Below are 57671 nucleotides of genomic sequence, written 5' to 3' on the forward strand. Positions count from 1 at the left end.
CCTGACAGGCCCGCCGGATCGAGACACCCCAGTCGACCAACATCCCGTCGACAAGCTTGCGCGTCCGGGCAGGCCTTAGAGCTTTCGGCGGATGACGTCCTGCAGCATCTCGCGGTCGAGCGTCAGGTCGGCCACGATCTTCTTCAACCGAGCATTTTCGTCCTCAAGCGCCTGCAACCGCCGCATCTCGTCGGGAAGCAATCCGCCATAGCGCTTTTTCCAGTTGAAGTATGTCGCCTGGCTAATCCCCGCCTTACGGCAGATCTCCGCAACCGGCGTGCCTTCTTCGCCCTGCTTCAGGATGAACGCCTTCTGCGCTTCCGTGAACCTCGATGCCGCTCCTATCCCAGCCAGGGAAAACTAGCCGAAAACTCCAGATTCAAACGATCCAGTTTCTAGGGGGCAGAGCACAGCCGCGAGGCACAGATCCTGAGCGAACAGTGGACGACGCATTACAACACGAAACGACCACACAGCGCATTGCGCTACAGACCACCGGCTCCGGAAGCCATCACCGCGATGGACCACAGGCTGGTCATCCACGAACTCTCAAAACGAACCACTCACGTGGGGCCGGTCAGTTACGAGCAGCAAATTCGCGTTAAGGCCAACCTACTTCTCACCCTTCGGCCGCCGGATGGGGAGACCAATAGCCGGTGTCATGGGGACGGGATCGCGCAAGGATCAGCCAGCAAACGCGGTGCTGCAAATATCCGTGCCATGGCCTGCAGAATTTTGCGCCACGCTACAATGGCGGAGCACACGCGGTCTCATCGAATCCCGGCCATAGCCTGAGGCGGGGCGCTCTTGCATCGGGGAACCGAGAGGTCGTGTCAGATTCCGCGTGGGCATATTCAAGCGCGAGTAAAGCTGGACTGCGGCGGCGCCCGAAAAAACACAATCCTCGGAGCTGTCGAAAATCACACGGCTTTATGCTGATGTGTGGTGCCGGCGAAGGGACTCGAACCCCCGACCCTCGACTTACAAGATCGCCGCTCTACCAACTGAGCTACGCCGGCACATGCCCCTCGATACAGGGCCGGGCGCGCCCGTGCAAGCACCCCGGCATCGGTTTGCCTCCGGTCCGGGCGGAGGGTAAGGTCCGCCCCGTCAAGCGGGGATGGAGCCATGCAGGTCGCCTATAATCTCGGGGCCTTTTCGACGGACGCGGACCGGCTCATCGGCATCTTGCGGCAGAACGGCGCGTTGCTCGCCCGCCGCGGTGTCTGCCTGCCCGAGCCCGCCGTCTTCCGCCAGCCGATGCGCGATACCCTCTCGGCGCTGCAGGGCAGGGCGGCCAGCGCCGCCACCGCCACTGCGCTGTGCGATGCAGTGGCCGGAGAGGCCGCGGATGGCCTGCAGCGGCTGATCTTCAGCCATGCGCATTTCCTCGCGCAGCCGGAGCGGATCCTGACGCCGCGCGGGCCCTATCCCTTCGCGGGCGACCGGCTCGGGCCGCTGGTGAACCTGTTCCCGCAGGCGCAGACGGAGTTCTATTTCGCGCTGATCAACCCGGCGCTGCTGATCGGGGCGCTGGTGGCGCAGCTGCGCGGGCGCAGCTATGCGGAGGTGATGGCGGGCCTGCGGCCCGAGGCGATCCGCTGGGCGCCGGTGGTGGAGGCCATGGTGCGCGGCGCGCGCGGGCGGCCGCTGACGGTCTGGTGCAACGAAGATCTGCCGCTCGTCCTGCCGGAGGTGCTGCGCGCCATTGCAGGCCTGTCTGAGGAGGATCCGCTCGCGGGGGAGGATGGCCTGCTCGCCGCGCTGCTCACCGATGACGGCCTCGCGCGGCTGCACGATTATATCGCGAGCCGCCCGCCACATTCGGTGGCGCAGCGGCGCAAGGTGGTCTCGGCCTTTCTGGAGCAGCATGCCCGGGCCGATGCGCTGGAGCAGGAGCTGCCGCTGCCCGGCTGGACCGAGGATCTGGTCGGCCGCATCACCGAATCCTATGCGGCCGATACCACCCGGGTTGCGGCGCTCCCGGGCGTGCGCTTCATCGCGCCCTGAGGCTCAGCTCATCCCGAGCGCGGCCTTGTAGATATCCAGGATCGCCTCTTCTTCGGCGACGTCGTTCTTGTCGCGCTTGCGGATGGCGATGATCTTCTTGAGCACCTTGGTATCATAGCCGCGGGCCTTGGCTTCGGACATGATGTCCTTCTGCTGCTCGGCGATGTCTTTCTTCTCGGCTTCCAGATGCTCGAACTGTTCGATGAACTGGCGCAGCTCGTCGGCGGCGACGTTATAGGCGGCGTCGTTGGGCATGGGTGGTCTCCCTCCGGAAATGGCCGGGCCTGAGTATCGCGCGCCGCGCCCGGCTTCAAGCCCGCCGCTTGCCATCGGCGGCCATGCGGGCTAGGCGGGGGCGTTCGGGCGCGGGAGGCGATGATGGAATACCTGATCTGGGCGGGCGCGGTGGTGTCCTTGCTGGGCGTCGCGGGCATTCTCGCGAGCGTGCTGACCATCTCGCGCGCCCGCCGCGCAGGGCTGGACGATGCCGGGCTGCGCGCGAAGCTGCGCCGCGCCGTCGCGCTCAACCTCGGTGCGCTTTTCGTGTCGGTGATCGGGCTGATGATGGTCGTGGTCGGGGTGACCCTGCGCTAGGCATCCAGCTCGGCGAAACGCCGGCCATTGCGGATCAGCACGTCGAGCAGCGACGCGGGGGCGGGCGCGCCTTCGGCCGCGAGCGCGCGCAGCCGGTTGCGCAGCGGCAGCAGGCCCATACGGTCGGCCTGGAACATCGGCCCGCCACGGTGCCGCGCCAGCCCCAGGGCCGCGATCGCCACCAGATCCACATCCCCCGCCCGATGCGCCCGCCCCGCCTGCAGCGCCAGCGCCCCGGCCTGCGCCAGCTCCGCCAGCACCCGGGCGGTGATTTCGGCCGCGGGCATCGGCCGCGCTGTGATGCCCGCCTCGGCGCGCAGCGCGGCCAGCTCCTCCGCCTCGCCGGGCCAGGGGGCGGCGTTCGGCCCGTACTGCCGCACGCCCGCGCCCACCTCGGCCCCGAGCCGCCCCTCCAGCAGCAGCAGGTTCAGATAGGCGCCCGCATGCCAGGGCGTGCCCGCGATGCGCGGCAAGATCGCCTCCAGCCCGCGCCGGTCCAGCCGGGCGAAGGGCCCCTCGGCGAAGCCCCAGGCGGTAAGCGCGGCATCCACGGCATCGGGCGTGGCCCCGGCCATCAGCGTGCGCTCCGCGGCCACGATATAGGCCACCTCCAGCCAGTGCCCGAGCCCCTGCGCATGGAGCACCAGATCGCGCCCCGCGCGCAGCGCCGGCGCAAGCAGCGCCAGCACGGCAGGCTCGCCCGAGACCTCCACCAACCCGGGCAGGCGGCTGAAGCGCGCTTCTCCGGGCCGGGCCGGCGCATCCTCCAGCGCCAGGGCGCCCGGATCCTGCTGCCGCAGGGCTTCCGCTTCCTCGGGCCGGGCGGCCACGATCCGCAGGCCGCTTCCGGCAATTTCCGCCAGCGAGAGCGCCGGGGTGAGCCCGGCCCAGTGCTGGGCCGCGGCCTCCGGCGTGATCCGGCCCGCGGCCACCGCCCGCTCCTGCGCCGCCGCCAGATCCCGCACCACGGTTTCCAGCCGCGCGGGATCGCTTTCGCCCAGTGTCACCCGCACGCCCCCGCGCAGAAGGGCGCGCGCGAGCTTTTCGGGCTGGTTCCAGAGCGCCACTTGCTCGGGCAGCTGCTCGGGCTCCGCGATGCCGGCGAGCCGCATTGCGCGCTCCCGCGCCCGCGCCACATGATGCAGCGCGCCCGCGAGCTCGGTCGCGTCCAGATCCTCGCGCGCGACCTCCGAATAGGTGATCGCCTCCTCCACCGGCAGCAGCAGCGCCGCCTCCAGCACATCGGCCAGCCGCTCCCGCACAGCGGCCATCGGCCCCGAGGGGATCTGCCCGCGCAGGGCGGAAATCTCGGCCAGGTAGCGCGCGGCATCCTGCGCCGCCGCAGGCGCGAGCGATTGCGGCAGATCGGGGATCGCGGCCGCCGAAACCAGCTCGCACAGGCCCAGCTGCACCGCGGCCTGCGCCGTCAGCGGCCCGCCGCCCGAGAGGATTTCGGCGGTGACGATCGGGCCCAGCCGGCGCGCCATCCGCACCGCGAGCCCCGCGGGCGGCAGCGTACCGAGACCAAGCTCCGGCAGCACGATCCGCAGCCCGGGCCGCGCCACGCGCATATCGGCGGCCAGCGCGGGGGCCAGCACCGATGCCCCGGCAGGCCCATCCAGCAGCGCGATCACCGGCACGGCCGCCTCGGCGATCTGCGCCGCAAACTGGCGCAGCCGCGCGGGCGCCGTAGCCTCCTCCGGCCAGGCCTCGATCAGGATCGCCTTCAGCCCGGGCTGCCCTGCGGCATCGCTCAGCGCCGCGCAAAGCGCTTCGGCATCGGCCCTGCCAGTGGGCGCGCGGATACGCGCAAAATCGCCCAGACGCTCCAGTTGCGCTCCTTGCCCCATATCCTGCCTCTCGTCTGCCCGACCGTCTTGTGCCGACGGTTCGGGTGCAAGTTTACGGAACCTTTGCCCTATCGCAATGATTTCCAGCCGTTTTCGCGGGCTTGTGCGGCATTGTTGACGCGCTTTTCCGCATGGCGCGCGGGCAGGGGCGGCATTGCCCTCCGTCCGCGATGTGATACATCCTTGCGCTGGCCGCCGCGCAAGTGCTGCGGCCGCAGGCCCGCCAGCGCGCCTCCGGAGCCTTCCGGCAGGGCAGCCAGCCTCCCGAAGACATCAGGGGCCCGACCGCCCCGGCCAGACAGGAGCCCCAGATGACGCAGCCCGCCCCCCTCTCAGACACGGGCCTCGCCGATGCGCTGCGCAGGGCGACCCATGCCGCGCATCAGCGGCTGGATCAGGCGATCATGGCGGCCGATCCGTTCTCCGGCCCTGCGGGCTATGCGCGGCTGCTGGAAATGCAGCATGCGCTCCATGCCGAAGTGGCGCCATTGTACCAGCGGGCCGATCTGGCAGCGCTGGTGCCCGGGCTTGCGGCGCGCTGCCGGCTGGCGGCGGTGCAGCACGATGGCGCGGATCTCGGGCTGAGGCTCACCGCGCCGCCCCCCGCGGCGGAGCTGCCCCGGGCGGAGGCGCTCGGCTGGCTCTATGTCGTCGAGGGCTCCAATCTGGGCGCGGCCTTCCTGCTGAAGGCCGCGCAGAAGATGGGGATGAGCGAGACCCATGGCGCGCGCCACCTCGCGGAGGCGCCGGAGGGGCGCGCGGCGCAGTGGCGCGGCTTTCGCGCAGCACTCGATGCCGCGCCCGCGCAGGGCATCGCGCCCGACGCCGTGATCGCGGGGGCCGAGGCCGCCTTCGCCCGCGCTTACGTCCTCGCGCAGCGCTACATGGGCTGAGCCGATGCCAGAGAACCAGAACGCCATCGCAGCCCTCCTGCCGGAGCTGATCGCAATCCGGCGCGACATTCACCGCCATCCCGAAACCGGCTTCGAGGAGCACCGCACCGCGGCACTCGTGGCCGAGCGGCTGGAGAGCTGGGGCATCGAGGTCACCCGCGGCCTCGCCGGGACCGGGGTCGTGGGCACGATCCGCGGCGCGCGCCCGGGCAACCGCGCGATCGGCCTGCGCGCCGATATGGACGCGCTGCCCATCTCGGAGGCGACGGGCCTGCCCTGGGCCTCCGAAGTGCCGGGCAAGATGCATGCCTGCGGCCATGACGGGCATACGGCGATGCTCCTTGGCGCGGCGCGGATCCTGGCGGCGCGGCGCGATTTCGCGGGTACGGTGCAGGTCATTTTCCAGCCCGCGGAGGAGATCCTGGGCGGCGGGCGGCGGATGGTGGAGGAGGGTCTGTTCGAGCGTTTCCACGTCGATGCCGTCTATGGGATGCACAACGAGCCCGGGCTGCCGCTCGGGCAGTTCGCGCTCCGGCCGGGGCCGATGCTGGCCATCGCCGATGGCTGGCAGGTGGTGCTGCGCGGCAGCGGCGGCCATGGCGCGGTGCCGCACCGGGCCACGGATCCGACGGTGGCGCTCGGGCATCTGATCCTCGGACTGCAGACGATCATCGGGCGCAATGTGCCGGTCACCGAGGCGGGCGTGATCAGCATCGGCCATATCGCGGCAGGCGATCCGCGCGCGGACGCGGTGATCCCGGCGGAAGTCACGCTGCGGGGCACGGCGCGCTGCTATACCCCCGAGGTGCGCGCGGTGCTCGAGGCGCGGCTGCGCGCGCTGGCCGAGAGCTTCGCCGCGGCGCAGGGCTGCCAGGCGGAAGTGGCCTGGATGGCGGGCTATCCGGCCGTGGTCAACGCCCCCGCGCAGACCGAAATCGCCATCGCTGCCGCCGGGCGGGTGGGTGCCGTGGATCCGGCCTTCCCGCCGCTGATGGCGGCCGAGGATTTCGCCTATATGCTGCAGGCGCGGCCCGGCGCGTTCATCCTCTTGGGCAATGGCCGGGCGGAGGATGGCAGCTTTCACCATGTGCATACGCCGATGTTCGATTTCAACGATGCGGCGATCCCCTATGGGGTCGGGTACTGGCTGAGCCTGGTGGCGCAGGAACTGGGCGGCTGACAGCCGCCTGCGCGGGGGGCGCAGGTAACCCGAAGAGATACTCTGGCGCGGCCTCGAATGCCCGCACTGCGCATGAAAAAATCGCGCCGGAAACCGGCGCGATCCAGGTCTTGGGGAGGGGCTTATTCTGCCGGTGCGGCCGGCGCTGCCTTGTCCTTGTGGTGCGGCAGGTGCAGCTCGTGCCCGCCCAGCACCTTGTGCAGCCGCTCGGTATCGAGCTTGCCTTCCCAGCGGCTGACCACCACCGTCGCGACCGCATTGCCGATGAAATTCGTCAGCGAGCGGCATTCCGACATGAACCGGTCCACCCCGAGGATCAGCGCCATGCCCGCGACCGGCACCGAGGGCACCACCGAGAGCGTCGCCGCCAGCGTGATGAAGCCCGCCCCGGTCACGCCGGCCGCGCCCTTGGAGGACAGCATCGCCACCAGCAGGAGCAGGATCTGGTCGCCGAGGCTGAGGTCGGTATTGGTGGCCTGGGCGATGAACAGCGCGGCCAGCGTCATGTAGATGTTGGTGCCGTCGAGGTTGAACGAATAGCCGGTCGGCACGACCAGGCCCACCACCGGACGGGCGCAGCCGGCGTGCTCCATCTTCTCCATCAGCGCGGGCAGCGCCGATTCCGACGAGGACGTGCCCAGCACCAGCAGCAGTTCCGCCTTCAGATAAGCGATCAGCTTGAAGATCGAGAAGCCGTTCAGCGCGCAGACGGCGCCCAGGATCACCACCACGAAGATCGCCGCGGTGAGGTAGAACGTGCCCACCAGCATCGCCAGATTGATGATCGAGCCGATGCCGTATTTGCCGATGGTGAAGGCGAAGGCCCCGAAGGCGCCGATGGGCGCGGCCTTCATCAGGATCGCCACGAACTTGAACAGGATGTTGCTCGCGGATTCGCACAGATCGACGACGGGCTTCGCGCGCTCGCCCACGAGGATCACCGAAATCCCGAACAGGATCGCCACGAACAGCACCTGCAGGATGTTGCCCTGGTTGAAGGCCGAGGTGAGCGTGGTGGGGATGATGTCCATCAGGAAGCCGGTGAGCGTGCTCTCATGCGCCTTTTCGGCATAGGTCGCGACCGCCTTGGCATCGAGCGTGGCCGGGTCGATGTTCATCCCTGCGCCCGGCTGCACCACACTCGCCACGATCAGCCCGACGATGAGCGCGAGCGTGGAGAAGAACAGGAAATAGCCGAAGGCCTTGGTGACGACCGAGCCCACGCCGCGCAGCGTGCCCATGCCCGAAAGCCCGGTGACGATGGTCAGGAAGATCACCGGCGCGATGATCATCTTCACCAGCTTGATGAAGGCATCGCCCAAGGGCTTCATCTGCTCGCCGAGACCGGGGTTGAAATGCCCCAGCAGCGCGCCGATGATGATCGCCACGAGCACCTGAAAATAGAGATGGCGGTAGAACGGGTGCCGGGTATGCGCCTCCTGCGTCACCCGAAGATCGTGCATCTGCATGGCTCTCCTCCTGTCCACGAATGCTATGGCGGCGTAGGATAGGCATCGCGGCAGGCGTGTCGAAAGATTGTTACGCAAAGCATAAGCTGTTGTTTTGCAGTGTTTCGCGGCAAAATCGGCGCTTGAATGTGTTTCGTTTTTCACACATTTTTTAGGTGCAAGTGCGGAATGGCGCACAAATGGGTGAGCGGATGCCTGGTCGGAGGATCTTTGCCGCGCCGCGGCTGCGGGCTGTGGTGGGCGTGGTGGCGGCGCTGCTGCTCGCCGGGGCGGTGGTGGCGGAGACCTGGCACCTTGCCCTTGCGCGCGGCACGGCGCAGCTGGCCGAAGAGGTGGGCGCGACGGCCGAGGCCCGCGCGCTCACACTCGCCTCCGAGCTTGCAAAGCAGCGCGCCGTCGCCGTGATCCTCGCAGAGGACCGCGACGTGATCGAGGGGCTTCTGGCCCCGGATGCCGCCCATACCACGCGGATCTCGCGCAAGTTCGAGACCCTGCGCGGCGAGACCGGCGGCTCCGTCATCTATGCGCTCGATGCCGAGGGCACCGCGCTCGCCGCCTCGAACTGGCAGCTGCCCGACAGTTTCGTGGGCGTGAATTACCGCTTCCGGCGCTATTTCACCGAAGCCGCGCAGAATGGCCGCGGCTCTGAATATGCGCTTGGCAGCGTGAGCCACCGGCCGGGGCTCTATCTCTCCGAGCAGGTCGTGCAGGGCGGGCAGATGCGCGGCGTGATCGTGGTGAAGGTCGAATTCGACGCGATCGAGGCGAGCTGGCGCGGCGCGGGCACCGAGACGGTCGCGGTCGATCCGGCGGGCATGGTCACGCTGACCTCGGCCCCGGCGGGCCGGTTCGGCGCCGCACCCGATTTCGGCCCGGACCGGCTGGTGGTGGAGCGCCCGGTGGCCGCGCTGGACTGGCGGCTGCGGGTGGCGGCACCGCTCGCGCCCGTGCGCAGCGCCGCGGCCGGGCAGGCGCTGATTGCGGCGCTGCTGATGCTGCCGCTCGGGATCGTGGCGCTGGTACTGCGCGCGCGGCGGCGGCGGCAGATCGCGCGTGCGGCGGCGGAGGCGCGCTATCGCAGCGACCTGGAGCATGAGGTCGAGACCCGCACGCGGGCGCTGTCGGACGAGATCCGCGAACGCAAGGAGGCCGAGCGCACGCTGGCCGCGATGCAGGCGCGCCTCGTGCAGGCCAACAAGCTTGCCGCGATGGGGCAGATCACCGCGGGCGTGGCCCATGAGGTGAACCAGCCGCTGGCGACGATCCGGCTTCTGGCGGAGAACGGCCAGGCGATGCTGCGCGCGCAGCCCGAGGTGGGCGGCAATCTCGCGCTCATCGTGCAGATGACGGACCGCATCGCGCGGATCACATCGGAGCTGCGCGGCTTTGCCCGCAAGGCGCGTGGCGCGCGCGAGCCGGTCTCGCTGGCGGAGGCCTGGGAGGCCTCGCTGCTGCTCTCGGCCAGCCGAAGGGAGATCGACCGCGCGCCGGTGATCGCGCCGCCTATCGACCCGGGGCTCAGGGTGATCGGCGAGAAGGTGCGGCTGGAGCAGGTGATGGTGAACCTGATCCAGAATGCGCATGAGGCGCTGATCGGTACCGAGCAGCCGGAAATCCGTGCGGCCCACAGCCAGGGCCTGCGCGCGGACGGCGCCCGCATCGTCACCCTCACCATCGCCGACAACGGGCCCGGCCTCTCCGAAGAGGTGGCGCGCAACCTGTTCACGCCGTTCCTGACCACCAAGACCGAGGGCACCGGCCTCGGGCTGGTGATCTCGCAAGGGATCATGCGCGATTTCGGCGGCCGCCTCTGGGCCGATCCGCCGGTACCGGGGCAGGGCGCGCGCTTTCATCTGGAGCTGTTGGTGGCATGAGCGAAGAGGCGGGGCTGGTTCGGCTGGTGGAGGACGATGCGGCGCTGATGGCGGCGCAGGTACAGGGGCTGCGCCTGCGCGGCTTTGCGGTGGAGCCCTTTGCCGCAGCCGAGCCCGCGCTGGCGGGGCTCGGGCCGGACTGGCCGGGGGTGATCCTCTCCGATGTGCGGATGCCGGGGATGGACGGGCTGGATTTCGCCCGGGCGGTGCGAGCGCTGGATCCGGAGCTGCCGGTGATCCTGCTGACCGGGCATGGCGATGTGGAGATGGCGGTGCAGGCGCTGAAGGGCGGCGCCTATGATTTCCTGACGAAGCCCGTGGGTGGCGATCTGCTGGAGGCCACGCTGCGGCGCGCGCTCGCCACCCGGCGGCTGGTGCTGGAGAACCGCGCCCTGCGCGAGGCGGCACCTTCGGCGGAGCAGGATCTGCCGGGGCACAGCGCGGCGATCCTGCGCCTGCGCGAGGCGGCCGAGCGGGTGGCCGAAGCCAGTCTCGATACGCTGATCACCGGCGGATCGGGAGCAGGCAAGGAGCGGCTCGCGCGCTATCTGCACCGGCTCGGCCCCCGCCGGGCGCGGCCCTTCGTGCATGTGAACTGCGCCGCGATCGCGCCCGAACGCTTCGATGCAGAGCTTCTGGGCGTGGCCGGGGGGCGCGGGCCGCGCAGCATCGGCCGGATCGAGCGCGCGCACCGCGGGCTGCTGTTTCTCGACGAGATCGACGCGCTGCCGCTCGATCTGCAGGCGCGGCTGCTGAACGTGATCGAGACGCGCGAGCTCTGGCCGGTGGGGGCCGAGGCCGCGCGGCCGGTGGATCTGTGGGTGGTGGCCTCCACCCGGGCCGATTTGCCTGCGCTGGTGGCCCAGGGCCGCTTTCGCGCCGATCTGCGCTACCGGCTCGGGGGCGTGGTGCTGCATGTGCCGCCGCTGGCGGAACGGCGCGAGGATGTGGGGCCACTGTTTCGGCATTTCGCGCAGGGGGCGGCCGCGCGGATCGGCCGGCCGGTGCCGCCGCTCACCCCCGCGCTGAAGGCGCATCTGGAGAGTCACGACTGGCCCGGGAACCTGCGCGAGCTGGCGCAGTTCGCCGAGCGCCATGTGATGGAGATCGCGCTGGAGGGCGCGGCGCCCGATGACCTGCGGCCGCTGTCGGAGCTGGTGGCGGATTACGAGGCCGCGCTGATCCGCGATGCGCTGCGCCAGGCCCAGGGCAATGCCACGCTCGCGATGGAGCGGCTGAAGCTGCCGCGCAAGACCTTCTACGACAAGCTTTCCCGCCACGGGATCGTGCCGCGGGACTTCCGCGCGGGCTGAGCCATGCCTTGCCGATGCCCGTGCCGCTGCGGCATCAACGCGCTTTGCCTGTGCGGGTTTCGTCGCTATAGTCCGCCGCGAACGAAGGGTGGCCCGAATGAAGGGTGGAAGGGACAGATGCGGAGATACACCGGGGCGATAACCCTGGGGCTGGCGCTTGCGCTGGCACCCGCCTGGAGCGATGTGTCGAAGGCCGAAGGGCTGTCGCTGTCCGGGGGATCAACGAAATCGCGGGCAAGCCTGTTCCGCAATCAGACACGGTTGATGGATACGCGGCTCGCGACGCAATACAGCGCCTCGGACCGGCTCAAGCCCAAGACCGAGCTGGCCGTGGCTTCGGCCGCGTTGCCGCGCTACAGCGGCAGCTACAAGGGCAAATATCTCGGCTCGGCCCGCGCGGCCGCGACGAAGCATGGCGTGCCGGAGGATCTGTTCCTGCGCCTCGTGCAGCAGGAAAGCGGCTGGAACCCCGGTGCGGTCTCGCCGAAGGGCGCGCTTGGCCTCGCGCAGCTGATGCCGGAGACGGCGGCGCTGCTGGGCGTGGATCCGGGCGACCCGCTGCAGAACCTCGAAGGCGGCGCGCGCTATCTGCGGATGATGTACGAGCGCTATGGCAACTGGCGCCTCGCGCTGGCGGCCTATAACGCCGGGCCGGGCGCGGTGGATCAGCACAATGGCGTTCCGCCCTATGCCGAGACGATGAACTACGTTCAGGTCGTATTCGGCGGCTGAGGCCTTTGCGGGCATTCAAATGAAAACCCCGGGTTGCGGCCCGGGGTTTATGTTTTTCATGAATTTCCGCGCCTAGCGCATTGATTTCACGGGATGATACGCGTGTATTTCGTGCCCGCGAGCGAGGCGCCCGCAATCAGCCCGGCCTGCCCGAACACCAGCGCGATGACCGGGGCGAGCGAGGTGGTGGTATCGGTGCCAAGCGCGCCGCCCCGGTCCGGAAGCGCATAGCGCGCATCCGCGCCGAGCTCCCAGCCATCCGAACGGCGGAATTCCGACAGCGCATCCGGGGTCATGAAGAACAGCGCATGGGCATATTGCTGGGCGCCGATCTGGAAGCCGATCGAGGCGGAGGCGGCCGAATAGAAATCCACGGTGACGCCATTGATCCGCAGCGCGCCGCGCCCGTAGGAGCCGCCCACGCCGAAGCTCGCCTCGGTCATCAGCGGCATATAGAGCACGCCCGAGGACTTGTTGATCAGGTCCTGCGTGCCGGGATATTTGCTGACCAGATAGTCGCGCGTGGCATCCACGCGCGCGTCGATCCGGGCGCCTTCTTCGGATCCGATGCCATTGCCGCAGGCGGCAAGACCCAGGCCCGCGGCGCCAAAGGCGAGAAGGTTGCGTCGGGAAAACTCTGTCATCTGCTCGCTCCGTTCTGTTCGGGGCCACTCTTTTCGGGGCTTCTCGGCGCCCATTTGGGCCATCTGTATAGGATAGATCGGCGGATATGTCACTTTTTCAAGCGCCGCCGGCGGCTTGCCGCCGATCAAGCTTCCGCCAGCAGGCGCGCGGCCTCGGGCGCGAAATAGGTCAGCACGCCATCGCAGCCCGCCCGGCGGAAGGCCAGCAGGCTCTCGAGAATCGTGCCTTCGCGCTTCAGCCAGCCGTTGCCGATGGCGCCCGCCAGCATCGCATATTCGCCCGAGACCTGATAGGCATAGGTCGGCACGCCAAAGGCCTCCTTCACCCGGCGGCAGACATCGAGATAGGGCATCCCCGGCTTCACCATCACCATGTCCGCGCCCTCCGAGAGGTCGCGCGCCACCAGCCGCAGCGCCTCGTCGCTGTTGCCGGGGTTCATCTGATAGGTCTTCTTGTCGCCCTTCAGCGCCCCCGACGCGCCGACCGCATCGCGGAACGGGCCATAGAACACGGAGGCATATTTCGCCGCATAGGACAGGATCGTGACATTCCTGTGCTCGTTCGCCTCCAGTACGCTGCGCAGCGCGCCGATGCGGCCATCCATCATGTCGGAGGGGCCGAGAATATCGGCGCCCGCCTCGGCCTGCGCGAGGCCCATCTTCACCAGCGCCTCCACCGTCTCGTCATTGACAATCTCGCCGTTCACCACCAGCCCGTCATGGCCGTTGATGTTGTAGGGGTCGAGCGCGATATCGGTCATGATCGCGATCTCGGGCACCGCGGCCTTGATCGCGCGGATCACCCGGTTGGTGATGTTGTCGGGGCTCCAGGCGATCTCGCAGCTCTCGGTCTTCACCGCCGGATCGGTATAGGGGAAAAGGCAGATCGCCGGGATGCCGAGGCCTGCGGCCATTTCGGCGGCCCGCACCGCGCCCTCCAGCGTCACCCGGCTCACGCCCGGCATGGAGGGCACCTCCACATCCGCGCCCGGCACATCGGTGATGAAAATCGGCCAGATCAGGTCCTTGACGCTCAGCCGGTGCTCCTGCGCCAGGTCGCGCAGCGCGCCCGAGCTGCGCATCCGGCGCAGGCGCGTGACGGGGAACGGCGGGATGATCGGCTGCATGGGAACCTCCTGTGGCTGTCTTTCGGTGCCACGGATCGGCGCGCTTCTCAACCCTCCGCGGCCGACTTTCGCGCATGTCCGCGATGCGCTACTGTGCCGGCCAAACGGACGGACGGGCATGTTCACGACGATCTTCGCGCTTATCGACACGCGGTCTTTCAGCAATATCTGGTACTGGATCGCGGTGGCGGGGATCTGGAGCCTGGTTTCGCGCCGGGTGCTGGGCGTGCCGCTGGAGCTGGTGGTGCGGGCCCGCCACGAGGCGCTTGCGGCGCAGCAGATGCGGGTGCTGCTGGAGGAGGTGGCGGTGCGGCTGCGGCCGGGGCTCGGGCAGGTGCTGCTGGCCTCTTGCGGGCTCACCGTGCTGGTGGTGCTGGGCTTCGGCCATGGGCTTCAGCTCGCGCAAGCGATCGCGCTCCTGCTGGTGCCGCTGGCGGCGGTGCGGCTGATGAACCTGCGCGCCGCGCGCCGGGTGGCGGCGATATTGCCGGGCGAGACCGAGCCGGTGGTGCGGATGCTGCTGGCCCATCACACGCTGGTGCAGTTCTTCGGCTTTGCGATGATCGGGGCCACGGCGCTCTATGGAATGCTGCGGGTGCTGCGCGCGCATTACCTCGGCTCTTGACAGCGGCGGCGGGGCGGATACCTCGGGCGGATGGACCATTTTCTTCTCTCCGGCGCCCCCGAGGGCTATGACGCGAAACTTCTGGCGAAGGAGCTGGCCCGCGGTCAGCCGGTGATCCATATCGCCCGCGACGACCGGCGGCTGGAGGCGATGCGCGCGGCGCTCGGCTTCTTCGCGCCCGAGGCCGTTGTGCTCAGCTTTCCGGCCTGGGATTGCCTGCCCTATGACCGGGTCTCGCCCAATCCCGAAATCTCCGCCGCGCGGATGGCGACGCTGGCGGCGCTCGCGGCGGGCGTGCCCGGCCCGTTCGTGCTGCTCACCACGCTGAACGCGGCGATGCAGCGGGTGCCGGTGCGCGATCTGGTGGCGGCCTCAAGCTTCACCGCGCGCGTGGGCGGCCAGATCAACGAGAAGAAGCTGCGCGAATTCCTTGTAAGGATGGGGTTTTCGCCCGTGTCCACCGTGGCGGAGCCGGGCGATTATGCGGTCCGCGGCGGCATCATAGACATTTATCCGCCGGGCGAATCCGGGCCGGTGCGGCTCGATCTGTTCGGCGATGTGCTGGACGGGGCGCGCCGGTTCGATCCGGTGAGCCAGCGCACTACTGAAAAGCTGACGGCGGTGGAATTCGCCCCGGTGAGCGAGGTGATCCTCGACGAGGCGGCGATCAGCCGGTTCCGGCAGAATTACCGGGTGGAATTCGGTGCGGGCGGCGCCGAGGACCCGCTGTATGAGGCGGTCTCGGCCGGGCGCAAACACGCGGGGATGGAGCACTGGATGGGCTTCTTCCACGAACGGCTGGAGACGATTTTCGACTATCTGCCGCAAGCCAGCGTGATGATCGACGATCAGATCGAGCCGCAGCGGATCTCCCGCTGGGAGGGGATCGTCGATCAATATGACACCCGGCGCGAGGCCCTGACCCGCAAGGACCGGGTGGATACGGTCTACAAGCCCGCCGCGCCGGACCTGCTCTATCTCGATGAGGCGGGCTGGAAGGCGGCGCTCATGGCGCATCGGGTGCTGCGGCTGCAGGTGCTGCCCGCGCCGCCGGGGCCGGGGATCCTGAATGCCGAAGCCCGGATCGGGCGCAATTTCGCGCCCGAAAGGCAGCTGGAAAATGTAAGCCTTTTCGGCGCCTTGAAGGATCATATTCAGGCAAGACTGAAGCTTGGCCCGGTGGTGGTCGCGAGCTGGTCCGAGGGCGCGCGCGAGCGGCTGAAGGGGCTTTTGGAGGATGAGGGCCTGACCGGGGCGCAGCCCATCCGCGACGCGCGCGAGATCGGCGGGCTCGGCCTCGCGATCTGGGCGCTGGATCATGGCTTCGAGGCCGATGGCCTGACGGTGATATCGGAGCAGGACGTGCTGGGCGACCGGCTCGTCACCCGGCCGAAGAAGAAGCGCAAGGCCGAGAATTTCCTGACCGAGGCGCAGAGCCTGACCCCGGGCGACCTGATCGTGCACGTCGATCATGGCGTTGGCCGCTACAAGGGGCTGGAGACGGTCAATGCGCTTGGCGCGCCGCTCGATTGCGTGCTGCTGGAATATCAGGGCGGCGACCGGCTCTATCTGCCGGTGACGAATATCGAGCTTCTGAGCCGCTACGGCCATGAGGAGGGCATCCTCGACAAGCTCGGCGGCGGCGCCTGGCAGGCGAAGAAGGCGCGGCTGAAGGAGCGCATCCGCCAGATCGCCGACAAGCTGATGCGGATCGCGGCCGAGCGGCACCTGCGCGCGGCCCCGATCCTGGAGGCGCCGCATCACGAATGGGAGGCCTTCGCCGCCCGTTTCCCCTATACCGAGACCGAGGACCAGATGTCTGCGATCGAGGATGTGGTGAACGACCTCGCCTCCGGCACGCCGATGGACCGGCTGGTGGTGGGCGATGTGGGCTTCGGCAAGACCGAGGTCGCGATGCGCGCGGCCTTCGTGGCGGCCGTTTCGGGGATGCAGGTGGCGGTAATCGCGCCGACGACGCTGCTCGCGCGCCAGCATTACAAGACTTTCGCCGAACGCTTCCGCGGCACGGCGCTGACTGTGAAGCCGCTGAGCCGGTTCGTGTCGGCGAAGGATGCGGCCACCACGCGGGCAGGGCTGGCCGATGGCACCGTGGATATCGTGATCGGCACCCATGCGGTGCTGGCCAAGGGCGTGAAATTTCGCAACCTCGGCCTGCTTGTCATTGATGAAGAACAACATTTCGGCGTGAACCACAAGGAGCGCCTGAAGGAGCTGCGCTCCGAGATCCACGTCCTGACCCTCACCGCGACGCCGATCCCGCGGACGCTGCAGCTGAGCCTCACCGGGGTGCGCGACCTTTCGATCATCGGCACGCCGCCGGTGGACCGGCTCGCGATCCGCACCTATGTGAGCGAATTTGACGGCGTGACCCTGCGCGAGGCGCTGCTGCGCGAACGCTACCGCGGCGGGCAGAGCTTCTATGTGGTGCCGCGGATCACCGATCTGGCCGGGATCGAAGACTTCCTGAAGACCGAGGTGCCGGAGGTGAGCTATATCGTCGCCCATGGCCAGATGGCGGCGGGCGAGCTCGACGAGCGGATGAACGCTTTCTATGACGGCAAATATGACGTGCTGCTGGCGACGACCATCGTCGAGAGCGGGCTCGATATTCCCACGGCCAATACCATGATCGTGCACCGCGCCGACATGTTCGGGCTGAGCCAGCTCTATCAGATCCGCGGCCGGGTCGGGCGCTCCAAGGCGCGGGCCTATTGCTACCTGACGACGAAGCCGCGGATGCCGCTGACGCCGCAGGCGGTGAAGCGGCTCCGGCTGCTCGGCAGCCTCGACAACCTCGGGGCGGGCTTCAGCCTGGCCTCGCAGGACCTCGATCTGCGCGGCGCGGGCAACCTGCTCGGCGAGGAGCAATCGGGCCATATCAAGGAAGTGGGCTACGAGCTCTATCAGGCGATGCTGGAGGAGACGATCGCGAAGCTGAAATCCGGCGCGCTGACGGATCTCGAGGAGGATGGCGAATGGTCGCCGCAGATCAACCTCGGCGTGCCGGTGATGATCCCGGAAAGCTACATCCCCGATCTCGATGTGCGGCTGGGCCTCTATCGGCGGCTCTCGGGGCTGACGACGAAGGTGGAGCTGGAGGGCTTCGCGGCGGAGCTGATCGACCGCTTCGGCACGCTGCCGCGCGAGGTGAACACGCTCTTGCTGGTGGTGCGGATCAAGGCGATGTGCAAGCGCGCCCATATCGCGAAGCTGGATGCCGGGCCGAAGGGTGCCAATATCCAGTTCCATCAGGACAAATTCCCGAACCCGGGCGGGCTGGTGGAATTCATCCAGGGCAACCGCGGCACCGCGAAGATCACCGGCAACAAGGTCTTCGTCGCGCGCGACTGGGGCTCGGACGGCGAGCGGATCAAGGGTTCGTTCGAGATCGCCAAGGACCTGGCCGCGAAGGTGATCGCGGCCAAGGCCTGATCAGCTGGCGGGCCGGACCCGGCCCAGCAGCAGCCAGGCGAGGCCCGAGCAGACCAGCGTGGTGAGCACGAGGGGCAGCGGCGAGCCCGAGAACATCTGCCCCACCGGCGCCGCGATCAGCACGGCGCCAATGGTGGAAAACGCGCTCAGCACCGAGGCGGTCATCCCCGCCAGATGGCCCATCTTCTGCATCGCCAGCGCATTGATATTGCCGAAGGTGATCCCCGCGATGAAGAACACTGACACCACCCAGATGAACAGCACCGGCATCGCCTGCGGCCCGAGCGCAAGGCCGCTGAGCACCAGCGCCAGCATCACCGCCGAGGCCCCGATCTGCATCAGGTAGCCGCCCCGGGCGAGCCGCAGCATCCCCAGCCGGATCACGAAGCGGGCATTGAAGAACGAGGCGGTCGCGGCCAGAACCGCGCCCGCGCCGAACCAGTAGGGGAAGGTGTCGGTCACGCCATAGGCCGCGTAAAGCTGCTGCGCCGAGGACAGGATTGCGAACATCTGCCCGAAGCCCAGCGTTATCACCAGCGTATAGATCCGCACCTCGCGGTTACCCATGACCTCGACCGCGCCCGAGATCAGCTCGGCCGGGCGCAAGGCGCGGCGGCGCTCGCGCGGGAGCGTTTCGGGCTGGCGGATCATCATCCAGGCGAAGGCCACGAGGCCAAAGAGGATGAACACGGCAAACACCCCGCGCCAGCCGAATTGCAGCGCGATCAGCCCGCCGACCGTCGGCGCGATCGCGGGGATCAGCATGAAGAACATCATGATGATCGAGGTGATCCGCGCCATCTGCGGGCCGGAATGCAGATCGCGGATCAGCGCCATAGGCACGATCCGGCCGCAGGATGCACCGAGCCCCTGCACGAAGCGGGCAAGGAGCAGGACCTCCAGGCTGTTTGCCCAGAGCGCCGCCGCGGCTCCCAGGATATAGACCGCGAGCCCGCCTGCGAGCGTCGCCTTGCGCCCGGCCGCATCGGAAATCGGCCCGACGAAGAACGTCCCGAGCCCCATGCCCATCATGAAGGCGGTCAGGACCAGCTGCGCGCGGTTCACATTCCCGGGCGAGAGCGCCTGCGCGATATCGGGCAGGGAGGGCAGCATCGCGTCGATCGAGAAGGCGACAAGCGCCATCAGCATCGCCAGCAGGGCCACGAATTCGGGCAGCGGCAGGCTCTTGGCCGCCGGTTGCGGAGCAGGGGTCACGGGATCAGCCTTCAGAGGGAATCGCGCGCGACCTTAGCCCCGTTCGCTCCGCCCTGAAAAGCCCGCCGATCTGTGCGCTGGCGCTCAGCTGGCCAGATCGTCGATCACTTTGAGCCAGAATTCCGTGGTTTGGGCGCCCTCCACCACATATTGGTTCGCGATGATGAAGGTGGGCACCGCCTTGATCCCGCGCTCGCGGGCATGGGCCTCGGCAGCGGCAACGGTATCGCGATCGGCATCCGAGGCCAGCAGCCGCGCCACCAGCGCCCGGTCCATCCCGGCTTCGGCGGCGATGTCGGCGAGCGTCGCCGCATCGCCGACATCGCGCCCCTCGCGCCAATAGGCGCGCATCAGCGCCGACATCACCCGGCTTTGCCGCTCCTCAAGCCCGGCCCAGAACAGCAGCCGCTGCGCATTAAAGGTATTGGGCATGCGCCCGATCGCGGCGAGGTCCAGCGTCACCCCGGCATCGCGCGCGGCCTCCAGAACCGGCACATGCACCCGGTCGGCCTCGGTGCCGAAGCGCGCGCGCAGGAAGGCCTGCCGGTCCATCCCCTCGGGCGGCAGGGTCGGGTTCAGCTGGAACGGCCGCCAGGCGATCACGAAGGCATGGCCGGGCCGGGCCTCCAGCGCGCGGTCGAGCCGGGCCTTGCCGATCAGGCACCAGGGGCAGACGGGGTCGGCGAATATGTCGAGCGGGATCATTTTGTCTCCTGCGGCCAGTCCTGACGCAGGCTGCGCCGGTCGATCTTGCCATTGCGGTTGCGGGGCAGCGCGCTCACCTGGCGGTAGATCCGCGGCTGCTTGTAGCGCGCGAGCGCGGTGGCGGCATGGGCGGCCAGCGCCTCCGCCGTGGCCGGGCCGGTATGGGCAAGCGCAATCACCGTGGCTTCGGCCGAAACCCGGATCTCCACCGCGGCCACTTCGCCCGCCTCCGGGCAGGTGGCCATCGCGGTCTCCACCTCCTGCGGCGCGACGCGGAAGCCGCCGGCGTTCATCATGTCGTCGTCGCGGCCGAGGTAGCGGATCGCGCCCGCCTCCGTCATCTCCACCATGTCGCCGGTGAGGAACCAGGGGCCGGCGAAGCGCGCGGCGGTTTCCTCGGGCTGGCCGCGATAGCCGAGGAACAGGCCCGGATCGCTGCGATGCACGGCCAGAACGCCCGCTTCGCCGCGCGGCACCGGTGCGCCGTCGCGCAGCACGGCCACATGGCGGCCCTCTTGTGGCCAGCCCGCGGTTCCGGGCGGCGCCGGATGGCCCGGCGCGGAGGAGATGAAGGTCGAGCATTCCGACATGCCGAGCGCTTCGTGGATGGGCGTGCCGGTTGCCGCGTGCCAATGCGCGCGGGTCAGCTCCGGCAGCGCCTCTCCGGCGCTCAGGCCATGGCGCAGCTTCGGCAGGCTCAGCTTCGGGTGATGCCTGAGGATTTGCCGGTAAACGCCCGGAGCTGCTGCAAAAATCGTCGCGTCGAACCGGCGCAGGAGCAGTGCCAGCGCCGGTGCCTCCACGCCCGCCGCCGGGATCAGCGCCGTCGCGCCCACGGACCAGGGGTCCATCAGCCCGGTGCCGAGCGTATAGGTCCAGTTGAAGGCCCCCGCATGCAGGAGCCGGTCGGATTCACCGAGCCCATACCAGCCCTGATGCATCATCCGCCGCGCCCAGATCGCCCGGTGCGCATGCTCCACCGCGCGCGGCTTGCCCGAGGTGCCGGAGGTGAAGACGATATAGCCAAGCCGCTCCGGATCGCCCAAGTCATAGGCGCAGGGCGGCAGCGCCTCGAACCCGCGCAGGGTCTCTTCCGAAATGGCAGGAATGCCCTCGGGCAGCGCAATTCCATCGCCCGCAATCACCAGCGCCGGATCCACCTGCGCGGCCATCTTGCCGATCTCTGCCGCGGTCAGCTGCGACGAGGTGGGCACCGGCACCAGCCCCGCGGCAATGGCGCCAAGGTAAGCCACCGGGAATTCGGGCGTATTGCCAAGCCGCAGCAGCACCCGGTCTCCGGGCTGCAGGCCTGCGCGCAGAAGGCCGGTACCGGTGCCGCGCACGGCCGCCTCCAGCCGCGCATAGGACCAGCGCTCGGCCCCGGTGGGGCGCAGGATCTGCATCGCCGATTTGTCGGCGAGCCGGCCGGCATGGGCGAGCACATGGGCTGCCATGTTGAACGGCGCGGGGACGGGGTCTGCGGCGGTGGGGGCATGGACAGAGAGCATGGCTTTTTGCTACGCCGGGCGGGTCTTCGGTGCAAGACGGCGAATGGAGGGCGGGCGATGGCCGAGATCGAACAGGCGAAGATCATCCGGATCGCGCGCGAGGATGGCGCCGAGACGGTGCCTGAGCCGGTGGACCTGGCCGCGCGGGTGCGCGAGCTGCGCAAGGCGCGCGGCTGGACGCTGGAACAGGCCGCGGTGCAGGCGGGGCTCGCGCGCTCCACGCTGTCGAAGATCGAGAACGGGCAGATGTCTCCCACCTATGAGGCGCTGAAGAAGCTCGCCGACGGGCTGGAGATTTCGGTGCCGCAGCTGTTCACGCCGCCCTCCAAGGGGCAGGTGACGGGGCGGATGGCGGTGACGCGCCAGGGCGAGGGGGTGGCGCATCTGACCACAACCTACGAGCACGAGCTGCTCGCCAATCCGCTGCGCAAGAAGCAGATGCTGCCTTACCGGGCGCGGATCCGGGCGCGCAGCTTCGAGGAATTTCACGGCTGGGTGCGCCATGACGGCGAGGAGTTCCTCTATGTGCTGACAGGGATCGTGCGGCTTTATACCGAATTCTACGAGCCGCAGGACCTGCGCCGCGGCGACAGCGCCTATTACGATGCCAGCATGGGCCACAATCTGGTCTCGGTCAGCGAGGAGGATGCGACCGTGCTCTGGGTGACATCTCTGGTCTGAAGCGGCCGGTTCGGGCGGGGCCTCACTCGCCGTCGCCGAACCGGCGGTCGTCGTCATATTCGTCCTCGCCTTCGGCGACGTATTTCTCCGACAGCATGATCGAATGGTTGTCATGCTCCGGGTCCATCACCACGTCCGAGGGCAATTCGCCGGTGAGCCATTCGCGGATCTCGTCGCGGGCGTCGCCCGGCTCCTGATCGGTCAGCCCGGCGATATATTCGACGAAGGCGCGCTGGTCGCCGTCGATCGTGTCCAGTTCGTCCTCATCGGCCTCGGGCCATTTGTCGGTGATCGCGTCATAGAACGCGCTCCAGTTTTCCTGCACGTGTTGCCACTTCATCGCGATCTCCTTCCCGCGCCATAGCGGCGCCCGGCCTCAGTCTGCGCCTTGCGCACGCTCCTGAAAAGCCTTGAAATGGCCTGCGGTTCCACCACCGGCTCCGGTCAGAGCCAGCCCTGAACCGTGCGCGCCCCCCCGGAGATATCGTCGCCGACGCCGGCCACCGTGTTGCATCCGCTCAGTGCCGCCGCGAGGACGGCGAGAATGACAAGTTTCTTCATTGTGCTGCCTCATACCACCAGGTCTCGGGCTGAAAGCCCGGCCAATCTCCGTATAGCGGAAGTTTTTCGGGGAAGTGAAGCGCCCGGGCATGCGCGAGCCGCGACACCGGCGCATACCAGGTCGGGATCACATAGCGCCCGGTCGTGAGCACGCGGTCGAGCGCGCGCACCGCGGCGGTGAAATCGGCGGGGTCTTTCGCGGCCAGCATGGCGCGGATCATCGCCTCGGCGGCGGGCGAGTTCATCCCCATCAGGTTGCGCGAGCCCGGCTCGGTCACGCCGCGTGCGCCCCAGTACAGCATCTGTTCGTTGCCGGGGCTGAGCGAGAGCGCCAGCGTCATCCAGGTCATGCCGAAATCATAGCTGTTGCGGCGCATCTGATATTGCGCATCGTCGACCGAGGTCACCTGCGGGAAGATGCCGAGCCGGTGCAGCGCCTCGGTATAGATATCGACGATGGCGCGGGTTTCGGCGGCGCCCTGCGGCAGCAGGATCTCGAAGCTCAGCGCCGTGCCCTGCGCATCGCGCAGCACGCCCTTGTCATCGACGCGCCAGCCCGCCTCCTCCAGCAGCCGGATCGCCTTGCGGTTGTTTATACGGTTCAGCGCGGTGCCATCTGATACCGGCAGGGCATAGCCGTCCAGCGCGCCGGGCGGCAGCTCCGCCGCATAGGGCCCGAGCAGATCGGCCACCCGCCCCGTGGCCGGGCCCTGCTGCATGGCGAGACCCGAATTGGCGAAATAGGAGGTGATCCGCGGCTCCGCGCCGCCATTCAGCGTGGCATTGATGAATTCGAAGTTGAACGCGTCGATCATCGCCTCGCGCACGCGCCAGTCCTGGAAAACGGGCAGGCGGGTGTTCATCACCAGCCCGGTGATGCCCGAGGGCCGCTGATGCGGGATCTCGGATTTCACCACTCGGCCATCGCGCACCGCGGGGAAATCATAGTCGCGCGCCCATTTCGCGGCATTGGTCTCGCGGAAGGTATCGGTCTCGCCGCCCTTGAACGCCTCGAAGACCACGCCGCCATCGCCGAAATAATCCCACCGCATGCGCTCGAAATTGTAGCGCCCGATGTTGACGGGAAGGTCCTTGCCCCACCAGTCCGGGTTCCGGCGCAGGGTGATGGATTTGCCCATGTCCACCCGCTCCACCACATAGGGCCCGGAGCCCACCGGCACCTCCTGCGTGGCGCGCGCAAACTCCTTGCCCTGCCACTGCGCCTTCTCCAGCACCGGCCGCATGCCCATGATCAGCGCGAGTTCCCGGTCGGGCTCGGTGAAGGTCACCCGCAGGCTGCGCGGCCCGGTCTGCACGATCTTCGCCACCTTGCGCCAGGCGTTGGTATAGCGCGGATGGCCCTCGGTCCCGAGCGTCTCGAAGGACCAGATCACGTCTTCGACCGTCACCGGCGCGCCATCGGAAAAGCGCGCGCCGTCGCGCAGGGTGAATTCCACCCAGCTGCGCGCCGCATCCGTCTCCACGCTCTCGGCCAGCAGGCCATAAAGCGTGAACGGCTCGTCGATCGAGCGCATCATCAGCGGCTCGGCCACGAAGAGCGCGATTCCCTGCGCGGGCCTGCCGGTGAGGATCCAAGGGTTCAGCGAATCGAAGCTCCCCGATTCTCCGAACCGGATCTGCCCGCCCTTCGGCGCCTCAGGGTTCACATAGGGCAATTGCGTGAAGCCTTTCGGCAACGCCGGTTCCCCATACATGGCGATTCCCGGCGCCGGTTCCGCGTTCACGAAAACCGGCGCGAAAGCCAATGCCAGCACGCCGATTCCGTACCATTTGCCCTGCCGCATACGCACCATGTCCCTGGCTTTGTCTGTAATTTCAGGCGGCAAGCTAGTCTGCCGGAGGGGGTTGCGCAAACTTTTCCCTTGGAGGGCGGCAACAAGCGGCTTATAAAGACCTTACTGCTCGATAGGTTTCTTGCCTGTATGAAACCTGCCTCATGACTTGACGCCCGCCTTGTGCGGGCGTCTTTTTCTTTTGACAGGCGTTTTCCGTCACGTTCCCCCCGTCCAGTCGCGAAGATGTTCAGTGGACGCGCCCCGATGCGCGCGGCATGATCGCCCCCGGTTGAACCGTTGGAGGAATGAACCATGAGCTTCACGATCAGTCTGGCCGGCAAGACGGCGGTGGTGACGGGGTCGAACTCGGGCATCGGGCTCGGCGTCGCGCGCGAGCTTGCGAAGGCCGGGGCGGATATCGTGCTCAACTCCTTCACCGACCGCGACGAAGACCACAAGCTGGCCGCGGATCTGGGCGCGGAGTTCGGCGTCAAAGGGCGCTACATCAAGGCCGACATGTCCAAGGGCGCGGAGTGCCGCGCGCTGGTGGAGCAGGCGGGCCAGGTGGATATTCTGGTGAACAATGCCGGGATCCAGCACGTCGCGCCCATAGACCAGTTCCCGGTGGAGAAATGGGATGCGATCATCGCGATCAACCTGTCCTCCGCCTTCCACACCACCGCCGCCGCGCTGCCCCTGATGCGCAAGGCGGGCTGGGGCCGGATCATCAACATCGCCTCGGCGCATGGGCTCACGGCCTCGCCTTTCAAATCGGCCTATGTCGCGGCGAAGCACGGCATCGTCGGCTTCACCAAGGTCACCGCGCTCGAGACCGCCGAGGAGCCGATCACCTGCAATGCGATCTGCCCGGGCTATGTGCTCACGCCGCTGGTCGAGGCGCAGATCCCCGATCAGATGAAAACCCACAACATGTCGCGCGAAGAGGTGATCAAGAAGGTCATGCTGGACCGCCAGCCCTCGAAGGAATTCGCGACGGTGGAGGAGATGGGCGGCACGGCGGTGTTCCTGTGCTCGGCCGCGGCCGCGCAGATCACCGGCACGACGATCTCCGTCGATGGCGGCTGGACGGCGCTCTGACGCCCGATTGCTTTCCCGGCCGCGCCCAGTAGCATATGCGGACGGGCCGGGGGAGGATGCGGATGAAGACACGTCATATCAACCTCGCGTTGCAGGGCGGCGGCGCCCATGGCGCGTTCACCTGGGGCGTGCTGGACCGGCTGCTGGATGAAAGCTGGCTCGAAATCGCGGCGATTTCGGGCACTTCGGCCGGAGCGCTGAACGGCGCCGCGCTGAAGGCGGGGCTGGTACAGGGCGGGCGGGCGCGGGCGCGCGAGAACCTGGACTGGCTCTGGTCGCAGGTCTCCGAGGTCAACGACCTGCGGCTGGACCGCTGGCTCACGGCGCTGTTTCCCTATCCGGATGCGCTCAATCGCTGGATCGAGCTGTTCACGCCCGCGGCCTGGATGGACCAGATCGGGCGGCTGGTTTCGCCCTACGATTCCGGGCCGTTCTATGTGAACCCGCTGGAGCGTATCGTGAAGCGGTTCGATTTCGAGCATGTCTGCGCCCGGAGCGGGCCGGATCTTTTCGTCGCGGCCACCAATGTGCGCACCGGCAAGATCCGGGTCTTCGCCGATGGCGAGATCACGGCGGAGGCGGTGCTGGCCTCGGCCTGCCTGCCCAACGTGTTCCGCGCGGTGGAGATGTACGACCCGCAGACCGGCAAGATCGAGGCGTTCTGGGATGGCGGCTTCACCGGCAACCCGCCGCTGTTCCCGCTCTACGAGACGAAATACCCGCGCGACATCGTGGTGGTGAACATCAACCCCTTGCTGCGCGACAGCGTACCGCAGACCCCGACCGAGATCGAGGAGCGGATCAACGAGATCTCGTTCAACTCCTCGCTGCTGCGCGAATTGCGCGCGGTCAGCTTCGTGCGCCGGCTGATCTCCGAGGGGCGGATCCCGGAGGGCGCGATGAAGGATGTGCTGATCCATATGGTCGCCGATGACAAGACGATGAACGCGCTTTCGGCGGCGACGAAGCTGGTGCCTACGGTCGGTACGCTGGAGCGGCTGAAGACCGCCGGGCAGGCGGCGGCCGAGGCCTTCCTAAGCGCGCATGGCGATGCGATCGGGGTGCGGGCGTCCGTGGATCTGGCGGCGCTGTTCGGCTGAGGGCCGCCGGGCCATGCCCGCGTCTGGAAGAGGTTCTCCGCGCGGTCCATGCGCCATTCGCGGCACGGAAAAAGGCTGGGCGGCCTGGGCCGAGTGCTGAGGCACGAGGCGCGCCCCGGTCTGTTGCCTTGGCGCCGTCCGCTGTGCCCGTGACGCTACGGGCGTCCATCTGCTGCCGAGTGGTCTCCTGACCCTGGGGGGCGCTTCGGCTCGCCGCAGCAGTGCAGGCCCCGGGCTCTCCCGTCAGGTGCCTGAGGGGGCGCGCTCCGGTGGCTGCCCGCGCCGGAGCCCAGACGAAAAAGGCGCCCCGCAGGGCGCCTTGTCTCACTTATAGGTCCGCGCCAGCCACTTTTCCAGCCAGTGGATGGAATAGTCGCCGTTCTGTATGTCGGGCTCGGCCAGCAGCGCGTGGAACAGCGGTACGGTGGTATCCACCCCATCCACGATCAGCTCGCCCAGGGCCCGGCTCAGGCGCGCCAGCGCCTCCTCACGGTCGCGGCCATGCACGATCAGCTTGCCGATCAGGCTGTCGTAATAGGGCGGGATCCGGTAGCCGTCGTAGATCGCGCTGTCGATCCGCACGCCAAGGCCGCCCGGCGCATGGTATTGCGTGATCGTCCCGGGGCAGGGGCTGAAATTCGGCACCTTCTCCGCGTTGATCCGCACCTCGATCGCCGCGCCGCGGATCTTCAGGTCCTTCTGGTGGAATTCCATCGGCAGGCCCGCGGCAACGCGGATCTGCTCGCGCACCAGATCCACGCCATAGATCGCCTCGGTCACCGGATGCTCCACCTGCAGGCGGGTGTTCATCTCGATGAAGTAGAATTCGCCATCCTCGAACAGGAATTCGATCGTCCCGGCGCCGGCGTATTTCAGCTCGGCCATCGCCTTGGAGACGACGGAGCCGATGCGCTCGCGCTGCTCAGGGGTGATGCAGGGGCCGGGGGCCTCCTCGAACACCTTCTGGTGGCGGCGCTGCAGCGAACAGTCGCGCTCGCCCAGATAGACCGCGCGGCCCTTGCCGTCGCCGAACACCTGGATCTCGATATGGCGCGGCTTCTGGAGATATTTCTCCATATAGACTTCGTCGTTGCCGAAGGCGGCCTTGGCTTCGGAGCGGGCGGTGCGGAACGCAATCTCCAGCTCCTCTTCCGTGAGCGCCACCTTCATCCCGCGCCCGCCGCCGCCGGCGGTGGCCTTGATGATGACCGGATAGCCGATCTCGGCCGCCACGCGCCGTGCCTCGTCGAAATCATGCACCCCGCCTGCGGAGCCGGGCACCACCGGAATCCCCAGCGATTTCGCGGTGTCCTTGGCGGTGATCTTGTCGCCCATGATACGGATATGCTCCGCCCGCGGGCCGATGAAGGTGATGCCGTGGTCTTCCAGCGCCTGCACGAAATTCGCGTTCTCGGACAGGAAGCCATAGCCCGGGTGGATGGCCTGGGCGCCGGTGATCTCGCAGGCGGCGACGATCGCGGCCACGTTCAGATAGCTCTCCGACGACGGCGGCGGGCCGATGCACACGCTCTCGTCGGCCATGCGCACATGCATCGCGTCCGAGTCGGCCGTGGAATGCACCGCGACCGAGGCGATCCCCATCTCGCGGCAGGCCCGGACCACGCGCAGCGCGATCTCGCCGCGGTTGGCGATCAGGATCTTGTCGAACATCGTGCCGCCCTCACTCGACGATCATCAGCGGCGCGCCGTATTCCACGGGCGCGCCATCGTCGATCAGGATGCGCTTCACGGTGCCGGCATGCGGCGCGGGGATGTGGTTCATCGTCTTCATCGCCTCGACGATCATCAGCGTCTGGCCCTGCTTGACCACATCGCCGACCTTGACGAAGCTCGCCGCGCCCGGCTCGGGCGAGAGATAGGCGGTGCCGACCATCGGCGAGGTCACCGCGCCCGGCAGCTTCGCCGGATCGGCCTCGGCCGGGGCTGCGGCAGCAGCCGCCACCGGCGCCGCGATGGCCATGGGCGCGGGGGCTGCCACGGCCGCCGCGACCGGAGCGGCCACGACCGTCGCCTGCTTCACGACGCGCACTTCGAGGCTGTCGTCCTCGCCATACTCCCGAACCACCGAAATCTCGGTGAGCTCATTGCTGTTCAGGAGCTCGGCCAGTGCCTGGATGAAGGCCACGTCGTTTTCATGGGATTGTTTGGTCATGCCGTCCTCGAAAGGTGCTGCGGGTCTTGTCGGCCCGGTCGTTTCGCGCCGGGCTGCCGTATCGTCTGGGCCTTATACGCGCTCCAGCCGGGAGAGGAAAGTGCGGAAGGCCGCGCTGCGGACAGTGCCCGGTTTTGCGGCGCTTTTGGCGGCAAAGCCGCAAAGATCGGCAAATCCGCCGGGCTGCTGCGCCGCGGCGTATTTTACCACTTGATAAAAAATTCAGGCGTGGCAGCGTTGGGTCAACGATAAGCCAGGGAGGTCCAGGTGACCAACAGCCAATTCACGCCGGGGGTGGTTCCCGGGCGGCTGCCGCAGGGCAGCTATGGACAGAATTTCTCCGATGTCGCGCCTCCGCTGGATGCGCATGAGGCGCAGGTGGCGGCGGACCGTTGCTATTTCTGCCACGACGCGCCCTGCATGGAGGCCTGCCCGACCTCGATCGACATTCCGCTGTTCATCCGCCAGATCATGACCGGCACGCCGGAGGCGGCAGCGCGCACGATCCTTAGCCAGAATATCCTCGGCGGCATGTGCGCCCGGGTCTGCCCGACGGAGAACCTCTGCGAAGGATCCTGCGTGCGCGAGACGGCGGAGGGCAAGCCGGTGGAGATCGGCGCGCTGCAACGCTTCGCGACCGACACGATGATGGCGAAGCAGAGCCACCCCTTCAGCCGCGGCCCGGCCACGGGCAAATCGGTGGCGGTGGTGGGCGCGGGGCCTGCGGGGCTGTCCTGCGCGCACCGGCTGGCGATGAAGGGCCATGAGGTCACGGTCTATGAGGCGCGCGCGAAGGCGGGCGGGCTCAATGAATACGGCATCGCCTCCTACAAGGCGGTGGATCATTTCGCCTCGAAGGAAGTGGCCTGGCTGCTGCAGATCGGCGGGATCAAGGTGGTGGAGAACTGGCAGCTGGGCCGCGCGGGCGATGGCGGGCTGGAGGAGCTTCTGGCCGATCATGATGCGGTGTTCCTGGGCATGGGGCTTTCGGGCGTGAATGCGCTACGGCTGGCCGGAGAGGACAAGGCCGGCATCGCGCCCGCGACCGATTTCATTGCCGAGCTGCGCCAGGCGCAGGATCTGGCGGCGCTGCCCGTTGGGCGCGATGTGATCGTGATCGGCGGCGGCATGACGGCGGTGGATGCGGCGGTGCAGGCGAAGCTCCTGGGCGCGCTCAACGTGAGCATCGTCTACCGGCGCGCGCGCGCAGAGATGCCCGCGAGCACGCATGAGCAAGAGCATGCGCTGGCGAACGGGGTGCGGATCATCGAGAATGCGGCCCCGGTCGCGATCCATGGCAATGGCGCGGTGCGCGAGGTGGAATTCGCCTATACCCGCGCGGGGGAGAGCGGGCTGGAGCTGACCTCCGACACCTTCCGCCTGCCCGCCGATCAGGTGTTCAAGGCCATCGGCCAGACATTGGGCGCCACGCCAGAGGCGGTGAAGGTCGCGGGCGGCAAGATCTGGGTCGATGGCGCGGGGCGCACCTCTGCCCCCGGGGTCTGGGCGGGCGGCGATTGCGCCGTCGGCGGCGATGACCTGACCGTGACGGCCGTGGCCGAGGGTCGCGATGCCGCCGAAGACATTCACAGCTATCTGATGGGGGCCTGATCATGGCTGACCTGCGTTCCAATTTCATCGGCATCAAATCCCCGAACCCGTTCTGGCTCGCCTCCGCGCCGCCGACGGACAAGGAATACAATGTGCGCCGCGCCTATGAGGCGGGCTGGGGCGGCGTGGTGTGGAAGACGCTCGGCGCCGAAGGGCCGCCGGTGGTGAACGTCTCCGGCCCGCGCTACGGCGTGATCTATGGCGGGGACCGCCGGGTGATGGGGATCAACAACATCGAGCTGATCACCGACCGCCCGCTGGAGGTGAACCTGCGCGAGATCAAATCCGTCAAGCGCGACTACCCGGACCGGGCGCTGGTGATTTCACTGATGGTGCCCTGCGAGGAGGAGAACTGGAAGGCGATCCTGAAACAGATCGAGGATACCGGCGCCGATGGGGTGGAGCTGAACTTCGGCTGCCCGCATGGCATGGCCGAGCGCGGCATGGGCTCCGCCGTGGGCCAGGTGCCGGAATATATCGAGATGGTGACCCGCTGGGTGAAGCAATATTCGCGCATGCCCTGCATCGTGAAGCTGACCCCGAACGTGACCTCGATCCTGCCGCCCGCCATGGCGGCGAAGCGGGGCGGCGCGGATGCGGTGAGCCTGATCAACACCGTGAAATCGGTGACCTCGGTGAACCTCGACGATTTCTGCCCCGAGCCGATGATCGACGGCAAGGGCACCCATGGCGGCTATTGCGGCCCGGCGGTGAAGCCGATCGCGCTCAACATGGTGGGCGAGATCGCGCGCCATATGGAGACCCGCGGCCTGCCGATTTCGGGCATCGGCGGGGTCACCACCTGGCGCGACGCGGCCGAATTCCTGGCGATGGGTGCAGGCAATGTGCAGGTCTGCACCGCGGCGATGACCTATGGCTTCAAGGTCGTGCAGGAGATGATCTCCGGGCTGGGCGAGTACATGGACCGCAAGGGCTTCGCTTCGGTCGATGAGATTATCGGCCGCGCGGTGCCGAATTTCACCGAATGGCAGCATCTGAACCTGAACCATGTCACCAAGGCGGTGATCGACCAGGACGATTGCATCAAATGCGGCCGCTGCTATGCCGCCTGCGAGGATACCTCACACCAGGCGATCGCGGTGGGCGACGGGCGGGTCTATTCGGTCAAGGACGAGGAATGCGTGGCCTGCAACCTCTGTGTCGATGTCTGCCCGGTGGATTGCATCAGCATGAAGACGTTGCCGCTGGGCACGCTGGATCCGCGCACGGGCCGCCCGGTCGCGCCCTATGCGAACTGGACCACCCATCCGAACAACCCGATGGCGGAGGCCGCCGAATAAGGCCCGGCGAAGCGGCTCCGGGGCTCTGGCCCCGGAGTGGCGGATCGGGAGCCGGGCCCGGCGCAACATCGGGAATGCTGGCTCCGGACGACGTATCGGGGCATGGTGGTCCGGGGAGTGATCCCCGGTGCGATATTGGTGGCGCAGGGCCGGGGGCTCAGCCCCCGACCAGCTTCTTCACCTTCGCGAGCGCCCGGCCGAGCGACCAGCCGGCCCCCTCGACCACATCGGGCGTATCGCGCAGCCAGACGGCGGCATTGGGCCCGAGCACCATCTCGAACCCCTCCATCCGCGCGCCGAGGGAGGGCCCGGCGAGGTCGCCGCGCGGGGCGACCATCGTCACCGGCTCCGGCCCGAGGTTAAAGAAGCAGCTCAGCGTCTCGGCGCCGAGCACCCGGCGGAAGGCCAGCACCGGATCGGGCGCGCTCAGCCATTCCGTGCGCCCGAGCCGCAGCGCCGGGCTCGCGCGGCGGAAGGCCAGCACCGCGCGGTAGTGATGGAGCACGGAGGCGGGATCCGCCTCCTGCGCGGCCACGTTGCGCGTAGCCTGCGCCGGCTTCACCGGCAGCCAGGGGCGAGCGGCGCTGAACCCGGCCTCCGGCCCGCTGTCCCAGACCATCGGCGTGCGGCAGCCGTCGCGGCCCTTGTTCTCGGGCCAGAAGCGCAGGCCCGGCGGGTCGGTCAGCTCCTCATAGCTCAGCTCGGTCTCTGTCTGGCCCAGCTCCTCGCCCTGATAGAGCCCGATCGTGCCCTGGAACGAGGCCAGCATCGCAATCGCGAGCTTTGCCACCGCATCGGGGGCGCCATGATCGGCCCAGCGGCTCACATGGCGGTTCACGTCATGGTTGGAGAAGGACCAGCTCGGCCAGCCATCGGGCGCGCCCGCGAAGAAGCCCTCGATGATCCGGCGGTAATGCGCGGGGGTGAATTCCGGGCCCAGCATGTCGAAGCTGTAGGCCATGTGCAGCCGCTCGCTGCCCGCGGTATAGGCCTCCATCAGGCGCAGCGCGCGCTTCGGGCTGTCGCCCACCTCGCCCACGAGGCAGCGGGCGTCATAGGCATCGGTCAGCGCCCGCAGCCGCTTCAGGAAATCCAGGTTCTCGGGGCGGCTCTTGTCGTAGTCATGGGCCTGCATGTCGTAGGTGGAGACCGGCGGCCAGCGGTCCGGATCGGGGACTTCGGGCGGGTTGTCGCGCAGCTCGGCATCGTGGATGTAGTAGTTCACCGTATCCAGCCGGAAGCCATCGACCCCGCGCTCCAGCCAGAAGCGCAGCACCTTCAGCATCTCGTCCTGCACCTCGGGGTTGCGCAGGTTCAGGTCCGGCTGGCCGATCAGGAAATTGTGCAGGTAATATTGCCCGCGCTCCGGCGCCCATTCCCAGGACGAGCCGCCGAACACGGATTGCCAGTTCGTCGGCGGCGAACCGTCGGGCTTCGGATCGGCCCAGACGTACCAGTCCGCCGTGGCGCCGCGCCGCTTCGACTCCACAAACCAAGGGTGCCGGTCCGAGGAATGGCTCAGCACCTGGTCGATGATCACCTTCAGGCCCAGCTCATGCGCCCGCGCCACCAGCGCATCGAAATCGGCCAGCGTGCCGAACAGCGGGTCGATGTCGTAGTAATCCGAGACATCATAGCCCATGTCGGCCATCGGCGAGCGGTTCACCGGAGAAAGCCAGATCGCATCGGCGCCGAGCCGCGCGACATGCTCCAGCCGTGCGGTGATCCCGCGCAGATCGCCGATGCCATCGCCGTCGCTGTCCTGAAAACTGCGGGGGTAGATCTGATAGATCACCGCGCCGCGCCACCAGTCTTGATTCTGTGTCATGTGCTGCCCCTCTGGCGCCGTTGTCGCATCTTCGCGGTGCCGACGAAACGGGCAAAGTGCCGGGCGGTTTCGCACTCGCAGCAATTTGCCCGGTTCTTGCGCTTGACGCCTCCGCCCCGGCAGGCCCATCAAGAGAGGAGCACAGCACCGAAAGGAATGGCCGTGAAAGATGTCGTCGCCCCCTCCGTCGAGACGCTCCGCAGCGAAATCCTCCGCCACCTGACCTATACGATGGGCAAGGACGCCGAGCATGCCTCGGTCTATGACTGGCGCATGGCGCTGAGCTTCGCCATCCGCGACCGGATCGTGACGCCCTGGTTCGCCGCCACCAAGCAGACCTGGGAGCAGGGCCGCAAGCGGGTCTATTACCTGTCGATGGAATATCTGATCGGGCGGATGCTGGAGGATGCGGCGATCAACCTCGGGATGCGCGCGGTCTGCCGCGAGGCGATCGAGAGCCTCGGGCAGGACTGGAGCCGGGTGGTCGAGGACGAGCCGGATGCGGCGCTCGGCAATGGCGGGCTTGGGCGGCTCGCGGCCTGCTACATGGAAAGCATGGCGACGCTCGGCTGCGCGGGCTATGGCTACGGTATCCGCTACGAGCATGGCCTGTTCAAGCAAGGCTTCGATGGCGGGCGCCAGGTGGAATACCCCGAGGACTGGCTGAAGCAGCGCCACCCCTGGGAGTTCGAGCGCCCCGAAGTGGCCTATCAGATCGGCTTCAAGGGCCATGTGGAGAAGCAGGACGGCAAATCCGTCTGGGTGCCCTCGGAGACGGTCATCGCCGAGGCCTTCGACATGCCGATCATCGGCTGGCAGGGCCGCTGGGCCAATACGCTGCGGCTGTGGTCGGCTAAATCCACGCAGATCTTCGATCTGGCGCGGTTCAACCATGGCGACTATGCGGCCGCGGCCGAGCCCGAGACGCTGGCGCGCACGCTCTCGCGCGTGCTCTATCCCGATGACACCACCTATCAGGGCAAGGAGCTGCGGCTGAAGCAGGAGTATTTCCTCACCGCCGCGGCGCTCCACGATATCATGCGCCGCCATCAGGCCGCGGGGCTGCCGATCGCCGATCTGCCCAAACATGTGGCAATCCAGATGAACGATACCCATCCGGCGATTGCGGGGCCGGAGCTGGTGCGGATCCTGATCGACGACCACGGGATGGCGTTCGATCGGGCGATCTCCACCGCGGTGGAGACGCTGGGCTATACCAACCACACGCTGCTGCCCGAGGCGCTGGAGAAATGGGCGAACTACCTGATGAGCGCGGTGCTGCCGCGGCACATGCAGATCATCGAGATGATCGATGCCTGGCACCTGCGCACGAACCCCTCGCGGCCGCATTACGTGGGCATCGTGAAGAACCACGAGGTGCGGATGGGGGAGCTGGCCTTCATCACTTCGCACAAGGTCAACGGGGTCTCGGCGCTGCATACCGAGCTGATCAAGCAGAACCTGTTTCCGGAGCTGCACAAGCTGCACCCGGAGCGGATCGTCAACGAGACCAATGGCGTGACGCCCCGGCGCTGGATCCGGGCCGCGAACAAGCATTTGTCCTACCTCATCTCCGACACGATCGGCGATGTCTGGGAGGCGGATCTGGACCGGCTGCGCGACCTTGAGGGCTATGTCGAGGACAAGGGCTTCCGCGAGGCTTTCGCCCGCGCCAAGCTCACCAACAAGACTGCGCTCGCGAACTGGATCGGCGAGACGCAGGGGATAAAGATCGACCCGACCGCGCTCTTCGACGTGCAGGTGAAGCGCATCCACGAATACAAGCGCCAGCTGCTGAACATCCTTCAAACCATCGCGGACTGGCACGAGATCCGCTCCAATCCGCAGGGCAGCTACCAGCCGCGGGTGAAGATCTTTGGCGGCAAGGCCGCGCCCGGCTATCAGGCCGCGAAGGAGATCATCCGCCTGATCAACGACGTGGCCGAGGTGGTGAACAACGACCCCTATGTCGGCGACCGGCTGAAGATCGTCTATCCGTCGAACTACAACGTTTCGATGGCGGAGCGGCTGATTCCGGCCTCGGACCTGTCGGAGCAGATCTCCACCGCGGGCAAGGAAGCCTCCGGCACCGGCAACATGAAATTCGCGATGAACGGCGCCCTCACCATCGGCACGCTGGACGGCGCCAATGTGGAGATCCGCGAACATGTCGGGCCGGAGAATTTCTTCCTGTTCGGCCTGACCGCGGAGGAGGTGATGGCGCGCCGGCGGGACCCGGAGCATTCGCGCCACGCGATCATGCAAAGCCAGGTGCTGCAGGACATTTTGCAGATGATCGCCGAAGGCCGCTTCAGCCCGGACGAGCCCACGCGCTACCATGGCCTCGTGCACAACATGTGGCATTCGGATTATTTCCTCGTCGCCTCCGATTTCGAGACCTACCGGGCCGCGCAGGCCGAGGTGGACGCCGCCTTCGGCGACCCGGAGCGCTGGTGGCGCATGGCAGCCTTGAACACGGCGCGGATGGGATTCTTTTCCTCCGACCGGGCGATCCGTGGTTACATGGAGGATATCTGGGGAACTGACTCGGCCCTGTGAGGGGCCTGAGGGGGGGAATTGGCGCTGATCGAACGTTCCGAGGCCGAGGCACTGGCCGAAGGCAGGCATACCGACCCGTTCGCGGTGCTGGGATATCACAAGACGGAGCAGGGCGGGCGTATCGTCGCCCTCGTGCCCGATGCGGAGCGGCTCTGGGCGATGGCCGAGACCGAGACCGAGCTTGCGCAGGTGGTGCCGGGGGTATTCTGCGGCGCCTGGGAGGGCGGGCGCTACCGGCTGCGGGCGCGCAATGCGATCTCCACCTGGGATTTCGAGGATCCCTACCGCTTCGGCCCGGTGCTGGGCGCGATCGACGAGTATCTGATTGGCGAAGGTACGCACCGGCGCCTGTGGGAGGTGCTGGGCGCGCATGTGATCACGCATGAGGGCGTGCGCGGGGTGCATTTTGCGGTCTGGGCGCCGATGGCGCGGCGGGTCTCGGTGATCGGCGGCTTCAACAACTGGGACGGGCGGCGCCATCAGATGCGCCGGCGCGGCGCGACCGGGGTCTGGGAGATTTTCGTGCCCGGGCTGCGCGCGGGCGAGGCCTACAAATACGAGATCCTCGGCGCGGGCGGCCAGCTTCTGCCGCTGAAGGCCGACCCGCTGGGCTTTGGCGCCGAGCATCCGCCCGCGACCTCTTCGGTCGTGCGCGAGCTCGGGCTGCATCCCTGGGGCGATGCGGCCTGGCTGCGCGGGCGCGCCGCGCGGCAGGATATCCATGCTCCGGTCTCGATCTACGAGGTGCATCTGGTCTCCTGGCGCCGGGTGCCGGAGGAGAACAACCGGCCGCTGAGCTACTTTGAGCTTTCGGCGCAGCTGATCGACCATGTGGTCGATATGGGCTTCACCCATATCGAGCTGCTGCCCGTTACCGAGCATCCGTTCGAGGGCAGCTGGGGCTATCAGCCGATCGGGCTCTATGCGCCCACCATCCGCCATGGCCGGCCCGAGGAATTCGCGGCGCTCATCGATGCGGCGCACCGGCGCGGCGTGGGCGTGATCCTCGATTGGGTGCCGGGGCATTTCCCGATGGATGCGCATGGGCTGCGCCGCTTCGATGGCACCGCGCTCTATGAGCATGCCGACCCGCGCGAGGGCTTCCACCACGACTGGAACACGCTGATCTACAATTACGGCCGGCGCGAGGTGGCGAATTACCTCGAGGCCAACGCGCTGTTCTGGCTCGATCAGTATCACCTGGACGGGCTGCGGGTGGATGCGGTGGCCTCGATGCTCTACCGCGACTATTCGCGCCCGCAGGGGGAATGGGTGCCGAATGCGAAGGGCGGGCGCGAGAACCTGGAGGCCATCGCCTTCCTGCAGACGGTGAACAAGGTCAGCTACGGCGAAATGCCGGGCATCATGACCATGGCCGAGGAAAGCACCACCTATCCCGGCGTCACCCGGCCCGCCGACAAGAACGGGCTCGGCTTCGGCTACAAGTGGAACATGGGCTGGATGAACGACTGGCTGCGCTATTTCAGCCGCGACCCGATCCACCGCCGCTGGCACCACAACGACCTGACCTTCGCCAGCTCCTATGCCTACAGCGAGAATTTCGTCCTCCCGATCAGCCATGACGAGGTAGTGCACGGCAAATCCTCGATGATCGGCAAGATGCCCGGGCCGGACCCGGACAAATTCGCCAATCTGCGCGCCTTCTATGCGCTGCAATGGGCGCATCCGGGCAAGAAGCTGCTGTTCATGGGCCAGGAATTCGGCCAGTGGCGCGAATGGGACCATAATGGCCAGCTCGACTGGGATCTGCTCGCCTATCCGCGCCATGCCGGGCTGTGCAACCTCGTGCGCGATCTGAACCGGCTCTATCGCAGCACGCCGGCGCTGCACTGGGGCGATGCGGAGCCCTCGGGCTTTGCCTGGATCGAGGCCGATGATGCGGAGCATTCGGTTTATGTGTTCGAGCGCCGCGCGCCGAAGGCGAAGCCGGTGGTGATCGTCGCAAACCTGACACCTGTGGAACGCACCTTGCGCATCGGGCTGCCGGCCGCGGGGGGATGGCGCGAAATGCTGAATACCGATTCTGCCCATTATGGCGGGAACAACTGGGGCAACCTCGGCCTGATCGTGGCCGAGGAGATCGCTCAGTCCCGCCGCGCGTATAGTGCCGAGGTCTACCTGCCGCCGCTGGCGGTGGTCATGTTCACGCCCGCAGGGGCGTAGGGAGGGATATGTGGAGAACTTTGCCAATCAGCGGCTGTCGTCGCAGGCCATGGCCTTTGTTCTGGCGGGCGGGCGCGGCTCGCGGCTAAAGGAGCTGACCGACCGGCGCGCGAAGCCCGCGGTCTATTTCGGCGGCACCACCCGGATCATCGATTTCGCCCTCTCCAACGCGCTGAATTCCGGCATCCGCAAGATGGCGATCGCCACGCAATACAAGGCCCACAGCCTGATCCGCCATGTCCAGCGCGGCTGGAACTTCTTCCGCGCGGAGCGCAACGAATACCTCGACATCCTGCCCGCGAGCCAGCGCGTGGATGAAACGAAATGGTACATGGGTACCGCCGATGCGGTGGCGCAGAACATCGACATCATCGAGGATTACAACGTCAAGTACGTCGTCGTGCTGGCGGGCGACCATATCTACAAGATGGATTACGAGGTGATGCTGCGCCAGCATGTGGACAGCCAGGCCGATGTGACCATCGGCTGCCTGACGGTGCCGCGCGCGGAGGCCTCGGCCTTCGGGGTGATGGCGGTGGACGCCACCGGGCGCATCACCGAATTCCTCGAAAAGCCCGCCGATCCGCCGGGCCTGCCCGGGGATCCAGAGCACAGCCTGTGCTCGATGGGGATCTATGTGTTCGACTGGCAGTTCCTGCGTGAGCTCTTGATCCGCGATACGGAGGATCCGAATTCGAGCCACGATTTCGGCAGTGATCTGATCCCGGAGATCGTGAAATACGGCAAGGCGATGGCGCACCGCTTCGCCGACAGCTGCGTGAAGACGGGCCTCGAAACCGAGCCCTACTGGCGCGACGTGGGCACCATAGATGCCTTCTGGCAGGCCAATATCGACCTGACCGAATTCACCCCGAAGCTCGATCTCTATGACCGGACCTGGCCGATCTGGACCTATGCCGAGCTTGGCCCCCCGGCCAAGTTCATCCACGACGAGAAGGGCCGGCGCGGCTCGGCGGTGTCGTCGCTGGTATCGGGGGATGTGATCGTTTCGGGCTCGGAGGTGCGCAATTCGCTGCTGTTCACCGGCTGCCGCGCGCACAGCTGGTCCAGCCTCGATCATGTGGTGGCGCTGCCGCATGTGGATATCGGGCGCCATGCGCAGCTGAACCGCTGTGTCATCGACCGCGGCGTGCAGATCCCCGAGGGCCTCGTGATCGGCGAGGATCCGGAGGAGGACGCGAAATGGTTCCGCCGCAGCGAAGGGGGCGTGGTGCTGATCACGCAATCCATGCTCGATCGCCGCGCGGCGGCCCTGGACTAGGAGAAACCGATGAAACGCGTGCTGTCCGTGGCCTCCGAGGCCGTGCCGCTGGTGAAAACCGGCGGGCTTGCCGATGTGGTGGGGGCGCTGCCCGGGGCGCTGGCCGGGGCGGGCTGGCATATGCGGGTGATGATCCCGGCCTATCCGGGCGTGCTGGACCGGATCGGGCGCGAGGATGTGGTCTGGGGCGCGCAGGAGTTCTTCGGCGGTGAGGCGCGGCTGTGCCTCGGCACGGTCGATGGCATGGAGGTGCTGGCGCTGGATGCGCCGCATCTGTTCGATCGCGCGGGCGGGCCCTATGCGGATATGTGGGGCGATTACGGCGACAATGCGGAGCGCTTCGCGGCGCTGAGCTGGGCCGCGGCCGTGGTCGCGCGCGACGGGATCGAGGACTGGAAGCCCGAGGTGCTGCATGCGCATGACTGGCAGGCCGGGCTCGCGCCCGCTTTCCTCAAATACTGGGGCGTCGATCTGCCGTCGGTGATCACCATTCACAACATGGCCTTCCAGGGCCGCTTTGGCGCCGCCCGGATGGCCGGGATGCGGCTGCCGCCGCAGTGGTTCCACCGCGACGGCTATGAATTCTGGGGCGATATCTCCACGCTGAAGGCCGGGATCATGGCGGCGGATGCGATCACCACGGTCAGCCCGCGCTATGCCGAGGAGCTGATGCGCGGCGAATTCGGGCTTGGGCTCGAAGGGGCGATGCAGGCGCGGGCGGGCGTGGTGCACGGGATCCTGAACGGGGTCGATGGCGCCGTCTGGGACCCGGAGACCGACCCCGCGATCACGCCCTATGCGGCGGGCAAGCTCTCGGGCAAGGCCAGGAACCGCAAGGCGCTCCTGCAGGAATTCGGGCTGGATCCGAAGCTGCCCGGGCCGCTTGCGATCCTGGTGTCGCGGCTGACATCGCAAAAGGGCATCGACCTGCTGCCGGATGCGGTGGGCGAGTGGGTTGCCGGGGGCGGCGGGCTTGCGGCGCTGGGCTCGGGCGATGCCTGGGCCGAGGGCGCCATGCACGAGATCGCGCGCCGCTACCCGGGCCGGGTCTCGGTGCGGATCGGCTATGACGAAGGGCTGAGCCACCGCATGTTCGCGGGCGGCGATGTGGTCCTGGTGCCCTCGCGGTTCGAGCCCTGCGGGCTGACGCAGCTCTATGGCCTGCGCTATGGCTGCGTGCCGGTGGTGGCGGCGGTGGGCGGGCTCGCGGATACGGTGATCGGCGCCACCCCCGCGACCGAGGCCGCCGCGAGTGCAACGGGCGTCGTGTTCCATCCCGTCGATGCGCTGGCGCTGCGCCAGGCGCTGCGCCGCGTGCTGGGCCTCTATGCCGACCGCGCCGGCTGGACCCAGATGGTGAAGCGCGGCATGCGCATGGACTGGGGCTGGGCGCGCTCCGCCGCGCGCTATGCTGCGCTTTATGAGGCGCTGAGCGCGCGATGATCGGGCTGGGCGATCCGCAGTCTCTGGGCGCCACGCCGCGCCCCGGGGGCGTGAATTTCGCCCTGTTCTCGGCCCATGCCGAGAAGGTCGAGCTGTGCCTCTATCGCAACGGCCGGGAGGAGGCCCATGCGCTGCCCGAACGTTCGGGCGATATATGGCACGGCTTCGTGCCGGGCATCGGGCCGGGGGCCGAATATGGCTACCGGGTGCATGGCCCCTGGGCGCCGGAGCTCGGGCACCGCTTCAATCCGGCGAAGCTGCTCGTCGATCCCTATGCGCGCGCGCTGAGCGGGCCGCTCGTCTGGGATCCGCTGATGCAGGGCAGCGCCATCACCCAGCGGCCGGACCGGCGCGACAGCGCCTCGGCCATCGCGCGTTCCGTCGTATCCGCGGTGGAGCGCCCGCTGTGGAACCGCCCCGCCACCCCCTGGCCGGAGACGGTGCTCTACGAGGCCCATCCGAAGGGCCTGACGATGCTGCATCCGGAGGTGCCGAAGGCGCTGCGGGGCCGGTTCGAGGCGCTGGCCTCGGAGCCGATCCTGGATCACCTGCGCCGCCTGGGCGTGACCGCGCTGGAGCTGCTGCCCTGCGCGGCCTGGCTCGACGACCGCTTCCTGGTCGAGCGCGGCCTGCGCAATTACTGGGGCTATCAGCCGGTGGGCTTCTTCGCGCCCGATCCGCGCTATGGCGGGCGCGAAGCGTTCCGCACCATGGTGCGCGGCCTGCATGCGGCGGGGATCGAGGTGATCGTCGATGTGGTGTTCAACCATTCCGGCGAGGGCGACGCGCAGGGCCCGACCGTCTCGCTGCGCGGCATCGACAATGCGAGCTATTACCGGCTCGCCGAAGGCGGGCGCGCCTATGTGAACGATACCGGCACCGGCAACACGCTGAACACGGCGCATCCGATGGTGCTGCGGCTGGTGACAGATTGCCTGCGGCACTGGGTGGAGGAGCTCGGCGTCGATGGCTTCCGCTTCGATCTTGCGGCCACCATGGCGCGTGGTGCCAGCGGCGGGTTTGAGGGCGAATCGGCGCTGATATCAGCGCTGCGGCAGGATCCGGTGCTGAGCCGGGTGAAGCTGATCGCCGAGCCCTGGGATATCGGGCCGGGCGGCTACCGGCTCGGTGCCTTCCCCTGGCCGTTTTCGGAGTGGAACGACCGCTACCGCGACGGGGTGCGCCGGTTCTGGCGCCGCGATCCGGGGCAGATGGCCGATCTCGCGCGGCGCATCGCCGGATCGGCCGAAATCTTCGATCACGGCGGGCGTACCGCAGCGGCTTCGGTGAATTTTATCACCGCGCACGATGGCTTCACCCTGCGCGACCTCGTCTCCTATGCCGAGAAGCGCAACGAGGCCAATGGCGAGGGCAACCGCGACGGCCATAATGCGAACCATTCCGAAGCCCTGCCGGAGGCGGAAAAGCCCGCGCGAATGCGGGCGCTGCTCGCGACGCTGATGGTCTCGCAAGGCACGCCGATGCTGCTTGCGGGCGACGAGCTCGGCAATTCGCAGCAGGGCAACAACAACGCCTATGCCCAGGACAACCCGATGGGCTGGATCGACTGGCCCGGCGCGGACCGGGAGCTGACGGCCTTCGTCGCGCGGCTCGCGGCGATTCGGCGCGCGCATCCGGTGCTGCGCCAGCGCCGCTTCCTCCATGCCAGGGTCCGCGCCCAGGACGGCATGCGCGACCTGATCTGGCGGCTGCCTTCGGGGGCGGAGCCGCGCGCGCAGGACTGGACGGACGGGCAGGCGCGCTGCCTGTGCATGGAGCTGCGCGGCGCAGCCGAAGGGCCGGAGGGCGAGGCCGCGCGCGAGGCGGTGTTCGTGATCTGCAATGCGGGCGAGAGCGTGGAGGTGCAGCTGCCCGAGGGGGACTGGCGGCAGGTGCTGGACAGTGCGGCCCCCGATCGGCCGGAAGCAGCCCATGATGCGCCGAGCACTTGCGTCGCGCCGCAATCCGTTCAACTGTTCACGCGCCCAATCTCCCTCAGGAGCCAACATGACGATTTTTCAGACGAAACCCTTTGACGGACAGAAGCCCGGCACCTCCGGCCTGCGCAAGAAGACCCCGGTCTTCATGCAGCCGAACTACCTCGAGAACTTCGTGCAATCGACCTTCGATGCGATTGGCGGCGTCTCGGGCAAGGTGCTGGTTCTGGGGGGGGACGGGCGCTACTTCGGGCAGGAGGCCGCGCAGGTGATCCTGAAGATGGCGGCGGCGAATGGCGCTTCGCGGGTGATCGTGGGGCAGGGCGCGTGGCTCTCCACCCCGGCTGCCTCGCATCTGATCCGGCTGCGCGGCACCTTCGGCGGCATCATCCTTTCGGCCAGCCACAACCCCGGCGGCCCCGAGGAGGATTTCGGCGTCAAGTACAACATGGCGAATGGCGGCCCGGCCCCCGAAGCGGTGACCGAGGCGATTTACGCACGCACGAAGGAGATCGGCCAATACCGCAAGCTGGAGGCGGCGGATGTCGATCTCTCCGTGCCCGGGGAGGCCGATCTCGGGGGCATGGTGGTCGAGGTCGTCGATCCGGTTGCGGCCTATGCCGATCTGATGGAGACGCTGTTCGATTTCCCGGCGCTGAAGGCGCTGTTCGCGGGCGGGTTCCGGATGCGGATGGATTCGATGTGCGCCATCACCGGCCCCTATGCGGTAGAGATTTTCGAGCGCCGCCTCGGCGCCGCACCGGGGACAGTGACCCATGCCGTGCCGCTGCCCGATTTCGGCGGCATGCACCCCGACCCGAACCCGACCTGGGCGCATGAGCTGATGGCGGAGATGATGTCGGCGGAGGGGCCCGATTTCGGCGCGGCCTCGGATGGCGATGGCGACCGCAACATGATCGTCGGGCGCGGGATCTATGTCTCGCCCTCCGACAGCCTCGCGGTGATCGCGGCGAATGCGCATCTGGCGCCGGGCTACAAGGCCGGGCTGAAGGGGGTTGCGCGCTCCATGCCCACCTCCGCCGCGGCGGACCGGGTGGCGGCCGCGCTCGGGATCGAGAGCTACGAGACGCCCACCGGCTGGAAATTCTTCGGCAATCTGCTCGATGCGGGGCGTGCTACCGTCTGCGGCGAGGAGAGCTTCGGCACCGGCTCGGACCATGTGCGCGAGAAGGACGGGCTCTGGGCGGTGCTGATGTGGCTCAATATCATCGCGGCGCGGGGCGAGGGCGTGGCCGAGATCATGTCCGGGCATTTCGCGCGCTTCGGGCGCAACTATTATTCGCGCCACGACTATGAGGCGCTGCCGACGGATCTCGCCAATGCGATGCTCGACGATCTGCGCGGCCGGCTTGGCGGGCTGAAGGGCACGCAGACGCAGGGTCTCACCGTGGAGAGCGCCGACGAATTCTCCTACCTCGATCCGGTCGATGGCTCGGTCTCGGCGCATCAGGGCTTCCGGATCCTGTTCGCGGGCGGCTCGCGCGCGGTGCTGCGGCTGTCGGGCACCGGCACCGAGGGCGCGACGCTGCGGGTCTATTACGAGCGCTACGTTCCCGGCCCCGATGGCCTCGGCGAAGATCCGCAGGCAGCACTCGCGCCGATCATCGCGGCGGCGGAAGAGATCGTGGGCATCCGCAGCCGGACCGGCCGCGAAGGCCCGAACGTGATCACCTGAGCGCCCGCAAGGGCGGCACGCAAGGCCCCGGGAGGCAATCGCCCCCCGGGGCCTTGTCGTTTCCGCGCGGCAGCACGGTTTCTGCGGCTGCACCTGTCTCAGGGCTGAGACAGGTGGCCCGCAGCTCCCTGCAAAGCGGCTATGCAAATCGGTTCTGAGGGCGCAGTCTTCTCTCATGGCGGGTTCGTGGAGGAACTCGCGGTTTCAGGGAGGAAGACCATGGCAACCGATATGTCGGCCAGCTTTCAGGGCGTGATGGTGTCGCCGTTCAAGGCGCGCTACGGCAATTTCATCAACGGTGAATTCAAGGCGCCGAACGCTGGCAAGTATTTCGACAACATCACCCCGCTCACTGGCGGCAAGATCTGTGAAGTGGCGCGTTCGGATGCGTCGGATATCGAGGATGCGCTGGATGCGGCCCATGCCGCCAAGGAAGCCTGGGGCCACAAGACCTCGCCCGCACAGCGCGCGCAGGTTCTGTTCAAGATCGCCGATGCGATGGAACAGAACGCCGAGCTGCTGGCCACCTGCGAAACCTGGGACAATGGCAAGCCGATCCGCGAGACCCGCGCCGCCGACGTGCCGCTGGCCATCGACCACTTCCGCTACTTCGCGGGCGTCCTGCGCAGCCAGGAAGGCTCGATGTCGGAAATCGACGAAGACACGATCGCCTATCACTTCCACGAGCCGCTGGGCGTTGTCGGCCAGATCATCCCGTGGAACTTCCCCCTCTTGATGGCGGCGTGGAAGATGGCTCCGGCTCTGGCCGCGGGCAACTGCATCGTGCTGAAACCGGCCGAACAGACCCCGGCGACGATCCTCGTCTTCGCCGAGCTGATCGCCGACATCCTGCCCCCGGGCGTGCTCAATATCGTCAACGGCTTCGGCCTCGAGGCGGGCAAACCGCTCGCATCCTCGAACCGGATCTCGAAGATCGCCTTCACCGGCGAAACCTCGACCGGTCGTCTGATCATGCAATACGCCTCGCAGAACCTGATCCCGGTGACGCTGGAGCTGGGCGGCAAATCGCCGAACATCTTCTTCGGTGACGTGGCCCGCGAAGACGATGCCTTCTTCGACAAGGCGATCGAGGGCTTCGTGCTGTTCGCGCTGAACCAGGGCGAAGTCTGCACCTGCCCGTCGCGCGCGCTGATCCAGGAAGATATCTACGAGAAGTTCATCGAGCGCGCCATTGCCCGCACCAAGGCGATCATCCAGGGCGACCCGCGCGATGCGGCGACCATGATCGGCGCGCAGGCCTCGCTGGAGCAGAAGGAGAAGATCCTGAGCTACCTCGAGATCGGCCGCAAGGAAGGCGCCGAGGTTCTCACCGGCGGCGCTGCGGCCTCGCTCCCGGGCGAGCTCGCGAACGGCTACTACGTCCAGCCAACGATCCTGAAGGGCCACAACAAGATGCGCGTCTTCCAGGAGGAGATCTTCGGGCCGGTCGTGTCCGTGACCACCTTCAAGGATGCCGATCAGGCGCTGGAAATCGCCAATGACACGCTCTACGGCCTCGGCGCCGGCGTGTGGTCGCGCGATGCCAACACCTGCTACCGCTTCGGCCGCAAGATCCAGGCCGGCCGCGTCTGGGTGAACAACTACCACGCCTATCCGGCCCATGCGGCCTTCGGTGGCTACAAGCAATCGGGCATCGGTCGCGAGACCCACAAGATGATGCTCGACCACTATCAGCAGACGAAGAACATGCTCGTCAGCTACAACCCGAACAAGCTGGGCTTCTTCTAATCCTCCCCAGCCCGCTTGGCGTGGCCGCCCCTTCGGGGGCGGCCATTCCGCTTTGCCCACCGGACCAGTTCACGGGAGGATACCATGACCCAGGTCACCGCCACCCCGGCCGCGCTGCAGCTGCTGCAGGAGATCGTTGCCGATCACGGGCCGGTTCTGTTTCACCAGTCGGGCGGCTGCTGCGACGGATCGGCGCCGATGTGCTATCCGCAGGGCGAATTCCTCATCGGCGACCATGATGTGAAACTGGGCGAGATCGGCGGCATGCCGGTCCATATTTCCGGGGCGCAATACGAGGTCTGGAAACACACAGACCTGATCATCGATGCGCTGCCCGGGCTGATGGGCGGCCAGTTCAGCCTCGACAATGGCCGCCCGATGCGGTTCCTGACCCGCTCTGAGGTCTGCGATATCGGCTAGATCTTCGCCTTCGCGGCCTTCTTGGTGGCTTTTGCCTGATTGGCGATCCAGTCCATCGCCGCAAGGAACACGCCCGAGACGACGAAGACGAGGTGGATCGTCACCATCCAGCGGATCTTGTCGTCCGTATAGTTCTGCACATCCATGAACACCTTCAGCAGGTGGATCCCCGAAATCGCCACGATCGAGGCGATCAGCTTCAGCTTCAGCGTGGAGAAATCCACCTCGCCCTGCCAGTCGGGGCGGTCCTCGTGGTCGCCGGTATCCATCCGGCTGACGAAATTCTCGTAGCCCGAGAAGATCACGATGATCACCAGATTGGCCGCGAGCGTCAGGTCGATCAGGGCCAGCACCCCCATCACCGCGTCATCGACCTGCAGCGAGGGCAGCGCCATCAGCACATGCAGCAGTTCCTGCAGGAATGACCAAAGCAGAATCAGCAGCGCCCCCACCAGCCCAAGATACATCGGCGCCATCAGCCAGCGGCTGGCGAAAAGCACCCGTTCGATTGCCTTTTCCATGCAGTCTCCCTCGTTTGTCGAGGGTAGATAGGGATCAATGTTGCGCTTGCAAAGGGGCTATCCGGCCTTGCGGAATTCCGATGGGGTCTTGCCGGTGCGCGCGTGGAAGGCGCGGGTGAAATAGGCCGGACTGGTGAAGCCGAGGCCGTCTGAAATGTCCTTCACCGGGGCTGCGGTATCGGCAAGCAGGCGGCGCGCCTCATAGAGCCTGCGGTCCTGCAGGAGGTCGTGGGCGGAGCGCGCGCAGGTCTGGCGGCAGACGCGGGTCAGGTGGGTTGCGGTCACGCCGAGGGCAGCGGCGAAATCGGCCACGCCGAAGCCCTGCCGGAAATCGCGCTCCAGCAGCTCCGCATAGCGCGAGACCAGCCGCCGCGCGGCATCCGAGGGCTGCGCCTCGTTCGGCACCAGCACCGCCTGCCGCTCGAGCCAGACCCCGATCAGCCCGAGATACATCTGCGCCGCCCGCGCGGCACCGGGCTTCGGGCTGTCGATCTCGCGCGCGACGGAATCGATCAGCCCGGAGAGCTCCACCTGCGGGCCACTGTCGCGGATGCGCAGGTGCTGCGCGCTGCGCGGCAGGGCGCTGTCGGACTCATGGCCGAAGAACACCGCCGCGCCCTGGGTCTGACTGCCGACTTCGAAGCCATGCATCACGCCCGCGGGGATGAAGATCGCGTTGTGCGCGCCATAGCCGCGCGTCAGCCCGCCGAGCGTGATCCGCCCCTGACCGCGGGTGAACCACAGCAGGCAGGGCTCGGTGAGGGCGCGCATCGCCTCCACGCGCCAGCGCCCGCCCTGCGCCAGCCGCGTCACCGGCACCACGCGCGGCGCCGAGGGCGCAGGCGCAGAATCAGGGGCATAGAGCGACAGCGGAGGGGTGCTGAACAGTTTCACGAGATCGCTTCCCGGGGCCAATGTTGCGCCGCAGGATAGGAGCGAAGCCGCTGTCTTCCAAACGTTTTTTCGGGGGCCTGTGAAGCGGGCTCAGGGCCGCTGGATATTGTGCCAGCCGCGCATGCGGGCACGAAACCAGGTGCGCTGGCGCTTCGCATATTGGCGGGAGGCGGCCTGGGCCGCGGCCACCGCTTCGGGGAGCGTCAGCTCTCCGCGCAGATGGGCGATGAGCTCCGGCGCGCCGATTGCCTTCGCCCAGAGCGCCTCGGGCTCCCACAGCGGCAGCATGGCGCGCGCCTCCTCCAGCGCGCCCTCGGCCATCATCTGCGCGAAGCGCAGGTCGATGCGGGCGGCGAGCCAGTCGCGCTCGGCCTGCAGCACCAGGGGCACCGCCTGCGCCCGGGGCAGGAGCGGCGGCGGCGTCTCGTCCTGCCAGGCGGCGAGGCCGCGCCCGGTCGTGCGCAGCACCTCCCAGGCGCGCTGGATCCGGGCCGGGTTCAGCCGGTCGATCCGCGCGGCGGTGGCCGCGTCGAGCTCGGCCAGAAGCGCGCCGGGCCCTTCGGAGGCCATCCGGGCATTGGCCTCGGCGCGCAGGGCGGGCGGGGTATCGGGAACTTCGGCCAGGCCCTCCGTCAGCGCAGTGAGATAGAGCCCGGTGCCGCCCACGATCACCGGCCGCGGCCCGCCGGCCCGATGTGCCGCGAGGATCGGCGCCAGCTCGCGCAGCCAGTGGCCCACAGAATAGGCCTCCCCGGGGGCGCGGTGGCCGTAAAGCAGATGCGGCACCCCGCCCATCTCCTCGGGGCCCGGGCGCGCCGACAGCAGCCGCCAGCAGGACCAGACCTGCAGCGCATCGGCATTCACCACGACGCCGCCCCGTGCCTGCGCGATCTCCAGCGCCAGCGCCGATTTGCCACTGGCCGTGGGGCCTGCAATCAGCACCGGAAATTCATCAGGAATATCAGGCAGATCGGTCACGGATCGGCTCCTTATTGCAGGTATGGCCAAAGCCGATATTGAACCCGGGCGTCATTTGCGACATTTTGCGGCGCGATGACAACCGAAAATGGGACCCCAGGGATGAGTGCAGAGGCCGAGCCGACTGTGAAGTACAAGCGTGTGCTGTTGAAGATCTCTGGCGAGGCCCTGATGGGGGACCAGGGCTATGGCCTGCATCCGCCGACCGTCGCGCGCATCGCCCGCGAGGTGCAGGCGGTGCATGCGCTTGGCGTGGAGATCTGCATGGTCATTGGCGGGGGCAATATTTTCCGCGGCCTCGCGGGCGCGGCCCAGGGCATGGAGCGGACCACCGCCGATTACATGGGCATGCTCGCCACGGTGATGAACGCGCTTGGCATGCAGGCCGCGCTGGAGGATCTGGGCCTGCATACGCGGGTGATCTCGGCCATTCCGATGGATCAGGTCTGCGAGCCCTATATCCGCCGCCGCGCCGTGCGCCACCTGGAGAAGCAGCGGATCTGCATTTTCGCCGCAGGCACGGGGAACCCCTATTTCACCACCGATACCGCGGCCACCCTGCGCGCCAATGAAATGAACTGCGAGGCGATCTTCAAGGGCACCAAGGTCGATGGCGTCTATGACAAGGATCCGAAGAAGCACACGGATGCGAAGCGCTACGACACCGTGAGCTACGATGAGTGCCTGCAGAAAAACCTCGGCGTGATGGATGCCTCGGCCATCGCGCTCGCGCGCGACAACGACCTGCCGATCATCGTGTTCTCGCTCGACGAGCCGGGCGGCTTCCGCGGCATTCTGGCCGGGCAGGGCACCTATACCACCGTGCGGCAGTAGCCCCGGCAGCGGGGCGCGCATGTCCCGCTTTTCCCTATTCATCCGCCGCCAAGGCGGTTAGAAGTAATTGACTTGCAAGACCCGGGGGAGAACCCATGGCAGACGAAATCGAAATCGACATCGACGACCTGGAGCGCCGCATGGAAGGCGCGATGGCGTCGCTCAAGCACGAGTTCAGCTCGCTGCGCACCGGCCGCGCCTCGGCGACGATGGTGGAGCCGGTGATGGTCGACGCCTATGGCGCGATGACGCCCATCAACCAGGTGGGCACCGTGAACGTGCCCGAGCCGCGGATGGTGACGATCAACGTCTGGGACAAGGGCCTTGTGAACAAGGTCGAGAAGGCGATCCGGGAATCGGGCCTCGGGATCAACCCGCAGACCAACGGCACCATCATCATGCTGCCGATCCCGGAGCTGAACGAGGAGCGCCGCCGCGAGCTGACCAAGGTCGCGGCCCAGTATTCCGAGAGCGCCCGCGTGGCGATCCGCAATGTGCGCCGCGACGGCATGGACCAGATCAAGAAGGCCAAGGGCTCCGGCATGTCCGAGGACGATGTGAAGTTCTGGGAGACCGAGGTCCAGGAGCTGACCAACCGGCAGATCGCCGCGGTGGACAAGGCGCTGGAAGCGAAACAGGCGGAGATCATGCAGGTCTGAGGACCTGCGGAAGAGGCGTCGATGGCCGTGACCCAGACCCCGGAAGCGACTGGCGGCGTCGATTACGGCGTGAACCATGTCGCCATCATCATGGATGGCAACGGCCGCTGGGCGAAGAACCGCGGCTGGCCGCGGCTCGTCGGCCACCGGCGCGGGGCCGAGCGCGTGAAGGAAATCGTGCGTGCCTGCCCCGAGCTCGGCATCCGCTGGCTGACGGTCTATGCCTTCTCCACCGAGAACTGGAAGCGCTCCACCGAGGAAGTGCTTGGCCTGATGGGCATTTTCGCGCGCTATATCGAGAAGGAGGCCGACGGCATGTCGGCCGAGGGGGTGCGGCTGCGCTTCATCGGCGCGCGGGAGCGGCTGGATCCGCGGCTGCAGGCGCTGATGGCCGGGATCGAGGAGCGCACCGCGCCGAACACCCGGCTGAACTTCAACGTCGCCATCAACTATGGCGGGCGCGACGAGCTGCGCCGTGCCTTCGCCCGCTGCGCGCGCGATGTGGCGGAGGGGCGGCTCGACCCGGAGGCGGTGAACGATGCCGCGATCTCTGCGCGGCTCGATACGGCCGGAATGCCGGACCCGGATCTGGTGATCCGCACCTCGGGCGAAACCCGCACCTCGAACTTCCTGCCCTGGCAGGCGGCCTATGCCGAATATGAGTTCAGCCCGACGCTCTGGCCGGATTTCACGCCTGAGGAACTGGGCCGGATCCTGGCGAATTTCGGCTGCCGGGAGCGCCGCTTCGGCGGGGCCAAGCCGTGAGCGGCAGCTCTGGCAGGTGGGGGGACCTGAAGGCGCGTCTGCTTTCGGGGATCGCGATGGCCGCCGCGGGTGCTGTGGCAGTCTGGCTGGGCGGCGGGGTTTTCACGGCGCTTGCGCTGGTGGTCACCGGGTTGCTGGTGCAGGAGCTGGCCGCGATGACCACGCCCGGGCGGCCGCTGCGGGCCTGGGGGCTCGGGCTCTTTGCGGTGGCGATGCTGGCGCTGGTGTTCTGGCTGCACAATCCGTTCATGCTGGTGCTGCTGGGGCTGCCATCGCTCGTCGGGCTGTGGCGGATCGGGCGCGAGCGGCTGGTCTGGCTGGTCTATGCGCTGGCGATGATGCTCACAGGCTATGGGCTGGTTGCGATCCGCGCGGGGCTCAATCCGCCGGCGGGCATGCTGGCGCTGATGTGGATCATCGCGCTGGTGGTCGCCTCCGATGTGATGGGCTATTTCGCCGGGCGCCTGATCGGCGGGCCGAAATTCTGGCCGAAGGTGAGCCCGAAGAAGACCTGGTCCGGCACGATCGCGGGCTGGATCGGGGCGGTCGTCGTGGGCGGCCTGTTCATGGCCTTTGCCGGTGCCGCGCCGCAGATCCTGTGGCTCTCGCCGCTGCTCGCCTTTGCAGGCCAGCTCGGCGATATCGCCGAAAGCTGGATCAAGCGCCGCGCCGGGGTGAAGGACAGCTCGAACCTCATCCCCGGCCATGGCGGCGTGATGGACCGTTTCGACGCGCTGATCGGGGCCGTGCTGATGGTCTTGCTGATCGCGCAGTTCGGGGCATTGCCGCTGGTCGGAGAATAAGATGCGCAGGGTTTCGGTTTTCGGCGCCACCGGCTCCATCGGTGTGAATACGCTCGACCTGATCGGCCGCGCGCCGCAGGCTTACCGCGTGGTGGCGCTCACCGGCGGGCGCAACATCGCGCTGCTGGCGCACCAGGCACGGAGCCTGCGCGCCGAAGTGGCGGTGACCGCGCATGAGGACTGCCTGGCCGAGCTGCGCGCGGCGCTCCAAGGCTCGGGCGTGGAAGCTGCAGCCGGGGCGAAGGCGCTGATCGAGGCGGCGCATCGCCCGGCCGATTGGGTGATGAGCGCGATCGTGGGGGCGGCGGGGCTCGCGCCGGGCTTTGCCGCACTGCGCCACGGCAGCACGCTCGCGCTCGCGAACAAGGAAAGCCTGGTCGCCGCCGGGGCGCTGCTGCTTGCCGAGGCGAAGGCCCATGGCGCGCGGATCCTGCCGGTGGACAGCGAGCATTCCGCGGTGTTCCAGGCGCTTGCCGGCGAGCGGATCGAGGAGGTCGAGCGGGTGATCATCACCGCCTCGGGGGGCGCCTTCCGAGACTGGCCGCTGGAGCGGCTGCAGGCCGCGACGGTGGCCGAAGCCTCCACCCATCCGAACTGGGCGATGGGCCAGCGCATCACCATCGACAGCGCCTCCATGTTCAACAAGGCGCTCGAACTCATTGAAACACGCGAATATTTCGGCATCGCGCCGGAGAAGATAGACACCGTGGTGCATCCGGAAAGCCTGGTGCATGCGCTGGTGGGCTTCCGCGACGGGGCGCTGATGGCGCATCTGGGCGCGCCCGACATGCGCCATGCCATCGGCTATGCGCTGCACTGGCCGGAGCGGGCGGATCTGCCCGTCGCGCGGCTGGACCTTGCGCAGATCGGCCAGCTGAGCTTCCGCGCGCCTGATCCGGAGCGCTTCCCGGCGCTGCGTCTTGCGCGCGAGGTGATGGCCATCGGCGGCACGGCGGGGGCTGCGTTCAACGCCGCCAAAGAGGTCGCGCTCGATGGCTTCATCGCCGGGCGGATCGGCTTCATGGACATGGCGCGGCTGGTGGAATCGGTGCTCTCGGACATGTCATCCCGGCAGGGTCTTGGAAATGCCGCCCGGAGCCTCGATAACGTGATGGCAACCGATGCCGAGGCCCGTGCCCTCGGCCGCGAACGGATTTCGACCGGAAGGATCTGAGCCTTGGATTTCCTGCCTGATTTCGGCAATGCGCTGCACACGATCGCGGCCTTCGTCCTGGCGCTCTCGATCATCGTGACGGTGCACGAATACGGGCACTATATCATCGGGCGGATTTCTGGGATCAAGGCCGAGGCCTTCTCCATCGGCTTCGGGCCGCGGGTGTTCTCGCGGGTGGACCGGCATGGCACGCGCTGGCAGGTCTCGCTGCTGCCGCTCGGGGGCTATGTGAAATTCCTGGGCGATGCCAATGCGGCCTCCGCCGGCACCGCGCCGGAGGCGCGCAGCCTCAGCCCCGAAGAGCGGCGCCACACGATGATGGGCGCGCCGCTCTGGGCGCGGGCGGCCACGGTGGCGGCGGGGCCGGTGTTCAATTTCATCCTCTCCATCCTGATCTTCGCCGGGATCTTCCTGTGGCAGGGCAAGGCCACCGAAGCGCCGGTGATCGGCACGCTGCATGCGCTGCCGGGGGGGCCGGGCGGGCTGCAGGCCGGAGACCGGATCCTGGCCCTCGGCGGCATCGACACGCCCGATTACACCGCGCTGAACAAGGCGGTGCAGGAGCTGCCCGCGGGGCCTTCGGTCTCCTGGCGGGTGGCGCGCGAAGGCAGCACGCTGGAGATTTCCGGGCCGCAGCCGATGCCGCCGCGCCTCAGCGGGGTGATGCCGCAATCGGCGGCCTATGATGCGGGGCTGCAGCCGGGCGATGTGATCACGGCGATAGATGGCACGCCGGTGTACCGCTTCGCCGATCTGCGCGCGGCCACCACGGAGGGCAAGGGCAGCGCGATGGCGCTCTCGATCTGGCGCCCGGTCGCGGGCGGCGGCGAGGAAAAGCAGCTCACGCTCACCCCGCGCAGCACCGACATTCCCACCGCGACCGGCTTCGAGACCCGCTACATGATCGGGGCCACGGGCGATCTCGTTTTCGCGCCGCTGACGGAGCGGGTCGGGCCGGTGGATGCGCTTACGGGCGGAGCACGGCAGGTCTGGGTGGTGGTGTCTTCCTCGGTCTCGGCGCTCGGGCACATGATCGCAGGGCAGATTTCTTCGTGCAACCTGCGCGGCGCGATCGGCATCGCAGAGGGCTCGGCTGCGGCGGCGAAGGCGGGGCTGATGGATTTCATCTGGTTCATCGCGGTGCTTTCCACCGCCGTGGGTTTCATGAACCTGTTCCCGATTCCCGTCCTCGATGGCGGCCATCTGGTGTTCCACCTCTATGAGGCGATCACCGGCAAGCCGCCCTCGGACAGGGTGATGAACGGGCTCACCGCGCTCGGCCTCGCGCTGGTGCTGACGCTGATGCTGTTCGGCCTGTGGAATGATATCACCTGCCCCTGAAGCGGCGCTTGGGCTTTTGACAAGGGGGCGCTTTCGGGCTACCTGTGGACCAAGAACAAGGGGCAGTCTCGGGGTAAGATAATGTCGAACAGGCGGCAACACGCAGTCTTTGCGCGGTGGGGGTTTGCGCTCCGCTTGACGACGGCGGTCCTTGCGGGGACGACGGCGCTCGCGCTGCCGATGGTGGCACAGGCGCAGGAATACCGTTTCTCGCAGGTGCGGGTCGAAGGGCTGGACCGGATCGAACCGGCCACGGTCGTCTCGCTGAGCCGGATCCCGCGCGGCAGCGCCGTCTCGGCGGGCGAGCTCAACGACGCCTATCAGCGCATCCAGGGCTCGGGCCTGTTCGAGAAGGTCGAGCTGGTGCCGCAGGGCGGCACGCTGGTGATCCGCGTGCAGGAATATCCGACGGTCAATACCGTCGCCTTCGAGGGCAACAAGATCCTGAAGGACGACAAGATCCAGGCCCTGATCAAGACCCAGTCGCGCAAAGTATTCTCGCCCGCGACGGTGGAGGCCGACGCCGACCTCATCGCACAGGGCTATGCCGAAACCGGCCGCTATGCCGCGCGCGTTACCCCGAAGGTGATCCGGCGCGAGGGCAACCGCGTCGACGTGGTCTTCGAGGTGATCGAGGGCAAGGTCTCCGAGGTGCAGCGCATCACCTTCACCGGCAACCGCTCCTATTCGGACCGGCGCCTGCGCGACGTGCTGCTGACCAAGCAATCCGGCCTGCTGCACTGGATCATCTCCTCCGACAGCTACCTGCCCGACCGGGTCGAGGCCGACCGCCAGAAGCTGATGGATTTCTACCGCTCGCGCGGCTACCCGGATGTGGACGTGACCGGCGTCTCCTCGGAAATGACGGCCGACCGCGAAGGCTTCTTCATGACCTTCAACATCCGTGAAGGCCAGCAATACAGCTTCGGGCAGATTTCCACCGTCTCCGAAGTCACCGAGCTGAATGCCGCCGATTTCGAAGGGCTGGCGAAGATCAGCGCCGGGTCGCTCTATACCCCCGTCGCGATCGATTATGCCGTGACCCGGATGGAGGAGCTGGCGCTGCGCAAGGGCGCCAATTTCGTGCGCGTCGATCCGCGCATCACCCGCGACCCGCGCACCCAGACGCTGAACGTGCAATTCGCGCTCGTGCGCGGCCCGCGCCTGTTCGTGGAGCGCATCGATGTGCAGGGCAACAATACCACGCAGGATCAGGTTGTCCGGCGCGAGTTCCGCACGGTGGAGGGCGACCCCTTCAACGCGCGCGAGATCAAGAATTCCGCCGACAGGATCAAGGCGCTCGGCTTCTTCAAGACCGCCGAGGTCAACACCCGCCAGGGCACCGGGCCGGATCAGGTCATCGTCGACGTGAACGTCGAGGAGCAGCCCACGGGTTCGCTCACCTTCGGCGCGAGCTATGGCGCTTCTTCCGGCTTCGGGATCAATGCGGGGCTACAGGAATCGAACTTCCTCGGCCGCGGGCAGTATCTGGGCATCCAGATTGGCACCACCTCCGACAACCAGCAAAGCTCCATCGACTTCGTCGAGCCCTATTTCATGGGGCGCGACCTGAAGGCGCGGATGCACCTGTGGTACAACACCTCGGACCGCGACAACGCCGAATATGCGACGCGGCGGATGGGGATCTCGCCCTCGCTCGAATTCCCGATCGCGGAGAACTCGCGGCTCGAGCTGCGCTACACCTATGCGCGCGACAAGCTGTTCAACGTCACCTCCGAAGCCGAGGCTGTGGCCGAAGGCAGCACCGACTGGTCCTCGCCGATTCTCGTCGAAGAAGAGGGGCTTGGCGAACGCGCGACCTCCTCGGTCGGCTATACCTACACTTGGGACACGCGCCGCACCGGCATCGACCCGCGCTACGGCTTCACCCTGCGCTTCGGGCAGGATCTGGCGGGCGTTGGCGGCGATGTCGAGGCGCTGAAGACCACCGCGCTGATGCGCGCCGAACGCAAGGTCTGGCATGAGGAAGTCACCGTGCGGGCCGAGCTCGAAGGCGGCGCGATCCACAAGCGCGGCGATACCGAGCTGACCCTGCTCGACCGCTTCACCGGCTTCGGCAAGGTGCGCGGCTTCGAGCCCAACGGCTTCGGCCCGCGCGACCTCGGCGCACCGAACGAGGACGCGCTCGGCGGCAAATACTACTGGGCGCTGCGGCTGGAAACCGAATTCCCGCTGGGCTTCCCGGAGGAATACGGCATCACCGGCGGCCTGTTCTGGGATACCGGCTCGCTCTGGGGCCTCGACAATCGCAATGGCGATGCCGAGGTGGACGACAGCATGAAGGTCCGCTCCGCCGTCGGCTTCTCGGTCTTCTGGCGCTCCGCGATCGGCCCGCTGCGGCTGAACTTCTCGCGCGCGATCAAGAAGGAAGACTACGACAAGGAACAGAACTTCGACCTGACGATCTCGACGACGTTCTGATGCGGATCCGGGGCGCCCTTCTGGCCCTGGCTCTGGCCTGCGCGCCGGGGCTGGGGGCCGCGCAGCAGCTCGGGCCGCAGGGCGAGCCGGTGATCCGGCTCCCCAACCCGGTGCTGACCCTGGATTGGGAGAAGCTGTTCGATCAGGCACTCTGGGGCAAGAAGATCCGCGCGGATCTGGAGGCGCAATCCAAGGACCTGCAGCAGGAGAACAACCGCATTGCGGATGACCTGATCGCGGAGGAAAAGGCGCTGACGGACCGCCGCGCGGGTATGGAGCCCACGGAATTCCGCAATCAGGCCAATGCGTTTGATGAGCGCGCGACCGGGATCCGCGCCGCGCAGAAGCAAAAGGCGCAGGCGCTGAGCCAGCATTTCGACGATGCCCGGCAGGCGTTTTTCGAGGCGGTGGCGCCGCTGCTCGATGATATTCTGGCCAAGCGCGGGGCGGTGGTGGTGCTCGATCGCCGCGCGATCGTGCGCGGGGCGGCCAATGCCGATGTGACCGACGATCTGATCCGGCTCGTGGACGAGCGGTTCGGCGCGGGCGCGTCGCAGCCCTGAGGCGCGCTTGCCAAGCGGCGCCCGCGTTGCTAGCAAGTCCACGAAACGTCCCAGACAAGGACAGGAAATGACCGAACCCGCTCCCT

Annotated in this window: 48 protein-coding genes, 1 tRNA gene and 2 pseudogenes (1 of these 51 running past the window's edge); 32 read left to right on the forward strand and 19 right to left on the reverse strand. The window is 67.6% G+C overall.

Translation table 11 applies throughout. The features are described from left to right. A pseudogene (locus ACOMG5_RS09560) lies at positions 1-345 on the reverse strand (transposase); the annotation flags it as partial. A gap of 72 nt (positions 346-417) precedes the next feature. Between ACOMG5_RS09560 and ACOMG5_RS09565 the strand changes: the two are divergent. Next, positions 418-513, forward strand: a pseudogene (locus ACOMG5_RS09565) (integrase core domain-containing protein); the annotation flags it as partial. Positions 514-943: 430 nt separating this feature from the next. On the opposite strand, the gene ACOMG5_RS09570 reads toward ACOMG5_RS09565, so the two are convergent. After that, a tRNA-Thr gene (locus ACOMG5_RS09570) sits at positions 944-1019 on the reverse strand. Positions 1020-1128: 109 nt separating this feature from the next. Between ACOMG5_RS09570 and ACOMG5_RS09575 the strand changes: the two genes are divergently transcribed. Beyond that, positions 1129-2010 carry a hypothetical protein gene (locus ACOMG5_RS09575; RefSeq protein ID WP_420343570.1) on the forward strand — a complete coding sequence of 294 codons (882 nt, stop codon included), beginning with the start codon at positions 1129-1131 and terminating at the stop codon, positions 2008-2010. A 3-nt stretch (positions 2011-2013) separates the two neighbouring features. On the opposite strand, the gene ACOMG5_RS09580 is transcribed toward ACOMG5_RS09575, so the two are convergent. After that, positions 2014-2265: a DUF2312 domain-containing protein gene (locus ACOMG5_RS09580; RefSeq protein WP_420343571.1), complete on the reverse strand. Its 252-nt coding sequence runs from the start codon at positions 2263-2265 to the stop codon at positions 2014-2016. Positions 2266-2388: 123 nt separating this feature from the next. Here ACOMG5_RS09580 and ACOMG5_RS09585 point away from each other — a divergent pair, with 123 nt between their 5' ends. Then, positions 2389-2604 carry a hypothetical protein gene (locus ACOMG5_RS09585; RefSeq protein WP_420343572.1) on the forward strand — a complete coding sequence of 72 codons (216 nt, stop codon included), beginning with the start codon at positions 2389-2391 and terminating at the stop codon, positions 2602-2604. Here the strand turns inward: ACOMG5_RS09585 and ACOMG5_RS09590 are convergent. Continuing rightward, positions 2601-4454: an enoyl-CoA hydratase-related protein gene (locus tag ACOMG5_RS09590; RefSeq protein ID WP_420343573.1), complete on the reverse strand. Its 1854-nt coding sequence runs from the start codon at positions 4452-4454 to the stop codon at positions 2601-2603. The two genes, ACOMG5_RS09585 and ACOMG5_RS09590, sit on opposite strands and share 4 nt — an antisense overlap. Before the next feature lie 311 nt (positions 4455-4765). Here ACOMG5_RS09590 and ACOMG5_RS09595 point away from each other — a divergent pair, with 311 nt between their 5' ends. Continuing rightward, positions 4766-5347 carry a biliverdin-producing heme oxygenase gene (locus ACOMG5_RS09595; protein WP_420343574.1) on the forward strand — a complete coding sequence of 194 codons (582 nt, stop codon included), beginning with the start codon at positions 4766-4768 and terminating at the stop codon, positions 5345-5347. A 4-nt stretch (positions 5348-5351) separates the two neighbouring features. Then, complete coding sequence (locus ACOMG5_RS09600; protein WP_420343575.1) at positions 5352-6527, forward strand: M20 aminoacylase family protein; 1176 nt, start codon at positions 5352-5354, stop codon at positions 6525-6527. Positions 6528-6649: 122 nt separating this feature from the next. Here ACOMG5_RS09600 and ACOMG5_RS09605 read toward each other — a convergent pair whose 3' ends face one another. Continuing rightward, entirely contained in the window at positions 6650-7990 is a 1341-nt protein-coding gene (locus ACOMG5_RS09605) for a dicarboxylate/amino acid:cation symporter (RefSeq protein ID WP_420343621.1), read from the reverse strand. Positions 7991-8187: 197 nt separating this feature from the next. Here ACOMG5_RS09605 and ACOMG5_RS09610 point away from each other — a divergent pair, with 197 nt between their 5' ends. From ACOMG5_RS09610 to ACOMG5_RS09620, 3 genes are all read left to right on the forward strand, one after another. Beyond that, positions 8188-9870 carry an ATP-binding protein gene (locus ACOMG5_RS09610; protein ID WP_420343576.1) on the forward strand — a complete coding sequence of 561 codons (1683 nt, stop codon included), beginning with the start codon at positions 8188-8190 and terminating at the stop codon, positions 9868-9870. Then, the gene (locus ACOMG5_RS09615) at positions 9867-11183 is read left to right on the forward strand and encodes a sigma-54-dependent transcriptional regulator (protein WP_420343577.1); all 1317 of its coding nucleotides are present in this window, start codon (positions 9867-9869) and stop codon (positions 11181-11183) included. The genes ACOMG5_RS09610 and ACOMG5_RS09615 overlap by 4 nt, the downstream gene beginning before the upstream one ends. 117 nt (positions 11184-11300) lie before the next feature. After that, on the forward strand, positions 11301-11915 hold the full coding sequence (locus ACOMG5_RS09620) for a lytic transglycosylase domain-containing protein (protein ID WP_420343578.1): 615 nt from the start codon (positions 11301-11303) through the stop codon (positions 11913-11915). An 86-nt stretch (positions 11916-12001) separates the two neighbouring features. Here the strand turns inward: ACOMG5_RS09620 and ACOMG5_RS09625 are convergent, their stop codons facing one another. Together ACOMG5_RS09625 and hemB are read right to left on the reverse strand one after the other, a co-directional pair. Then, entirely contained in the window at positions 12002-12559 is a 558-nt protein-coding gene (locus tag ACOMG5_RS09625) for a YSC84-related protein (protein ID WP_420343579.1), read from the reverse strand. Positions 12560-12684: 125 nt separating this feature from the next. Continuing rightward, entirely contained in the window at positions 12685-13686 is a 1002-nt protein-coding gene (hemB, locus tag ACOMG5_RS09630; RefSeq protein WP_420343580.1) for a porphobilinogen synthase, read from the reverse strand. Between the two features lie 118 nt (positions 13687-13804). Between hemB and ACOMG5_RS09635 the strand changes: the two genes are divergently transcribed. Then, the gene (locus ACOMG5_RS09635) at positions 13805-14311 is read left to right on the forward strand and encodes a component of SufBCD complex (RefSeq protein ID WP_420343581.1); all 507 of its coding nucleotides are present in this window, start codon (positions 13805-13807) and stop codon (positions 14309-14311) included. 30 nt (positions 14312-14341) lie between these two features. After that, positions 14342-17764, forward strand: a complete 3423-nt coding sequence (mfd, locus tag ACOMG5_RS09640) for a transcription-repair coupling factor (RefSeq protein ID WP_420343582.1) — start codon at positions 14342-14344, stop codon at positions 17762-17764. On the opposite strand, the gene ACOMG5_RS09645 is transcribed toward mfd, so the two are convergent. From ACOMG5_RS09645 to ACOMG5_RS09655, 3 genes are all read right to left on the reverse strand, one after another. Beyond that, positions 17765-18979: a multidrug effflux MFS transporter gene (locus ACOMG5_RS09645; protein ID WP_420343583.1), complete on the reverse strand. Its 1215-nt coding sequence runs from the start codon at positions 18977-18979 to the stop codon at positions 17765-17767. An 84-nt stretch (positions 18980-19063) separates the two neighbouring features. Next, positions 19064-19684 (reverse strand): DsbA family oxidoreductase, encoded by a 621-nt coding sequence (locus ACOMG5_RS09650; protein WP_420343584.1) that lies wholly within the window; start codon positions 19682-19684, stop codon positions 19064-19066. Beyond that, a complete protein-coding gene (locus tag ACOMG5_RS09655; RefSeq protein ID WP_420343585.1) occupies positions 19681-21192 on the reverse strand; it encodes a class I adenylate-forming enzyme family protein in 1512 nt (503 codons plus the stop codon). The genes ACOMG5_RS09650 and ACOMG5_RS09655 overlap by 4 nt, the downstream gene beginning before the upstream one ends. A gap of 57 nt (positions 21193-21249) precedes the next feature. On the opposite strand from ACOMG5_RS09655, the gene ACOMG5_RS09660 reads away from it, so the two are divergent. Further along, positions 21250-21873 (forward strand): helix-turn-helix domain-containing protein, encoded by a 624-nt coding sequence (locus ACOMG5_RS09660; protein WP_420343586.1) that lies wholly within the window; start codon positions 21250-21252, stop codon positions 21871-21873. A 22-nt stretch (positions 21874-21895) separates the two neighbouring features. Here the strand turns inward: ACOMG5_RS09660 and ACOMG5_RS09665 are convergent, their stop codons facing one another. The 3 genes from ACOMG5_RS09665 to ACOMG5_RS09675 form a co-directional block, all read right to left on the reverse strand. After that, positions 21896-22213 (reverse strand): hypothetical protein, encoded by a 318-nt coding sequence (locus tag ACOMG5_RS09665; RefSeq protein ID WP_420343587.1) that lies wholly within the window; start codon positions 22211-22213, stop codon positions 21896-21898. Between the two features lie 104 nt (positions 22214-22317). Beyond that, positions 22318-22434 (reverse strand): lipoprotein, encoded by a 117-nt coding sequence (locus ACOMG5_RS09670; RefSeq protein WP_420343588.1) that lies wholly within the window; start codon positions 22432-22434, stop codon positions 22318-22320. Further along, positions 22431-24248 (reverse strand): extracellular solute-binding protein, encoded by a 1818-nt coding sequence (locus tag ACOMG5_RS09675; RefSeq protein ID WP_420343589.1) that lies wholly within the window; start codon positions 24246-24248, stop codon positions 22431-22433. The genes ACOMG5_RS09670 and ACOMG5_RS09675 overlap by 4 nt, the downstream gene beginning before the upstream one ends. A gap of 306 nt (positions 24249-24554) precedes the next feature. Here ACOMG5_RS09675 and ACOMG5_RS09680 point away from each other — a divergent pair, with 306 nt between their 5' ends. After that, the gene (locus ACOMG5_RS09680) at positions 24555-25328 is read left to right on the forward strand and encodes a 3-hydroxybutyrate dehydrogenase (protein WP_420343622.1); all 774 of its coding nucleotides are present in this window, start codon (positions 24555-24557) and stop codon (positions 25326-25328) included. 62 nt (positions 25329-25390) lie between these two features. After that, entirely contained in the window at positions 25391-26428 is a 1038-nt protein-coding gene (locus ACOMG5_RS09685; RefSeq protein WP_420343590.1) for a patatin-like phospholipase family protein, read from the forward strand. 324 nt (positions 26429-26752) lie between these two features. Here ACOMG5_RS09685 and accC read toward each other — a convergent pair whose 3' ends face one another. Both accC and accB read right to left on the reverse strand, forming a co-directional pair. Next, positions 26753-28099: an acetyl-CoA carboxylase biotin carboxylase subunit gene (gene accC / locus ACOMG5_RS09690; protein ID WP_420343591.1), complete on the reverse strand. Its 1347-nt coding sequence runs from the start codon at positions 28097-28099 to the stop codon at positions 26753-26755. Between the two features lie 10 nt (positions 28100-28109). After that, entirely contained in the window at positions 28110-28601 is a 492-nt protein-coding gene (accB, locus tag ACOMG5_RS09695; RefSeq protein WP_420343592.1) for an acetyl-CoA carboxylase biotin carboxyl carrier protein, read from the reverse strand. 267 nt (positions 28602-28868) lie between these two features. Here accB and ACOMG5_RS09700 point away from each other — a divergent pair, with 267 nt between their 5' ends. Both ACOMG5_RS09700 and preA read left to right on the forward strand, forming a co-directional pair. Continuing rightward, positions 28869-30212: an NAD(P)-dependent oxidoreductase gene (locus ACOMG5_RS09700; protein WP_420343593.1), complete on the forward strand. Its 1344-nt coding sequence runs from the start codon at positions 28869-28871 to the stop codon at positions 30210-30212. Positions 30213-30214: 2 nt separating this feature from the next. Beyond that, positions 30215-31513: an NAD-dependent dihydropyrimidine dehydrogenase subunit PreA gene (gene preA / locus ACOMG5_RS09705; RefSeq protein ID WP_420343594.1), complete on the forward strand. Its 1299-nt coding sequence runs from the start codon at positions 30215-30217 to the stop codon at positions 31511-31513. 157 nt (positions 31514-31670) lie between these two features. Here preA and ACOMG5_RS09710 read toward each other — a convergent pair whose 3' ends face one another. Continuing rightward, complete coding sequence (locus ACOMG5_RS09710) at positions 31671-33341, reverse strand: alpha-amylase family glycosyl hydrolase (RefSeq protein ID WP_420343595.1); 1671 nt, start codon at positions 33339-33341, stop codon at positions 31671-31673. A 156-nt stretch (positions 33342-33497) separates the two neighbouring features. Between ACOMG5_RS09710 and ACOMG5_RS09715 the strand changes: the two genes are divergently transcribed. From ACOMG5_RS09715 to ACOMG5_RS09750, 8 genes are all read left to right on the forward strand, one after another. Then, the gene (locus tag ACOMG5_RS09715; protein WP_420343596.1) at positions 33498-35900 is read left to right on the forward strand and encodes a glycogen/starch/alpha-glucan phosphorylase; all 2403 of its coding nucleotides are present in this window, start codon (positions 33498-33500) and stop codon (positions 35898-35900) included. Positions 35901-35924: 24 nt separating this feature from the next. After that, complete coding sequence (gene glgB, locus ACOMG5_RS09720; protein WP_420343623.1) at positions 35925-38084, forward strand: 1,4-alpha-glucan branching protein GlgB; 2160 nt, start codon at positions 35925-35927, stop codon at positions 38082-38084. Between the two features lie 10 nt (positions 38085-38094). Further along, the gene (gene glgC, locus ACOMG5_RS09725; RefSeq protein ID WP_420343597.1) at positions 38095-39366 is read left to right on the forward strand and encodes a glucose-1-phosphate adenylyltransferase; all 1272 of its coding nucleotides are present in this window, start codon (positions 38095-38097) and stop codon (positions 39364-39366) included. 9 nt (positions 39367-39375) lie between these two features. Next, positions 39376-40809: a glycogen synthase GlgA gene (gene glgA, locus ACOMG5_RS09730; RefSeq protein WP_420343598.1), complete on the forward strand. Its 1434-nt coding sequence runs from the start codon at positions 39376-39378 to the stop codon at positions 40807-40809. Next, complete coding sequence (gene glgX, locus ACOMG5_RS09735) at positions 40806-42845, forward strand: glycogen debranching protein GlgX (protein ID WP_420343599.1); 2040 nt, start codon at positions 40806-40808, stop codon at positions 42843-42845. The genes glgA and glgX overlap by 4 nt, the downstream gene beginning before the upstream one ends. Further along, positions 42817-44442: an alpha-D-glucose phosphate-specific phosphoglucomutase gene (locus ACOMG5_RS09740; protein WP_420343600.1), complete on the forward strand. Its 1626-nt coding sequence runs from the start codon at positions 42817-42819 to the stop codon at positions 44440-44442. Before glgX ends, ACOMG5_RS09740 begins: the two co-directional genes overlap by 29 nt. A 219-nt stretch (positions 44443-44661) precedes the next feature. Beyond that, positions 44662-46191: an aldehyde dehydrogenase gene (gene adh, locus ACOMG5_RS09745; protein WP_420343601.1), complete on the forward strand. Its 1530-nt coding sequence runs from the start codon at positions 44662-44664 to the stop codon at positions 46189-46191. A gap of 84 nt (positions 46192-46275) precedes the next feature. Then, positions 46276-46611, forward strand: a complete 336-nt coding sequence (locus ACOMG5_RS09750; RefSeq protein ID WP_420343602.1) for a DUF779 domain-containing protein — start codon at positions 46276-46278, stop codon at positions 46609-46611. Here ACOMG5_RS09750 and ACOMG5_RS09755 read toward each other — a convergent pair. From ACOMG5_RS09755 to miaA, 3 genes are all read right to left on the reverse strand, one after another. Then, positions 46608-47132 (reverse strand): TIGR00645 family protein, encoded by a 525-nt coding sequence (locus ACOMG5_RS09755; protein ID WP_420343603.1) that lies wholly within the window; start codon positions 47130-47132, stop codon positions 46608-46610. The genes ACOMG5_RS09750 and ACOMG5_RS09755 overlap by 4 nt on opposite strands. A 57-nt stretch (positions 47133-47189) precedes the next feature. After that, positions 47190-48026: an AraC family transcriptional regulator gene (locus ACOMG5_RS09760; RefSeq protein ID WP_420343604.1), complete on the reverse strand. Its 837-nt coding sequence runs from the start codon at positions 48024-48026 to the stop codon at positions 47190-47192. 90 nt (positions 48027-48116) lie between these two features. Continuing rightward, on the reverse strand, positions 48117-49004 hold the full coding sequence (gene miaA, locus ACOMG5_RS09765) for a tRNA (adenosine(37)-N6)-dimethylallyltransferase MiaA (RefSeq protein ID WP_420343605.1): 888 nt from the start codon (positions 49002-49004) through the stop codon (positions 48117-48119). Between the two features lie 102 nt (positions 49005-49106). Here miaA and pyrH point away from each other — a divergent pair, with 102 nt between their 5' ends. The 9 genes from pyrH to fabZ all read left to right on the forward strand — a co-directional run. Beyond that, a complete protein-coding gene (gene pyrH, locus ACOMG5_RS09770) occupies positions 49107-49838 on the forward strand; it encodes a UMP kinase (protein ID WP_420343606.1) in 732 nt (243 codons plus the stop codon). Between the two features lie 95 nt (positions 49839-49933). Beyond that, positions 49934-50497, forward strand: coding sequence for a ribosome recycling factor (gene frr / locus ACOMG5_RS09775; RefSeq protein WP_420343607.1), 564 nt, complete (start codon positions 49934-49936; stop codon positions 50495-50497). Positions 50498-50518: 21 nt separating this feature from the next. Continuing rightward, positions 50519-51262, forward strand: coding sequence for a polyprenyl diphosphate synthase (uppS, locus tag ACOMG5_RS09780; RefSeq protein ID WP_420343608.1), 744 nt, complete (start codon positions 50519-50521; stop codon positions 51260-51262). Further along, entirely contained in the window at positions 51259-52065 is an 807-nt protein-coding gene (locus ACOMG5_RS09785) for a phosphatidate cytidylyltransferase (protein ID WP_420343609.1), read from the forward strand. Before uppS ends, ACOMG5_RS09785 begins: the two co-directional genes overlap by 4 nt. A gap of 1 nt (position 52066) precedes the next feature. Next, positions 52067-53239 carry a 1-deoxy-D-xylulose-5-phosphate reductoisomerase gene (gene dxr / locus ACOMG5_RS09790; protein WP_420343610.1) on the forward strand — a complete coding sequence of 391 codons (1173 nt, stop codon included), beginning with the start codon at positions 52067-52069 and terminating at the stop codon, positions 53237-53239. Between the two features lie 3 nt (positions 53240-53242). Beyond that, a complete protein-coding gene (gene rseP / locus ACOMG5_RS09795; protein ID WP_420343611.1) occupies positions 53243-54580 on the forward strand; it encodes an RIP metalloprotease RseP in 1338 nt (445 codons plus the stop codon). An 81-nt stretch (positions 54581-54661) separates the two neighbouring features. Further along, positions 54662-57022 carry an outer membrane protein assembly factor BamA gene (gene bamA, locus ACOMG5_RS09800; protein WP_420343612.1) on the forward strand — a complete coding sequence of 787 codons (2361 nt, stop codon included), beginning with the start codon at positions 54662-54664 and terminating at the stop codon, positions 57020-57022. Continuing rightward, positions 57022-57585: an OmpH family outer membrane protein gene (locus ACOMG5_RS09805; protein WP_420343613.1), complete on the forward strand. Its 564-nt coding sequence runs from the start codon at positions 57022-57024 to the stop codon at positions 57583-57585. Before bamA ends, ACOMG5_RS09805 begins: the two co-directional genes overlap by 1 nt. A gap of 67 nt (positions 57586-57652) precedes the next feature. Beyond that, positions 57653-57671: the 5' end (the start) of a 3-hydroxyacyl-ACP dehydratase FabZ gene (gene fabZ, locus ACOMG5_RS09810; protein WP_420343614.1), read on the forward strand. It continues 449 nt past the right edge of the window; the window shows 19 of its 468 coding nt (coding positions 1-19); the start codon lies at positions 57653-57655; the stop codon falls past the right edge of the window.

The organism is Paenirhodobacter sp., assembly GCF_041916475.1.
Lineage (GTDB): Bacteria > Pseudomonadota > Alphaproteobacteria > Rhodobacterales > Rhodobacteraceae > Rhodobacter.

Bases quoted from the DNA above. Each gene is read 5' to 3' on its own strand.
- ACOMG5_RS09750 (WP_420343602.1), top strand. From the start codon at position 46,276: ATGACCCAGGTCACCGCCACCCCGGCCGCGCTGCAGCTGCTGCAGGAG.
- ACOMG5_RS09625 (WP_420343579.1), bottom strand. From the start codon at position 12,559: ATGACAGAGTTTTCCCGACGCAACCTTCTCGCCTTTGGCGCCGCGGGC.
- accC (WP_420343591.1), bottom strand. From the start codon at position 28,099: ATGTTCGACAAGATCCTGATCGCCAACCGCGGCGAGATCGCGCTGCGC.
- glgA (WP_420343598.1), top strand. From the start codon at position 39,376: ATGAAACGCGTGCTGTCCGTGGCCTCCGAGGCCGTGCCGCTGGTGAAA.
- ACOMG5_RS09600 (WP_420343575.1), top strand. From the start codon at position 5,352: ATGCCAGAGAACCAGAACGCCATCGCAGCCCTCCTGCCGGAGCTGATC.
- ACOMG5_RS09660 (WP_420343586.1), top strand. From the start codon at position 21,250: ATGGCCGAGATCGAACAGGCGAAGATCATCCGGATCGCGCGCGAGGAT.
- ACOMG5_RS09755 (WP_420343603.1), bottom strand. From the start codon at position 47,132: ATGGAAAAGGCAATCGAACGGGTGCTTTTCGCCAGCCGCTGGCTGATG.
- ACOMG5_RS09740 (WP_420343600.1), top strand. From the start codon at position 42,817: ATGACGATTTTTCAGACGAAACCCTTTGACGGACAGAAGCCCGGCACC.
- ACOMG5_RS09715 (WP_420343596.1), top strand. From the start codon at position 33,498: ATGGCCGTGAAAGATGTCGTCGCCCCCTCCGTCGAGACGCTCCGCAGC.
- frr (WP_420343607.1), top strand. From the start codon at position 49,934: ATGGCAGACGAAATCGAAATCGACATCGACGACCTGGAGCGCCGCATG.
- ACOMG5_RS09710 (WP_420343595.1), bottom strand. From the start codon at position 33,341: ATGACACAGAATCAAGACTGGTGGCGCGGCGCGGTGATCTATCAGATC.
- ACOMG5_RS09805 (WP_420343613.1), top strand. From the start codon at position 57,022: ATGCGGATCCGGGGCGCCCTTCTGGCCCTGGCTCTGGCCTGCGCGCCG.
- preA (WP_420343594.1), top strand. From the start codon at position 30,215: ATGGCTGACCTGCGTTCCAATTTCATCGGCATCAAATCCCCGAACCCG.
- glgX (WP_420343599.1), top strand. From the start codon at position 40,806: ATGATCGGGCTGGGCGATCCGCAGTCTCTGGGCGCCACGCCGCGCCCC.
- adh (WP_420343601.1), top strand. From the start codon at position 44,662: ATGGCAACCGATATGTCGGCCAGCTTTCAGGGCGTGATGGTGTCGCCG.
- mfd (WP_420343582.1), top strand. From the start codon at position 14,342: ATGGACCATTTTCTTCTCTCCGGCGCCCCCGAGGGCTATGACGCGAAA.
- ACOMG5_RS09610 (WP_420343576.1), top strand. From the start codon at position 8,188: ATGCCTGGTCGGAGGATCTTTGCCGCGCCGCGGCTGCGGGCTGTGGTG.
- bamA (WP_420343612.1), top strand. From the start codon at position 54,662: ATGTCGAACAGGCGGCAACACGCAGTCTTTGCGCGGTGGGGGTTTGCG.
- dxr (WP_420343610.1), top strand. From the start codon at position 52,067: ATGCGCAGGGTTTCGGTTTTCGGCGCCACCGGCTCCATCGGTGTGAAT.
- ACOMG5_RS09620 (WP_420343578.1), top strand. From the start codon at position 11,301: ATGCGGAGATACACCGGGGCGATAACCCTGGGGCTGGCGCTTGCGCTG.
- pyrH (WP_420343606.1), top strand. From the start codon at position 49,107: ATGAGTGCAGAGGCCGAGCCGACTGTGAAGTACAAGCGTGTGCTGTTG.
- ACOMG5_RS09605 (WP_420343621.1), bottom strand. From the start codon at position 7,990: ATGCACGATCTTCGGGTGACGCAGGAGGCGCATACCCGGCACCCGTTC.
- ACOMG5_RS09615 (WP_420343577.1), top strand. From the start codon at position 9,867: ATGAGCGAAGAGGCGGGGCTGGTTCGGCTGGTGGAGGACGATGCGGCG.
- ACOMG5_RS09595 (WP_420343574.1), top strand. From the start codon at position 4,766: ATGACGCAGCCCGCCCCCCTCTCAGACACGGGCCTCGCCGATGCGCTG.
- uppS (WP_420343608.1), top strand. From the start codon at position 50,519: ATGGCCGTGACCCAGACCCCGGAAGCGACTGGCGGCGTCGATTACGGC.
- ACOMG5_RS09670 (WP_420343588.1), bottom strand. From the start codon at position 22,434: ATGAAGAAACTTGTCATTCTCGCCGTCCTCGCGGCGGCACTGAGCGGA.
- ACOMG5_RS09590 (WP_420343573.1), bottom strand. From the start codon at position 4,454: ATGGGGCAAGGAGCGCAACTGGAGCGTCTGGGCGATTTTGCGCGTATC.
- ACOMG5_RS09655 (WP_420343585.1), bottom strand. From the start codon at position 21,192: ATGCTCTCTGTCCATGCCCCCACCGCCGCAGACCCCGTCCCCGCGCCG.
- ACOMG5_RS09675 (WP_420343589.1), bottom strand. From the start codon at position 24,248: ATGGTGCGTATGCGGCAGGGCAAATGGTACGGAATCGGCGTGCTGGCA.
- ACOMG5_RS09665 (WP_420343587.1), bottom strand. From the start codon at position 22,213: ATGAAGTGGCAACACGTGCAGGAAAACTGGAGCGCGTTCTATGACGCG.
- ACOMG5_RS09685 (WP_420343590.1), top strand. From the start codon at position 25,391: ATGAAGACACGTCATATCAACCTCGCGTTGCAGGGCGGCGGCGCCCAT.
- ACOMG5_RS09580 (WP_420343571.1), bottom strand. From the start codon at position 2,265: ATGCCCAACGACGCCGCCTATAACGTCGCCGCCGACGAGCTGCGCCAG.
- ACOMG5_RS09575 (WP_420343570.1), top strand. From the start codon at position 1,129: ATGCAGGTCGCCTATAATCTCGGGGCCTTTTCGACGGACGCGGACCGG.
- ACOMG5_RS09650 (WP_420343584.1), bottom strand. From the start codon at position 19,684: ATGATCCCGCTCGACATATTCGCCGACCCCGTCTGCCCCTGGTGCCTG.
- ACOMG5_RS09635 (WP_420343581.1), top strand. From the start codon at position 13,805: ATGTTCACGACGATCTTCGCGCTTATCGACACGCGGTCTTTCAGCAAT.
- accB (WP_420343592.1), bottom strand. From the start codon at position 28,601: ATGACCAAACAATCCCATGAAAACGACGTGGCCTTCATCCAGGCACTG.
- ACOMG5_RS09585 (WP_420343572.1), top strand. From the start codon at position 2,389: ATGGAATACCTGATCTGGGCGGGCGCGGTGGTGTCCTTGCTGGGCGTC.
- hemB (WP_420343580.1), bottom strand. From the start codon at position 13,686: ATGCAGCCGATCATCCCGCCGTTCCCCGTCACGCGCCTGCGCCGGATG.